This is a genomic window from Ciceribacter sichuanensis (assembly GCF_024055605.1).
GTDB lineage: Bacteria > Pseudomonadota > Alphaproteobacteria > Rhizobiales > Rhizobiaceae > Allorhizobium > Allorhizobium sichuanense.
Genome location: NZ_JAMXLX010000004.1, coordinates 336335 through 392911, shown reverse-complemented (window position 1 = coordinate 392911; position 56577 = coordinate 336335). Strand labels below are relative to the sequence as shown.

Genomic DNA, 56577 nt, shown 5'->3' with positions numbered 1-56577 from the left:
AAGTTGCGGCCATGCATCCGGGCGTTCTGGAATGTGCGGCAATCGGCATTCCCGACGAGCATTCCGGTGAAGCGGTCAAGCTTTTCGTGGTCAAGAAGGATCCGGCACTGACCGAGGCCGAACTCAAGGCTCATTGCGCGGCAAACCTCACCAATTACAAGCGGCCACGTCACATCGAATTCCGCCAGGAACTGCCGAAATCGAATGTCGGGAAGATCCTGCGGCGCGAACTCCGCGACAGCGCAGCCAGCAAATAGAGTCTTTGCAGCCGTGGGTCGCCGGTGAGGCCGGCGCTCACTTTCGATGCTCTATTCCGGAGGAGTGTGCCTTGATCGAGCGCATTCGCCAGAATAGTGTCGCCTCATCTTTGCCAACCAGGGAAAAGAAGATGCAGGCCATCATCGACAAACTCTCCAGCACTGCCGCCGCCACTCGAGCGGAAGATTTGCGAGCCGCCTTTGCCGCCGACGCCCAGCGCTTCACCCGCTTCAGCGCATCATTCGATGACCTGCTGATGGATTATTCGAAATGCGCTGTGAACGACGAGATCATGGCGTTGCTCGAAGAGCTTTGCGCCACGGCCGACGTAGCGCAAAAGCGCGATGCCATGTTTACTGGAGAAAAGATCAACTTCACCGAAGATCGTGCCGTCCTGCACACAGCGCTCCGCAACCGGGCGAACACGCCCGTGATCGTAGACGGCACCGACGTGATGCCAGATGTCAACGGCGTGCTTGCGGCAATGGGCGCGTTTGCCGAAGCGATCCGTTCCGGCAAGCTGACCGGCGCGACGGGCAAGGCCATCACCGATGTCGTCAACATCGGCATCGGCGGCTCGGATCTCGGTCCGGCCATGGCGACGCTGGCGCTCGCTCCCTTCCATGACGGCCCGCGCCTGCATTTCGTGTCGAACGTCGACGGCGCTCATATCGCCGATACGCTGAAGCTGCTTTCCGCCGAAACGACGCTGTTCATCGTGGCGTCCAAGACGTTCACTACCATCGAGACGATGACCAACGCCCAGACGGCGCGTGCCTTCATCGCCAAGGCCCTCGGTGAGGATGCCGTCGGCGCGCATTTCGCAGCCGTCTCCACAGCGCTCGACAAGGTCGCGGCCTTCGGCATTGCCGCCGAGCGCGTCTTCGGCTTCTGGGATTGGGTCGGCGGACGTTATTCGATCTGGTCTGCCATCGGCCTGCCGCTGATGCTTGCCATCGGGCGTGAGAATTTCGGCCGCTTCCTCGACGGCGCCCATGCCATGGATCAGCATTTCCGCACGGCACCGTTCTCGAAGAACCTGCCGATGCTGCTCGGCGCAATCGGCGTCTATCATCGCAACGTGCTTGGATATCCGACCCGCGCTATCCTGCCCTATGATCAGCGGCTATCGCGCTTCCCTGCCTACCTGCAGCAGCTCGACATGGAATCGAACGGCAAGAGCGTGACGATCGACGGAAAGCCCGTTGCCGGAGGCTCCGGTCCTGTTGTCTGGGGCGAACCCGGCACCAACGGCCAGCACGCCTTCTACCAGCTCATCCATCAGGGCACGAGCATCATCCCGGCCGAATTCATGATCGCCGCAAACGGCTTCGAACCGGAACTGCGGCACCAGCATGAACTGCTGATCTCCAATTGTCTTGCCCAGTCGGAAGCCCTGATGCGCGGCCGCACGCTCGCGGAAGCCAAGACGCAGCTGATGGCGAAGGGCATGGAGGAAGCCACAGCCGATTTCCTTGCGCCGCATCGGGTATTTTCGGGCAATCGTCCGTCGATCACCTTCGTCTACGACCAGCTGACACCCTTCGCGCTCGGCAGGCTGATCGCGCTCTATGAGCACCGCGTCTTTGTGGAAGGCGTGATTTTCCGCATCAACTCGTTCGACCAATGGGGCGTCGAGCTGGGCAAGGAACTGGCGACCGGTCTGTTACCAGTGGTGGAAGGCAAGGTCGCGGCAACCGGGCACGACAGCTCGACCGCCGGCCTTGTTGCCGCCTTGAAGGCTGCGCGCGGCTAAGGCCGCGCCAACTTGTGAAAAGAGAACAACTGAGGCGCGCTGAGCTGACAGGGCGCGGCGCGCTTCAGAAACCGATTTCGGCGGCGAAGGGCGGGTTGGCCCCTGCCCGCGATACCGTCACGGCAGCCGCCTTCGCGCCCAGGCGCAGAGCCGCCTCCACACCCGCTTCGTCCAGCGTGGCGATCTTTTCCTTGGTAAGCTTATCCTGACGCTTCAACGAAGCGAGAATGCCGGCATCGAAGGTATCGCCGGCACCGACGGTATCGACGACTTCAACCCGTTCGCTCGGAACAGAAAGCTTGAAATCAGCCGTGTAGCCCGTGGCACCTTCCGCACCGCGGGTGATGACGACGAGCTTGGCGCCCTTGTTGAGCCAGTGGCGGGCGAGCGTATCCTGATCGCCCTCCAGACCGAACCAGACGAGATCCTCGTCGGAGAACTTGATGATGTCGGACATGGCGGCCATTCGGTTGATGCGCGCCATATGCGCCTGCTTGTCCCTGATGAAGCCGGGCCGGATATTCGGGTCGAGCGAGATGACGCGCTTTGCATGTTCGCGAACCATCAGCGCTTCATAGGTCGCGCCGCAGGGTTCGGGAATAAGGCTGATCGCTCCGAAGTGCAACGCCTCGCAGTCATCGCCGAGAACCGGCAGATCGACCTCGGTGATCATACGGCCGGCGGTGTTCTCGTCATAGAAGGCATAGCTCGCATGACCGTCGACCAACTTCACGAAAGCGATGGTCGTCGGCCGCGAAAGGGTCGCGCAGAAGGAGTAGTCGACATTGCTCTGCTGCAGCGTCTCACGCAGGATGTCGCCCATCATGTCGTCGGAAAGGCCGGTAAAAAAACCGGTCGGGATACCAAGACGCCCGAGGGCGATCGCGGTGTTGAAAATCGCGCCGCCGGCATAGGGTGAAAACGCCCTTTCGCCGCGCGTCGTTTCCCGCGGCAACATGTCGATGAGCGCTTCTCCACAGCACAGGATCATTCGGGCATCCTCCCTTCCCAAGAACGAATTTAAATCGATTTAAAGCAATTCTCGCGAAAACGCCAGAACTGCTTTTCGTTCCAGAGCGCCATGCGTCCATTAGGCACACAAACGACGCTCTGGTTCCCCCATTTTCGGGTTGATGCGTCAGGCGAGTTCCGTGACGCCACCGTGGCGGCCCGACCATGCAAGCGGCGCATCGAGGAAAGCCTCAACTTCCGTCAGTGTCTTTTCGTCGAAAAGCTTCTGATCGCGTGCAACGGCCAGCACATCCCGCCAGGTTGCGATGAAGTGCAGCTTCACATTGCCGTTGGTGAAGCGTTCCTCGGCTTCCGCGAAGATGCCGTAGTAGAAGAGCGCGATGCCGTGATCGACCACGCCGCCGGCAGCGCGTACGGCGTCGATGAACTTGAACATGCTGCCGCCGGCCGTCGTCAGGTCCTCGATGACGAGGACGCGGGCGCCTTCCGGCATATGGCCTTCGATCTGGGCATTGCGGCCGTGACCTTTTGGGGCCTTGCGGACGTAGATCATCGGCAGGCCAAGGCGATCAGCGAGCAATGCGGCAAACGGAATGCCCGCGGTCTCGCCGCCGGCGATGCAGTCAAACTGCTCGAAGCCGGCATTGCGCATGAGGGTGGCAGCAGCAAAATCCATCACAGCCGAACGGACACGCGGATAGGAAAGGAGCTTGCGGCAGTCGATATAAACGGGGCTGCGCATGCCGGAAGAAAGCTTGTAGGGCTCGGCTGCATTGAAATGCACCGCCTTGATCTCCCAGAGCATCCTGGCCACCAGTTCGGCCATCACGGCCGGTTCGGGAAATGTCGTCTGAATCATGCGCCCGCTCCTTATCGTCCTGCTCAGGCGAATAGCAGCATGTGCCCTCAGATGCTAGAGAGTTCGGTCTTTCAGGGGGAAGCGTTGCTTCGGGTTTCCACCGTTTCGACCCGGCGCAGGAACTCCGCCATCTGAACGCGGTTCCGGCCATTGCGCTTGGCTTGATAGAGCGCAGCGTCGGCGAGATTGAGGACCATCTCGAAACTGTCGGCCTCCTGCGAACCGAAGGCGATGCCGGCACTGACCGTGCATTGCAGCCTCGCCTCTCCGATCCGGATTTCCCGCGCTGCAAAGCTGCGGGCAATGTCGCCCACCACGCGTTCCGCACGACCCGGCAAGGTGTCGGCGAGGATGATGGCGAACTCCTCGCCGCCAAGGCGGGCGACCGTCTGCTGCTCGCCGGCACCATTGGTCAGTTCCTCAGCGAATATCCTGATGACAAGGTCACCAGCGGCATGGCCATACTGGTCGTTGATCGACTTGAACCGATCGATATCAAAGACAACGACCGCGGTCTTCGAGCCGACCGGACGGCCGGCGACCCGATCGAAAAGCGCCCGGCGATTGAGAAGCCCGGTCAACGGATCCGTATTCGCCTCATGGCGATGTCTTGCCGCAAGCCGCCACTGATGGAGAGCAAGCGACAAGGCACCGATCCCTGACATGCCGGCGATGCAGACCGCCAGATTGAGGTTTTCCGCCCAGTTTTCAGGAGCGTGACCGAGTACCCATTGACGTTGATAAAGCAGAACGGCAGCGCACAGGATGAAGGAGATCCCGCTCAGCACGTAGAGGAAGACCATCCCCGTGAGCGGCCCCGGCGCTTCCGCACGCGCGCGCCAGTATTGCCAGCCTGTGCCGATCAGGAGCGCGGCCGTCGCCGCATTCATGAAGATGAACGCTACTCCGTCCAGTCCCCACAACATCAGCGGAAGACCGGGTGCGATCGTGATGGCCGAGAGAGCGGCCGACAGCATCCATGGGCTCCGACCGGTCCGAAACTGGGCGGAACCGGCATAAATCGTGCTGAAGCCCGCCATCAGGAAGGCATAGGCGACCGACGCCCTCAGCATGCCGGTTTCCATCGTGTAGGAACTGAAGGCAAAGATGCCGATGACGATGAAAAGAAGCGCTACGACAAGCGTCAGCAGGAAGGAATCGGCGCGGCGCGAAACCCAGGTTCCAAGAAGGGTCACCATCAGGCAGGTCGCGGAAAAACCCAGCGCGAGCAGAAGAGAATTGTAATCAAGCATCATGCCAAGTGCTCTCTTCAGCCTGAAATACCCAAATCTCTCCCTTGACGGACGCTAACTGCCGCTTCTCTCCAAAACGTTACCCGAATTATGAAAATCCTAGCAATCCGCAGTCAATTCAGCGGACCCGCCAGAAGAGCGGAAACATCGGATCGAACACCGTCACGGGACCAGCCCCCGTCTCGATCTTTGCGGGGAACTCTACCGGCTCTTCGCCCCGTTCCAGCATGATCGTTTCATCGTTCGGGGCAAGCCCGTACCATGCAGATCCGTTCAGTGAAGCGAATGCCTCGAGACGGTCGAGCGCGTCTTCCTGTTCGAAGACGTGGGCAAGGCAGCTCATGGTGTTGATCGAGGTATAGATGCCGGCGCAGCCGCAGGCGCATTCTTTCAGCGGATCGACATGCGGCGCGGAGTCCGTACCAAGGAAGAAACGGGCGTCCCCTGACGTCGCGGCAGCCCGCAGCGCCAACCGGTGGCTTTCGCGCTTGGCAACGGGCAGGCAATAGTAGTGCGGCTTGATACCGCCCACCAGAATGGCGTTCCGGTTGATGATGAGATGATGGGTGGTGATCGACCCGGCAATATTGCGATCGGACGAGCGGATGTAGTCGACACCGTCTGAAGTCGTGACATGTTCCATCGTCACCTTCAGTTCCGGCAACCGGCGGCGCAGCGGATCGAGGACGGTATCGATGAACACTTTCTCGCGGTCGAAGATGTCGACTTCCGGCGTCGTTACCTCTCCATGAACGCAGAGCGGCAAACCAATCTTCGCCATGCGCTCCAGAACCGGCATGGCATTTTCGAAGTTACGCACACCGCCATGGGAATTGGTGGTGGCGCCTGCCGGATAGAGCTTCACGGCGGTGATGAGGCCGCTCGTCCTGCCTTCCTCGACATCGTCGGGGCTGGTGTCTTCCGTGAGATAGAGCGTCATCAGGGGCTCAAAGCGATCGCCCTTCGGCAGGGCGGTCATGATGCGTTCGCGATAGGCCCGCGCATCCGCCGTCGTCACCACCGGCGGAACGAGGTTCGGCATGATGATGGCGCGCGCAAAATGCCGGCTGGTATCGCCGATTACCCCTTCAAGCATGGCGCCGTCCCGCAGATGCAGGTGCCAGTCATCCGGGCGGCGAATGGTGAGGGTGTGCATAATGGTATCTCCGGGCCTTGATTATCGCCCGCAGATACCATGTTCCATCAGCCGATCAAAGTCGCCTTTCAGGCGACCTTTTCGCTAGAGGGGGTGAACGCCTTCTGCATGGCCTCCTGGGCCTGCTCGCGACGGTCGTCCTCCATGATCTGCCGGATGCGCGGCAGGGCACGCTCGAAGGCCGCAACGCAATCCGGATCGAACTGGGTGCCGGCGCGGCCAAGGATGTGCTCTACTGTGCGTTCGAAGCTCCAGGCCGGCTTGTAGGGACGCTCGGTGGTCAGCGCATCGAAATTATCGGCGATGCAGACGATACGGCCGGAAATCGGGATGGCCGCCCCGGAGAGCCGGTTCGGATAGCCCTGCCCATCCCAGCGCTCGTGATGGCTGACGGCGATTTCCGAGGCAAGCTGCAGGAGCGACGAATGGGAGCGGGAGAGAATATCGCTGCCGATCTGGGCATGGGCCTGCATCTGGCGATATTCGGCTTCCGTCAGGCGACCCTGCTTGAGAAGAACCGTATCCGGCATCGCGACCTTGCCGATATCATGCATCGGCGCTGCCATGCGGATGTCGTTGCAGAATTCCGGCGAGAGACCCATTTCGAGCGCGATCGCCTCGGAATAGGCAGCAACGCGAAGCGTGTGACGCGAGGTTTCCGGATCCTTGTAGCCGGCGGCGACTGTCAGGCGGTGAATGATTTCCTGCTCGCGCAGACGAAGTTCGCCTACGGCGCGGTCCACTTCGCGACGCAGCCATTCGGCCTGGTCGGCCAGCTGACGGCGGGCGCGCGACAGGCTGACGATGTTCTGAACGCGAGCCTGGAACTCGGCCGGATTGACCGGCTTGGTGAGAAAATCGATCGCACCGGCGTTCAGCGCGGCCATGCGCGTAGTCATGTCTTTGTCGGCGGTGACGAAGATAACCGGCACATCGGCATATTTGTCGAAGCGGACGATCTCCGTGTAGAGCTCGACACCGTTATAGACCGGCATCTGGTAATCGATGATGGCGATGTCGAAATCGATGTCCGGCAGAGAAGAAAGAACCTCGTCCGGGCTCGAAAAAGCAACCGCCTCACAGTCTTCAAGCTTGCCGACGAGCTTCGTCAGGAGCTTCAGGTTGGTGCTGTTATCGTCCACCAGCAAGATACGCATTGACGCCTCCTAGGTTCTCAAGCAACCAGCTTGAACTTCATTGTTTCGATTTCATTGTTGAGCATTTCGACATCGTCCATAGTCGGCTGCTGTTCGCGCAGCGAATTGGCCTTGCCGGCAATTTCGATGAGGCCGACATTCACGGCCGCGCCCTTGATCGTGTGCAGCACGCGGTCGATGTGAGTGACATCGCGGCTCTTGAGCGCGCCATGCAGTTCGTCGATCAGCGCGGAAGCATCGTCGAAGAAGGATTCGATCAGCTCCTGAAAAACATCCTCGCCGAGAGCATCGACAAGTTCCGCATAGCGGGCTTCGTCAAGACCGGCCGGGCAAAGCTGCGGCAAGCCCGGAAGATCCACGGCGCCAAGCAGGAGCGGATCCGGCAGGCCATCGTCGTCGGCCGGAGCCTCGGCGAAATCGGCGGCCAGAGTTTCGTTCAGCGACGAGAGCACGTTGCGCAACCTTTCCATGGTGACGGGCTTGGATTCGAACCCGGCCATGCCTGCATCCAGGCAACGGCGACGGTCGTCATCGGACGCATTCGCGGTCATCGCGATGATCGGGACGCCAGTGCAGGGGCCACGCTCGGAGATGATCCGGCGGGTTGCCTCGATGCCGTCCATCACCGGCATCTGCATGTCCATCAAAATGACGTCGAAGCTCTGGGCAGAAGCGATGGAGACCGCCTCGGCACCGTCGTTGGCGACGATCACATCCTGGCCGAGATGATTGAGAAAACGGGTTGCGACCTGCTGGTTGACCCGGTTGTCCTCGACGAGAAGGATGCGCAGACGGGGAAGCTCGTGGCTTTTCTGGCTCTTTGCAGCAGAAAACCGACGCATCTCGTCCTTGCCGACGGCAACCACTGCCAGTTCGAACCAGAAGATGCTGCCGACGCCGACGGTGCTGCTCATGCCGAGCTCGCCACCGAGCTTTTCGACGATCTGCTTGCAGATGGTGAGGCCGAGTCCGGTACCGCCATACTTGCGGCTGATCGAGGCGTCGACCTGCGAGAATGGCTTGAACAGCTTCGAAAGACCCGTCTCGTCAATGCCGATACCGGTATCCTCGACTTCGAAGCGCAGCATCAGCTTGCCGTGGCGATAGAATTCGCGCAGTCGCAGCGTGACGGTGCCGTTCTTGGTGAACTTCACAGCGTTGGACAGCAGGTTGAGGAGCACCTGCCGCAGGCGGGTCGGATCGGTGCGGACATAAAGCGCATCGAGCGATTCCGGAATATCGAGAACGACCGTGTTCTCGTGATCGTCGGCGCGACCGCGAATGATGCTGACAGTGGTCTCGGCCAGGGAGGCGACATCGACGATGCGTTCCTCAAGCTCCATCTTGCCATGCTCGATCTTCGAATAATCGAGGATCTCGTTGATGATCTCCAGCAGTGCCTCGCCTGAGGACCGGATGGTCTTGACACTCGACAGGGCATCGGGAGGCAGATGGGAAAGCTCCAGCAGTTCGGACATGCCGAGGATCGCGTTCAGCGGTGTGCGGATCTCGTGGCCCATGGTCGCCATGAACTGCGACTTGGCGCGATTGCCGGCGTCTGCGCCTTCAAGAGCTTCGGTCAGCTGCCGAGCCATCGTCTCAAGCTCGAGGCCTGTCTTGCGAACCGACTTCAGCTGACGGCGAAGGGTTACAACGAGGAAGACGACCGAGACCATCAGCAGGCCGAGCATCACGGCCGAGGTTTTTTCGAGCCGGACGACGGTTTCGCGGGCGGCAGCGCGCTCGTTGCGAAGCTGGGTGTTGGTATGAGCGAGAAGCTTTTCGCTGGTCAGGGAGAGAGCGCTCAACGTCGCAGCGACGGTGTCCAGCTGTGCGCCTTCCAGCTGCCGCACCTGCTCATGGGTGTCGGTCAGCAGAGCGAAGCGCGCGATGGCCGCGTCGATCTTGGAAAGAAGCTCAGCAGCGTCCGCATCATCGGAAACGAAGCGGCGGAACTGCGGCTCGCGAAGAAGCGCGATCTGCGCGCGGACGGCATCGAGATTCTGCGAAAGCGTATCGGCAAGATCACCCGCTGCCGGCTGGTGGCGCAGTTCCTCGGCGGCCGCGCCAACTGCCCGGACGTCCCGATCGAGTTGATAGACGGACCAGACGGCGTTCTCACCGGCGCCATCATGCAGGGAGAGAAACTGGCGGGAGATTTCGACCGCCAGCATGATCAGCACCACCAGAAAGGCCGCCGACAGGACCTGCAGGATCAGGGTGGTGCTGCCTGCCTTCTTCATGACTTCACTGCTGCGGGCAAGAGCGGTCACGGCGAGACTCCGGCATACCAGGCCTTGCCAACGCAACGGACTACCTGCTCGCCGTTACGCAGCGCCACGAGGCGGAGCGAGCGAGCCGGGTCTTCCGAAATTGCGTTGACGAGGATGCCCATGCGGATGTTCCAACGGCCCCCGTGTTCAGCGAGCGGCCGCAAGCGCCGCCGGCTTGTAGCCGACATGGGCTGCGAGCAGGTCGCGGAAAGTGACGGCATCGACGGGCTTTGTCAGGAAGCCGGTGACGCCCGTCGCGGTTGCGGTTTCGCGCAGCTTCGGGTCCTGATCGGCGGTGACCATGATGACGGGCACTTCGTCGTAGCGATGCAGCATGCGGATCGCCTTGATGAACTGCAGGCCGGTCATGCCGGGCAGCATGTGGTCGACGATCAGCATGCTGAAAAGGGTGTTGTGGCACAGGGAGAGTGCACGGGTGCCGTCAGCCTCGACGAGGATATCCTCGTCAGTGACCTTGCCGGCGAGACGCTTCAGGATCAGCGCGTTCGTCGCATTGTCTTCCACGATCAGAATGGCCATTGCCCGTTCTCCTCCAGCACACCGTCCGATGAAATCGGCCCCGCACCGCTTGTGGATGGGGGAATTTCCTCATTGGTTCATGGAGAGGTTGTAGCAACCGGACCCTGAAATTCGTTGAAGCAATTAGCGACAATTTTAATCGTTGCTACATTAATCGCTTCTTAAATTTTTAGACCTGACTAACATTCTGCATTCCCCTTGCGTCGCAAGGGGAATGCTTCCTGACGGGGAGATCGGAAGGGGCGTCAGTTATCGCTGAAGACGAAATCGGCCTTGCGGCTACGCGAGAGTACAAGGCGACCATTCGGCAGGTCGTTCTCTTCGACCTTGGCTACCACTGCCGCCTCGTCGAGGCCAAAACCGCGCCAGCGGGCCTCCAGCCGACGCCGGAGTTCATCCGCCGGTGGTGCGATCATCACAGTCAGGTCGAAAAGCGGTGCAAGCACGGACCATGGCTGGTCTTCGAGCAGGAGATAATTTCCCTCGGTCAGCACCACGCGTGGCCCCGCAGGAATTGCACGGGCTGCGGCGATGGCAAGTTCGCGGGTGCGGTCGAACACCGGCACCAGAACTTCGCCGCCTTCCCTCACCGCACGCACGATATCGATCAGTCCCCGGACGTCGAAGGTATCGGGGGCGCCCTTGCGCGCCAGCAGCCCACGGTCCTCAAGCACGGCGTTGTCCATGTGGAACCCATCCATCGGCAGGACGGACGTCGCTACGCCTCGCGCGATCAGCGCCTTTTCGAGGGCTTCCGCGAGGGTGGATTTTCCGGCACCAGGAGGCCCGGAAATGGCAACGAGCAGGCGTGGCGAACCGGCCGCCTGCTCGTCGATGGCTTTCGCCAGTGTATCGACCGCCGACATGGCTGACGTCATGCAGCGATGCTCTCTTCCGGCGCCGGGCGAGCGCCGGTCATGAAGGCAACGGCGTCCGACATCGTGTAGTCCTTCGGATTGATAACGCAGAGCCGCCTTCCGAGGCGATGGATGTGGATACGGTCAGCCACCTCGAAGACATGCGGCATGTTATGCGAGATCAGCACGATCGGCAGACCGCGTGAACGGACCTCAAGGATAAGTTCGAGAACGCGGCGGGATTCCTTGACCCCGAGGGCAGCCGTCGGTTCGTCCATGATGACCACCTTGGAACCGAAAGCCGCTGCACGGGCAACCGCCACCCCCTGACGCTGGCCGCCCGAAAGCGTTTCCACCGCCTGGTTGATGTTCTGGATGGTCATCAGACCAAGCTCCGAAAGCTTGTCCCGCGCGATTTTCTCCATCTTCTTCCGGTCGAGGGTGCGAAATACCGATCCCATGATGCCCGGCCGGCGAAGCTCCCGGCCGAGGAACATATTATCGGCAATCGACAACGCCGGCGAAAGGGCAAGGTTCTGGTAGACCGTCTCGATGCCCGCGTCGCGCGCTTCCATCGGGTTGCGAAAATTCACCGGGTTTCCATCCAGCCTGATCTCGCCTTCATCAGGAGTGATCGCACCGGAAATGGCCTTGATCAGCGAGGACTTTCCGGCGCCGTTGTCGCCGATCACCGCCAGGATTTCGCCCGGATAGAGATCGAAATCGGCGTTGTCCAGGGCGGTCACGCGGCCATAGCGCTTGACCAGACCGCGGGTGGTGAGAATGGGTGCGCGTTCCATCAGCCTGCTACCTTTCTGATCCACTGGTCGACGGCAACCGCCGAGATGATGAGTACGCCGGTCAGTAGCACCTTCCATTGCGGGTCGGCGCCGAGCATGTTGAGACCCATCGACACCACGCCGACGATCAATGCACCGAACAGGGTTCCGAGGATCGAGCCTCGTCCGCCGAAGAGCGAGATGCCACCGATGACCGCCGCCGTGATTGCCTGAAGATTGTAGTCGGTGACGGCCGCGGACGGCGAGATCGAACCGTTACGACCGATGGAGACCCAGGCCGCAAGTGCCGCGATGAAGCCGGCCAAAGCGTAGGTGCCGAGCAGGACGCGATCCGAACGAATACCAGCAAGCTGCGCCGCTTCCGGGTCATCGCCGACGGCATAGAGATGCCGGCCCCATGCGGTGTGATTGAGCGCATACCAGAGGACGCCTATGAGAACGACCATGAAAACGACCCCGAGCGTGAAGACTGCCTTGCCGATGCGGAAGCTGTCGCCGAAGATCTGCAGGAAAGGAGCGATCGCCTCGATATCGGCGTCGCGCAATGTCTCGTTGGCCGAATAAATGAAGTTGGTGGCCATAACGATGTTCCAGGTGCCGAGCGTCACGATGAACGGCGGCAGCTTGATCTTGGCCACGAGAAAGCCGTTCAGGAGACCGCAAAGCGTGCCCACCGCCAGCCCGGCGATGACGGCGAGCGGTGACGGTATGCCGTAATTCAGGGCGCAGTTGCCCATCACCACCGCCGAGATGACCATGACGACACCGATCGACAGATCGATGCCGGCCGTCAGGATCACAAGGGTCTGGGCCGCGCCGAGAATACCGACAACCGCGATTTGCTGCAGGATCAGGGTGAGCGTGTAGCTCGAAAAGAACTTGCCGCCGATGGCCAGTCCGAAAATGGCGATCGATGCGATCAGCACGATCAGCGGCACGGCCGCCGGTGTGGAATGCAGGAAATGCTGTATCCTGCGAAGGGGCGAATTATCCTCGAACGCGGCGACGGACGCGTCGCTCTTGTCGAGAACCTTCTCGAATTCCTGGATGCTTGCCATGGACGTGTCTCCATCCCATAGGACAGGTGCGTTGCACCGTCGGAAAGGGCGGCCTTCACCGCCCCTTCTTCATGATGTCGTGGTGCTATCGATCAGCCGATCAGCCCCAGCACTTATCCGTACCGACCTTGGTATCGATCGATTCCACACCGGGCGCCGGCTTGTCGGTCACCAGCGAAACGCCGGTGTCGAAGAAGCTCTTGCCGGGCGTCGGCTGAGGCTTGGTGCCGTCGGCCGCGTACTTGGCAATCGCCTCGATGCCGAGCGATGCCATTAGTAGCGGATACTGCTGCGAGGTCGCGCCGATCTGGCCGGAGGCAACGGATTTCACGCCCGGGCATCCGCCGTCGACGGACACGATCAGCACGTCGTTTTCCTTGCCGATAGCTTTCAGAGCCTGATAGGCACCGACGGCAGCCGGTTCGTTGATCGTGTGAATGACGTTGATATCCGGATCCTTCTGGAGAAGGTTTTCCATGGCCTTGCGACCGCCTTCCTCGTTGCCGTTGGTCACGTCATGACCGACGATACGCGGATCGTCCTCGTCGCCGATCTTGTTCGGGTCCTTCGGATCGATGCCGAAGCCGATCATGAAGCCCTGGTCGCGCAGAACGTCGACGGTCGGCTGGGACGGAGTGAGGTCGAGGAAGCCGATCTTGGCGTCCTTGGCCTTGTCGCCGAGGGTTGCCGCGGCCCACTGGCCGATCAGCTTGCCGGCGAGAAGGTTATCGGTTGCGAAGGTGGCGTCGGCTGCGTCGGCGGGATCGAGCGGCGTGTCGAGCGCGATCACCAGAAGACCGGCTTCCTGCGCCTTCTTCACCTGATCGACGATGGCCTTGGTATCGGAAGCGGTGATGAGGATACCCTTCGCGCCATCGGCGATGCAGGATTCGATAGCAGCTACCTGGCTGTCATGGTCACCATCGACCTTGCCGGCATAGGATTTCAGGGTAACGCCAAGTTCCTTGGCCTTGGCTGTCGCGCCTTCCTTCATCTTGACGAAGAAGGGATTGGTGTCGGTCTTGGTAATCAGGCAAGCAGATACATCGGCTGCGCTTGCAGGAGCGGCAAAAACAACGCCGAGGGCAAGCGTGGACAGGGCTGCTGCGATCAGTGACTTTGTCATATTTTTCCTCCCGAAAATGACTCGACCGGCTCCTCCGGCCGCGAGGTGTCGGCCCAGGCAAGAAAGACTGCCCGGTCTGGCACGCCGTTCTCGGTCGTACCTCTCCTCCACGCGGCCATTTAGAACATCAAAAAATTCCGACGTCAATAAATAAATCCAATTGAATTATTAATCCAATGTGAGATGCTGGCGCCCTCTGCTACTTCGCGGTAGGAGAGGGTCGGGAGGAGCGACCATGTCCTTGACGCATGACCATTCACCATCGCCTACCCGCGAACCGGAGCCGATCAGCGCCGGTGGCGGGGCCAATCAGGTGCGCGTACGCGCCTACAACGAACGGCTCGTGCTTTCGGTCGTCCGGCGTCATCGCGGGCTCTCCAAGGCGGACATCGCAAGACGCACCGGCCTTTCGGCTCAGACCGTCTCGGTCATCATGCGCGCGCTGGAGAAGGATGGTCTTCTGGTCCGAGGCGAACCGGTGCGCGGCAAGGTGGGCCAGCCCTCGATACCGATGTATCTCAACCCCGAGGCCGTATTTTCGTTTGGCGTGAAGATCGGCCGGCGAAGCGCCGATCTGGTGCTGATGGATTTCGTCGGCAACATCCGCAAGCAGCTTCACCGCACCTATCGCTATCCGAACCCCGAGGAGATCCTCTCTTTCATCAACAGCGGCATTGCCGAGGTGGAAGCTGCCATTCCGGCAGCACAGAGGCACAGCATCGCCGGCGTTGGCATCGCCGCACCGTTCGAGCTGTGGAACTGGGCCGAGGAAGTGGGGGCGCCGGAAGGGGCCATGGACGCATGGCGCGGTTTCGATCTGCAGGCAGAAGTCTCTGCCCGGATCAGCTACCCCGTCTATCTGCAAAACGATGCGACGAGCGCCTGCGGCGCGGAACTCGTCTTCGGCGCCGGTCCACTTTACCCGGATTTCATCTATTTCTATGTCGGCTCCTTCATCGGCGGCGGCATCGTCCTGAATTCGTCTGTCTTCGTGGGACGCACCGGCACTGCCGGCGCAATCGCTCCCCTGCCCGTGCGCAACAAGCGCGGGGAGACGGCACAATTGCTGGAGATCGCCTCGATCTTCGTGCTGGAAAACCTGCTTCGCGAGCGCGGCCTCGACCCTCAGCCACTGTGGTATGCCGCGGAGGAGTGGATCGATTTCGGCGAGCCGCTGGAAATCTGGATCCAGGACAGCGCCGAGGCGCTGGCGCAGGCCATCGTCGCGGCGGTGTCCATCGTCGACTTTTCCGCCGCGATCATAGACGGCGGCTTTCCCGACTGGGTGCGCGCGCGGCTCGTCGCGGCAACGGTCGCGGCAGTCAATCGCCTCGATCTGCAGGGGATCGTCACACCCGATATCATCGAGGGCATCGTCGGCCCACAGGCCCGCGCCATCGGCGGTGCGAGCCTGCCCATCTTTGCGCGTTATCTCATCGACCAAACGGTCCTGTTCAAGGAAATAGACAATGCTGAAGGGAATTGACCCGCTTCTGAGCCCCGATCTGCTGGCGACGCTACGCGCCATGGGCCATGGCGACGAAATCGCCATCGTCGACGGCAACTATCCGGCGCTGGAACATGCAAGGCGTCTCGTGCGTCTCGACGGGCACGGCCTTGTTCCCGTGCTCAACGCCGTTTTGAGCGTCCTGCCGATCGACGATTTCGTGCCTCAGGCAATCTTTCGCTCGACGGTCGGAGCCGATCCCGAACGGCTCGATCCCGTTCATCAGGAAATGATTGCCTGCTGCGCCCGTCACGAACCGAGCATGACTGTCGTGCCACTTGTAGGTGCAAGCTTCTACGACCGCGTGCGCGCGGCCCATACGGTGATCCAGACAGGTGAACCGCGGCTCTATGCCAATATCATCCTGCGCAAGGGCGTCATCTACCCTTGAGCCGAACCCTCTCCCTAACCCTCCAGCGCCTTCGAGATGCGCTTCGAGAGTTCGACGGGGTTCTTCAACACGATTGCCCGGCTGGTGCGTTCGATCAATTGCTCGCGAATGAGACGCGACATTTCGCGGGAGACTGTCTCGCGGCTTGAGCCGATGTGTTCGGCCAGCTCCGCATGCACGAGCGGCGGCGAAATGATCCGCTCGCCGCCACCGTCGCCGCGCGACCGCGAAAGACGCAGCAGGGCATTGTAGAGCCTGTGCTTAGTATCCAGAAAAGAGAGTTCCGACACCCGCTCGTTCATCGCGCGAATGCGACGCGACAGGAGTTGCATCAGCGCCCGGGTCACGCCGGGGCTGTTGCGCAAAATGTCATGAAACACGGCATAGGGAATGACCGTTACAACCGCGTCGCTGACCGCCATCAGGCTGGCCGAACGAGCGAGATCATCGATTGCCGATAGTTCGCCCATCAAGTCGCCGCGCCGAAAACTCCCCAGAATAGCTTCTTTGCCGACCGAAAAACGCAAGACTGCGCGCATCTCGCCGCTCTGCACCAGAAATACATCCTTGGTGAGATCTTCGTAGTCGACCAGACTTTCGCCAGCGCAGAGATTTCTCGTATGACATCGAGACAACCATTCGCGATCCTCTTCCACTGTCAGGCTGGAAAAAATCGGGCTCCCACGCAAAGAAGACAAATTCTGTGAGTTTGTCAGCAGGGTGGCTCCTGTCGTCAATTGTGTGTTCCACTTACTATACTTGCTAATTTACGCAGCGCGCGGACGAGTGTCCTACATATTCCGTGCGCTTTATCAATAGCAAGATAGGTGACGACAAGAAACCTACCGATCTATTACCAATTTCATTCGAAGAGATTTTCTCTTCTTCTCTAGCCTATCGAGCCGGCAGACGGACCCCAGACGTCCGTGAGCGCAAATCCTTCTGGGAAAGGATCGAACGGATCGAGCGCAACCTGATGCAATCCGAAGGTGAAGCCGCGGCCGCTGATCGTCGGGATTACGGCTGTCCGGCCAGCCACTTCGGTCACGGAATCGAGTCCGACCTCGAATTCCGAACCGATGATCGAACGGGACTTCAGGATGTCTCCCACCTTCACCTTGCCGCGAGCGTAGAGCGTCGCGAGGTTCGCGGAATTTCCCGTGCCGCAGGGCGAACGATCCACACGGCCCGGCCACATGGTCGTGCAGGTGCGCACGGCTCCGTCAGGATCGACATCGCGGAACATCACATAGGCGACCCCGGAGATAGCCGGGATTTCCGGGTGGACGACCGGGATCGTGCGATTGATCTGTTCCTTGAGGATCATGCCCGCCTCGACCAGCGCGCGCGCATTGCCCTTCTCGATGGTAAGGCCGACCTGGCCGACATCGACGAGTGCATAGAAGATGCCGCCATAGCTCAGGTCGAAGGTGATCCGCCCCCATTGGGCGGTATCGATGCCGACATCGAGTTCATGGACGAAGGAAGGAACCATGGTGAGCTTGACGCGCTCGCAGCGGCCGTCGCGGCAGGTTGCCGTCGCCCGGACGAGGCCGGCGGCCGTGTCCAGCATGACGACTGTCTCGGGTTCCTGCATCTCGACGATACCGCTTTCCAGCAGTGCGGTGGTGACACAGATCGAGTTGGAGCCGGAGCTGGCATGGGCCTGATCGGGCTGAAGGATGATGAAACCGGCATCGGCCTTGGGGTTCTTGGCCGGCAGCAGCAGGTTGACGGAACCGATCGGCGCGCCCCGCGGCTCGAGCACGAGCATGCGGCGCAGTTCCTGACCCTTGGGGTCGTTGTTCATCCAGTGCAGTTGCTCGGCGATCGTATCGCCCGGGATCTTCGGCACGCCGCCGATCGCCACCTTACCGATTTCCCCTTCCGCATGCACGTCGAGAAGCTGAAGGGTCCGTTTCCATCTCATGAGATTACTCCATCAATCAAACAGTTCATTTCACCGCAAGACCGGCAAGGCCTTCACGGTGAGAGGGTTCCTTGCGGGCGAGCGCGCTGAACGCCGCGACCCGCGCGAGAGCGCTTCGCTGGCGCTTCAGGGCTTCGACCGCGTCATGCCTACCGACCACGGCAAAGCGCAGGTCGCTACCAACAGGCGCCTGCGCCAGACGCCAGAGGTCGGCTTCGATGACATGGGCGATCTTCGGATAGCCGCCGCAGGTATTGGCTTCCGCCAGTTGGATGATCGGTTGCCCTGAGGGCGGTACCTGGACCGTGCCCGGCATGATGCCGTGGGAAAAGAGTTCAAGCCGCCGTGTCAGCTTCAGCTCGGAGCCTGCAAGGCGATAGCCCTGACGATTGGCCTCGTCGGTCACCCGCCATGGCGTGGCCTCGAAAGCCGAGAGAGACGCGGGATCGAAGACCGCGTGCTCGGCACCGGCGAGAACCCGGATAGGCCTGTTGGCTCCGTCATGACGTCCCATGGCGGATGGATCGATGCCGAAACCGCCCGGCAGGTTGGCAAGCGCTGCGAGGCCGTGCGAAAGTTCCAGCCGGTCACCCCGCCGAAGGCCCCTGCCCTCGAAGCCACCCCAGCCGCTCTTGATATCGGTGGAAGCGGAACCGAGCACGGCAGGCACGGAAATCCCGCCGGCAAAGCCGACATAGGCTCGCGCGCCCGAACGCGGCAAACCCAGTTCCAACACGTCGCCGGAGCGGACCTGCAAACCCCACCACGACGGATAGGGCCTGCCGCCAAGTGTTACCGGGCAATCCGCACCGGTCACTGAAACAAGCGTCGCGGCCTCAAACCGAACGCGGAACGGGAAGACGGCAATCTCCAGCCCCGGCGCATCTGGATCGTTGCCCAGCATGAGGTTGGCGGCTTCGAGCGCCGGCCCGTCCATGGCACCGGAGCGAGAAACACCAGCATCGAGATAGCCGAAACGGCCGAGATCCTGCACGCTATTGGCGGCACCCGTCGTCAGAATCTCGATCACGCGAGGATCTCCCTGGGCACGAAACGGATCTTGTCGCCGGAACGAAGTGCCGCCGGCTGTTCACGGGAGGCATCGAAAAGATGGAAATCCGTGTGGCCGAGAATGTGCCAACCGGAAGGCGCGGTGAGCGGCATGATGCCGGCCTGCGCGCCGCCGATAATCACCGAACCCTCGGGAACGCCCATGCGCGGCACGGCCCGGCGCGGTATCGCCAGCTTCGGATCGAGCCCTGACAGATAGACGAAGCCCGGCATGGCACCCACCGCGGCCACGGAGTAGACCGGAGCAGCGTGAAGTTCGACCAACGCCCAGGGCGTCATCCCCTTGGCCTCGGCGACTTCAGCGAGATCGCCACCGCCCGGACCGCCGTAGACGACGGAAATCTCCACCAGACGCGCGCGGGAGTGACCGGCTTCGGCCTTTTCCCAGCCGGCAAGAAGCTTCGCCTGCAGCACATCCGGATCGAGGCGCAACGGATCGAAGACGACCATGAGGTTGTTCATGCCCGGCGCTGTCTCGAGAACGCCGACAAGTCCCTTCAGCGCCTCGGCCAGCGTCCAGATGCGCTCTTGTCGCGACTGGTCGAAGACAGCGTCGGCGACATCGAGCAACAGAGCGCCAGCACCTTCCGCGCTCACTCTCGGATTGCCGCCATCCCCACTTATGCTGACCGTCATGATAACCTCGTCGAATGTGATATATCAGAAGCCTGTAGAGACCCCAAGCATTTCTTCGCAGCCGCCATTGTCTGTGCCTTGAAGCTCTCTTTAGAGTACGCTTTGATCCGAATAATTCGTAGCAGCGCTCTAATACCTTATTTTTTAAGCATAATCTTACCGATCCTCGTTTCACTCCGGTCGGATTATGCTCTAGAATTGGTCGACCGAACACACGGGAGCAAAGACATGAGCCTCAGCGTCGATCTCAACTCGGACATGGGCGAAGGCTTCGGCGCCTATAGGATGGGCGACGACGCAGCAATGCTGTCGATCGTCAGTTCCGCCAACATAGCCTGCGGACTGCATGCGGGCGATCCCGAAATCATGACGCAGACCTTTTCGCTGGCGAAGGAGAAAGGCGTGGCGGTCGGTGCCCACCCCGGCTTTCCCGATCTCTGGGGCTTCGGGCGGCGCAACATTCCCTTTTCTGCCGGAGAGATCGAGCGGCTGGTCGCCTACCAGATCGGCGCGGCTCAGGCTCTGGCGACCTATGCCGGCCATCCGATCACCCATGTGAAAGCCCATGGCGCGCTTGGCAACCTGACCCAACAGGACGAGAGCATTGCGCAAGCCGTCAACAACGCGATCAAGGCGGTCGATCCGAAGCTCGTCTGCCTCACCATCGCGCTTGGTCATCAGGAACGGCTGGCACGGGAAATGGGGCTTTCCTGCCGGTCCGAGATCTTTGCCGACCGGGCCTATACGGACGAAGGCTTTCTTGTTCATCGCAGCAAGCCGGGCGCGGTCATCCACGATGCGGCAGCGGCTGCCGAACGGGTGGCGCGCATGGTCCGGAACGGCGCGATCGAAACGATCACCGGACGCTCCATCGTGACGCCGATCGATTCGATCTGCGTGCATAGCGACACGCCGTCTGCCGTCGGCATTGCCGCAAAGGTGCGCGCCGGACTGGAAGATGCCGGTATCACCATCCGCAACTTCCTGCACTGAGGACATCGCATGGATCTGGCCACGATCGCCAAACTTATGGAAATGCTGCAGGATTCGTCGCTGAACGAACTTGAAGTCTCGGAAAACGGCATGCGTATCCGCCTGTCAAAGACTGCAGGCCGGGCCGGTGGAGGATCCGTCATCCCGGCCACTGCGCGGAGCGAATCGCCGGAAGCAATGGCCGCCGCCGAGATTGCTTCGCTTCTGGCCCTGCCGGAGGTCGAAGACAGTGTGGAGACGGTGGTGGTCGCAGGCCTGCCCGGCACCTTCTACCGCGCGCCGGCACCGGGCGCCGAGCCTTACGCCAAGGAAGGCGATATCATAGAGGAAGGCCAGACGCTGGCGCTGATCGAGGCGATGAAGATGCTGAACCCTGTCGAGGCCCCCCTTGGCGGACGCATCGGCCATATCCTCATCGAGGACGGCCAGCCGGTGACCGCAGGGACACCCCTCATCACCTTGATCGCGGACTGACCCGATGTTCGACAGCGTCCTGATCGCCAATCGCGGGGAAATCGCCCTGCGTATTCTCAGAGCCTGCCGCGACCTCGGCCTCAGGACGATCGCCATCCATTCCGAGGCCGACCGGGATCTGCGCCACGTCCAGCTCGCCGATCAGGCGCTCTGCATCGGACCGGCTCCGGCCGCCCGCAGCTATCTCGACATCGACGAGATTCTGCTTGCAGCCAAACTGACCGGCGCGGAGGCCATCCATCCCGGCTATGGCTTTCTCTCCGAAAACGCCCGCTTCGCCGCCATGGTCGAATCGGCGGGAATAACCTTTGTCGGACCACCTGCAGCCGCGATCCGCATGATGGGCGACAAGGTGTCCGCCAAGCGGGCGATGATCGCAGCCGGTGTTCCCTGTGTGCCCGGTCCGGACAGCGCACTGCCCGACGATCAGGCGGCGATTGCAGCCATTGGCGACGAGGTCGGCTATCCGCTGATCGTCAAGGCATCGGGCGGAGGCGGCGGGCGCGGCATGCGGATTGTACGCGAACCGGCGGCGCTGGTTTCGGCGGTACAGATGGCCCGCGAGGAAGCCGGCCGCGCCTTCGGTAATCCGGAAGTCTATCTGGAACGGTTCCTTGAATTTCCGCGCCATGTCGAGATCCAGGTTCTGGCCGATGCGCATGGCCATGCCATCCATCTCGGCGGGCGCGACTGCTCGACGCAGCGCCGTCACCAGAAACTGATCGAGGAAGCTCCTCCTCCCGGCATCGATGCCGGGGCCATCGATGCGATCGGCAGGCACTGTGCAGAGGCCTGCATCGCCATCGGCTATCGCGGTGCTGGCACCTTCGAGTTCCTGTATGAGAACGGTGGCTTCTATTTCATCGAGATGAATACGCGGGTCCAGGTCGAACATCCCGTGACGGAGGAAATCACCGGCATCGATATCGTCCGCGAGCAATTGAGGATCGCGATGGGCGAACCGCTTCAGGTGAAGCAGGAGGACGTGTTTTTCTCCGGCCATGCCATCGAATGCCGCATCAATGCCGAGCACCCCTTCAAGTTCACCCCCTCACCCGGCCAGGTGTCCCGCTTCATCGCGCCGGGAGGTCCCGGCGTGCGGATGGATACACATCTTTATCCCGGCTACACGATCCCGCCGCATTACGATTCGCTGATCGCCAAGCTGATCGCCCATGGTCCCACACGGGAGATCGCGCTTTCCCGCATGCGGCGCGCACTGTCCGAAACGGTGATTGTCGGACCGGACACGACAATCGCGCTGCACCAGGCTCTTCTCGATGAGCCGGGCATCGTCGCCGGCGGCTTCGATATCCATCACCTCGAGCGGCGGCTCGCCGAAGGCTACGGGAGGCAGAACCGATGAACGACGCGTGGCTACAGTCAGCCCTCAGGCTTCTCGAACAATACGGCATCGCCGAATTCGAATACGAGGACGACACACGGCACATACTGGCCAGCAACGGCCGGATCAGCGAGATCGGCCGCGTCCGGCACGAGGAGCCCACCCCTCCTCGCCAGACCATCGAAATCCCGGCGCCCTTTATCGGTATCTTTCGTTCGGGGCATCCCGACACCCGAGAGCCGGCCGAGTTGCCGCGTCTGGTTCGTAAGGGCGAGATGATCGGTTATCTGCAGATCGAGATGCTGCTACGTCCGGTTCTTGCGCCACAGGATGGCGTTCTTGCCGAACAGTTGGTCGGCGACGGCGCGCTTGCCGATTACGGCAAGCCGCTCTTCCGTTTTCACCCCGCAGGGCGCTGATCCGTCACTTCGCCGTCGTTCCCAGACTGTCACCGACGGCCCCCACGGTATTGCCGGCGGAGTCGCCGAGCAGCAGCAATTGCTGACCATAGTTCCGACGGGTGCGCGGATCGAAGATCGCAATCGGAGCCGAAATCACCGAGCTTGCCGCCTGCCCGACAGTGCTCGTTGCCCCGATTGCCACCGCCCCCAGGCTCTCGCCAAGGCCGATATTGGATTCCGTCACCGCCTGGCCGGCAATGAGGCGATCACCGATCAGGCGCACGACTTCCGGGCTTTCGGCAAACTTGCCGTGATTGAGCTTGTCACCGGATTTCAGCTTGGTCAGATCCAGCACGGTGATGCCCGCCTTTTCCAGTTCGCTGCGATAGGGCTCGGCCGCAGGATCGATGCGGCCGAGACGCTCCACGTTGCCGGAAATACGCTTCGAAAGGGTAAGAGCGCGGTCGTCACGCGAAACAAAGAGCGTGAAATGCGGCGGCTTGGTGCCAAAGCTGCGGTATTGCTGGGCGAAGACATCGACATCCAGATCCGGGGCAGCAAGAATGACATTGCTGATCTTCGGATCGATGCGGCCGTTGCGGATCGCCATCTGGCGAAGGGATTCCACTGCAAGCCAGGTGCCCATGGAATGGGCCATGACGGTCACCTCTCCCACAGCAGGATTGCGGGCGATCTGGGTCAGCAGATCCTCGAGCGCATCGCGGGAGTAATTGGTGCTCTCCTTGTCATAGGCATAATCGAAAACGGAACCGCGTGACGGCCAGGTGAACACCACCGGCACGACATCGGCCTTGGAATCATGGACAATCTGCGCGAAGCGGTAAACCGCGTCCTCATACAGGTTGTTGAAGCCATGGACGAAGACCAGCACGCGACGGCTCTTCCGCACGTGTCCGGCAAGCCACTTGACGCCTTCCTGTTTCGTCTCGATTGGCTCGACGGCAACCGTCGCGAAATCCTTTTCGAGATTCGGTGGAAGCTTTTTCGGCCATTGCACCTGACCGATTTCGCGCTTGCCATCGGACGGAATGGAGATTGTGACCGCATCGAGCATCAGACCACTGCCGCGCTCGCCGGTAAAGAGGATCGCCTTGTCGGCGGCGGGCGCTCGGGTCGTCGCCGCAATGAGGTCCACCCGGGTTGCGCCATCCCCCATCTTGCCAACCGGCTCCATGACACCGATGGGACGGCCGGCGCAGGTCGCCAGCCCCGGCAGCACGAGCGACAGCACGCAAAGGCTGCGGGCCACCTTGCCGACGTAGCGGAGGAACTCGCGTCGAGTTCCGATATCAGGTTCGGCGCATACCAAAGGCAAAAGCCCTCCAACGCAAGACACAAGCAGCGGCTTTCGTCTTAGCGGGCTTCACGGCCGGTTTCCAGCCCCATTCAAAAGAGAAGACCTTCACACAAGGCGACTGCGCCGAGTTGCCTCCTTCCGTCGGCAATCTGACGAACTATCGCGGCGCGGGCAGGTGCGATGTCGGAAGATCCACAGCAAAACATTGCGGACAAATGATCTTTCACTCCCCCGACATCTTGCAATTTCATGCGATTTCGACCCCCATATCGCCGGGGTGGGTCACGTGTTATTGTATTCATTCAAACGTAGATACGCAAAAATGAAAATTGACCCCAATTCAATGCAGGTTGCAGCCGATGACGCCAGCGAATTGCTCAAAGCGCTCGCCAATCGCCACCGACTGCTTATTCTCTGCCAACTGGTGGAGGGCGAGCGTTCCGTGGGACAGCTCGCCGAATTTCTCGGCATCCGGGATTCGACCGTGTCGCAGCATTTGGCGCTCCTGCGCCGCGACAAGATCATTGCCGGGCGCAGGGATGGCCAGACGATCTGGTACCGGATCGAAAGCGAACCGGCACGCAACGTCATTACGGCCCTGTACGGAACCTATTGCGCCGTGTGACCCGCCTCAGGCGGGTCGCATGGTACCCTTCTCACGCAGGTTCACATGCCAGGACAGCGCCTCCTCGATAAGATGGGGCGTATGGCCGCCGCGTTTCACGGCTCGATCGAAGTAATCCTGCAGGGCATCGCGGTAGCCGGGTTCGACGCAGTTGGCGATGATGATCGCCGCGCGCTCGCGAGGTGCGAGACCGCGCAGGTCAGCGAGGCCGACCTCTGTTACCAGAACGTCAACGTCATGTTCGGTGTGATCGACATGGCTCACCATCGGCACGACCGAGGAAATGGCGCCATTCTTGGCGATCGACTTGGTGACGAAGATCGACATGAAGCCGTTGCGGGCAAAGTCGCCCGAGCCGCCGATACCATTCATCATGTGCGTGCCGCCGACATGCGTCGAGTTCACGTTACCGTAGATGTCGAACTCGAGCGCCGTGTTGATGCAGATAAGGCCAAGGCGGCGGATGACTTCCGGATGGTTGCTGATTTCCTGCGGGCGCAGGATCAGGCGATGTTTGTATTCGGCAAGGCGCGGCAGCACTTTCTGGTACATCTCGGCCGACAGGGTAATGGACGAACCGGAGGCAAAGGTCATCTTGCCGGCATCGAACAGCTCGAATGTCGAATCCTGCAGCACTTCCGAATACATCTTGAGATCATGGAAGGGCGTGTCGATGAAGCCGTGAAGCACGGCGTTGGCAATGGTGCCGATACCCGCCTGCAGCGGCTGCAGCTCATAGCCCATGCGACCCTGCTTCACTTCGTTCAGCAGGAAATCCGTGAGGTGGCCGGCGATCGCCCTGGTCTCTGAGTCCGGCGGCTGGATGGTGGCGGAGCTGTCGTGCTTTTCCGACACCACGATCGCAACGATCTTTTCCGGCGGGATTGGAATGAACGGCAGGCCGACGCGGGCTTCCGGCGTGACCACCGGGATCGGCATGCGCGCCGGACGCCGGGTCGGAATATAGATGTCGTGGAGACCCTCGAGCGTTACCGGCTGGGAAAGGTTGATCTCCACGATGACCTTGTCGGCAAGGATCGCAAAGCTCGCGGAGTTGCCGACAGACGTGGTCGGCACGATACCGCCATGTTCGGTAATGGCGACGGCCTCGATGACGGCGATGTCTACCGGCTTGATCTGGTTGGTTCGCAGCTGCTCGACCGTTTCAGAAAGATGCTGGTCGATGAACATGACCTCGCCGGCGTTGATCGCCTTGCGCAGGCCCGGATCGGACTGGAACGGAATGCGGCGGGCGAGCACGTGGGCTTCGGCCAGCGTCTTGTCGAGATCGTTGCCCAGCGAAGCCCCCGTCATCAGGGTGATCTTCAGAGGATCCTTGCGGGCACGCTCGGCCAGCGCCAGCGGCACAGCCTTGGCCTCGCCAGCGCGCGTGAAGCCGCTCATGCCGACCGTCATGCCGTCCTTGATAAGGCTGGCGGCCTGGTCGGCACTGACCACACGGTCAAGCAGGGGCTTGTATCGGATCCGGTCGCGCAACATTTCTCGTCCTTGTCATGAATTGGCTTTACCGATTGCCTTACGGCAATTCAGGTGGCCAAAGGCTTACTGGCCAGCCCGCTACCGGCGCAATCATCCTTCAGTCGCATCGACCGCAGGGCTGATATGCGCTCACGGCATATCAGTTGCACATGAGCCTATAGAGAAATGTCACGACAGCATAGACGCGAGATTTCGCATCAGGAAATCAGGGAAACGAAGATGCGCTAGAGCGGCCGCAAGGACCGCATAGACACATATTATTTTTTTTAGGAAGAGAAATGGCGCACCCGAAGAGATTCGAACTCCTGACCCCCAGATTCGTAGTCTGGTGCTCTATCCAGCTGAGCTACGGGTGCTTGCCCCAACCGGTGTGCACCGGCTGTGTGGCGATCCTCTAAAGGGTGCCGCGGAGGAATGCAAGCACCTTTCGGAAAAAAGAGTCATTTTGCTGTAACAAGACGGCCGACCCTCTGAAATTTCAGGCTTTTTCGATCATGCTCGAGCCCGCCAATCGTCAAGCGACACAGGCCGATCCGGGATTTCGATGCGGAAAAGCGTGCCCGGTCCCGGTTTTTCCACAAGGGCAATCGTGCCGCCATGGGCGAGCACGAGTTCGCGGGCAATGGCCAATCCAAGACCCGTGCCGCCCGAGCGGGCCGACCCGCGAAACGCGGCAAACAGGTTCTCCCGCGCCTTGCGCGCCATGCCCGGGCCGGTGTCATCGATAGCAATCGCGACAACGCTGCCGACGCGCTGGGCGGACACCGTGATTCGACGGACAGCACCCGGAGTATCGCCGCCGTAAGTGGAAAGCGCCTGCACCGCATTGCGGCAGATATTGTGAATGACGCGAAACAGCTGCTCGCTGTCGGCATCGACCTCGATCTCGGCTCCCACCAGATCGATGAACTCGATGCCGCTTTCAGCGTCGATCGCCAGGATATCGCGAACCTCCTGGCTGAGTTCGGCAAGGCAGAAACGCCGCCGGCGCGGTTCCGCTTCGGAAGCCTGCCCATAGGCCAGCACCTCGGTCGTATAGCCTACCGCACGGTCGATGGTACGCAGGAGCTTCGGCGCGAAGCTCTTCACCATGGGATCCTCGACATCGACCAGCCGGTCCGACATCAGCTGCGCGGATGCGAGGATATTGCGCATGTCGTGGTTGATCTTGGATACCGCCAGACCGAGATCGGCAAGGTTCTTCTGCTGCTTCAGAGTCTTCTGCAACTGCTGCTGCATCATGGACAGATGGCGGCCCGCCACGGCGATCTCGTCGCCGCCCCGCGCGGGCTGCAGTATCCGCGCAGGATCCTCCGGCTGTTCGGCAAAGGCCTGCATGCTGTTCGTCAGGCGCCTTACGGGGCGAATCATCATGCGGTTGATTGCGAGATACATCAGCAGCGCGGTGAAAACGGAAATCAGCAGCGAAACGGTGAACACGCTGCGGGCATAGGCGATCATCGCGCTACGCAGGCTCTTTTCCTGCATCACCATCTCGACGATGGTGTCGTTATCGCCGATGGGGCCGTAGACGCGCACGATGCGGTCGCCGCCCAGTGCCAGCGTATAGAGCGCATCGCTGATCGATTGCAGGGACGTCACGTCGGCAAGGTCGAACTTGGCATCGACTTCCGGCGGCATGTCGTCCACCACCAGCAGGCGGGAGGTACCGTCCTTGCGCAGCACGATCGCCTTGGTGCCCGTGGCAATCAGCGTATCGTCCTGAACCGTGCGCGGCAGTTCCAGTGGCTGGAGGCCATCGATCACCACCGCGGCGGCGGCGGCCGTATTGAGACGATCCTGCAGCCAGCGCAGCCGCATATTGGCCACGGAAGGCACAAAGATCAGCACTTCCGCCAGCATGACGAAAGCGATGGTCAGCCAGAGGAGCTTGCCGGAAAGGCCCCGGACCCAACGCGGCGGTGCGGCAATCATGCCGCCACCAGCGCCAGGTTCAGTTCCCTCATGCTCCAACATTCCAGATCTCCGGGCTGCGCCGCCTTGCGGCGCATCGGTACATATCGTTCATTCAGAATGCCTACCATAACCGAGGGAACGGGATTTCGCCAATACTGCACAGATCGCATACCCCGTAAAGCCGACCGCCTGTTAACGTCACGACAACGAAAAACCCCGGACATGATGCCCGGGGTCGATTTTTCGCTGATTGGGAGCGGATATCGCTTAGAACTCTTCCCAGTTCTCGGCTTCCTGAACCACGGCCCGGGCCGTGGCGGCACGACCGCCACCGAAGGCCCTGGCGACCGAGCCCACCATCTGGCGGGCGGGCGACGGAACTGGCCTGTGCTGAGAGGCACGGGAGACGGCTGCCGGGGCCGACTGGTGAGCATATCCTTCGCCGGTACGGAACTGGGCAACCAGCGCCGCGAGGCTGTCGGCCTCGGCCGAAAGCTTGTGCGTGGCCGCAGAGGTTTCCTCGACCATCGCAGCGTTCTGCTGCGTCACCTGATCCATCTGGTTCATGGCGGTGGCGACTTCGGCAAGACCCGTCGACTGCTCCTTGGCCGCCGATGCGATCGAATGAATATGGTCGTTGATCTGCAGAACCCGGGTCTCGATTTCGGCGAGGGATTCGCCCGTTCGCTGGACCAGAGAAACGCCGCCGGCAACTTCCTGGCCCGATTTGGTGATGAGCGCCTTGATGTCCTTGGCGGCATTGGCGGAACGCTGGGCGAGTTCGCGGACTTCCTGGGCGACGACGGCAAAACCCTTGCCGGCTTCACCCGCACGCGCTGCCTCGACGCCGGCGTTGAGCGCCAGAAGGTTCGTCTGGAAGGCGATCTCGTCGATCACGTTGATGATCTGGCTGATCTCGCGCGATGCCTGCTCGATGCGGCCCATGGCCTCGACGGCATTGCTGACGACGACGGCGGACTGGGCAGCGCTTTCCTTCGCCTCGCTCACCATGCGGCTTGCTTCCTGGGCTCTCTCGCTGGAGCCGCGAACAACGACGGTGATCTGGTCGAGCGCCGCCGAGGTCTCCTCCAGGGCCGCCGCCTGCTGCTCGGTGCGCTTGGCAAGATCGTTGGTGGCAGTGGTCAGTTCGCCGGTGCTACCGTTGATCGTATCCGTCTTGGTACGAACCTCCATCATCGTCTGGCGCAGGCGATCAAAGGTATTGTTGACGTTGGTCTTGAGTTCGGCAAAAGCGCCGCGGAACTCGCCGCGCATCGACTGCGTCAGATCGCCAGACGAAAGGCTGGCGATGACCCGGCGGGTTTCGGAAACGCCCGTGTCGACCGCCGACAGAAGGTCGTTGATGTTGGCCGCAAACTGGTTGAGGTTTGCGTCGTGGTAATCCTTTTCGATGCGCTTGCCGAAATCGCCGGCAGCAGCCGAGGCGACCACGACCGACATGCTCGACTGCAGATCATCACTCTTCGCCCGCATGGCGGCTTCCTGGGCATTCAGCCGCTGGACGGCGAGGCCGTTCTGCTTGAACACCTCGACGGCCTCGGCCATCTCGCCGATTTCGTCGGAACGGCCGCTATAGGGTACGTCGGTGGAAAAATCGCCGTCGGCCACCTGCTTCATGGCAGCGGTAACATTGCGGATCGGACGGCTCAGATGATTGACGCCGATATGGATGCCGAATCCGGCGCCGACGGCAACGGCAACGGCGGTGACACCCGAGATCAGAATGAGCATCAACTGCTGGAACGAAGCGAGCGAGCCGCTCAGAGCATGAAGCTCGGCCTTGTCGGCTTCGACAACGGCATCGATCTCCGCCTGGAAAGCCTTGCGGTTGGCGCGGTTCGCCTCGTTGTTGCCCTGCTCGTTGGCGGCAGCAGGCGAGACGTCCGTGCCAAGGCGCGCAGTTTCGGTACGGAAGGAACGGAATTCCTTCGCGCGGCTGACCATCGCATCGAAGGTCGCCCTCTGAGCGGCCGGCACCATGGGCTGCCAATCGGCAAGCACCTTATCCATTTCATCGAGGTTCTTCAGCAGGCCCTTGGCGAAGGAAGCAGCCTTTTCAGTATCCCGCGCCGCATAGATGCCGCGTGCTTCCATAACAACGGCAGTCACCATGCGGTTCAGACGTTCGCCGAGATAGGCCCGGTCCGATACGGTATTGAGTTCATAAGACTTCGCGCCATACTGAATGGTCACGAACATGCCCATCGCCGCAATAACAATGGCTGAGAGTCCTAAAATACCAACTAACGAATAAACCTTGCCGCTAATCTTCACGAGCCCGTCTCCCTGGTTACCTCACGAGGGCGTCAAAGAAGACCCCTACAATTTTACTAAAGTAGGAGATGCTCGTTAACGAACTGTTGCGGCTCGCAGATTTCCGATTTGGGACCGGTTCGGCAGGGAATTCATGTCAAATCGGGTATCGAAGCCAACATTTCATGCATCGATCCGGCAAAACCGGGCAAGTGTTGACTAAAATCAAGATTTTCAACTTTGCCACACACAACCCAAAAAGTTAACCGGCGATTGTAATTTCTTGCAACGCCGGGAAACGCGCGGGTTTCGGGTGCTGGAATTGACTCTGGCGCGGTTCGCACCTATAAGCCGCGCACGTTCGGCCCGACCTGCCCGCACCGACGGGTGGAATGCCGTGCGCTCAATCCAACGCTCTTGCAGCAATGCAAACCCAAGAAGGGCCGCACACCGCGGTATTAAATAAATGAAGCGTACCTACCAACCCTCCAAGCTTGTCCGCAAGCGCCGTCACGGCTTCCGTGCACGTATCGCAACCAAGGGCGGCCGCAAGGTCATCGCAGCTCGCCGCGCCCGCGGTCGTCAGCGTCTCTCGGCTTAAGGCCGGGCTGGCCCGTTGAGAGAGCCGGGCATATGACTGCTCCCAAAGACAAGATTGCTGTCGGGCGGCTGAAAAGCCGGCCGCAGTTCCTTGCGGTCCGCGCAGGCGAGAAGCGCAAGGGAAGATTGTTTCTGCTCGAGGTCCTCGACCGCAAAGAACCCGATGCCCCGGCGCGCGTCGGCTTTACCGTCACCAAAAAACATGGAAACGCCGTCGAGCGGAATCGCATGCGCCGCCGCCTCAAGGAGGCCGTGCGGCTGAACGCAGCGTTTGCAATGCAGCCCGGACACGACTATGTGGTTGTCGCCCGGAGAGACGTTCTCGACGCTCCCTTCCAGCAGCTTGCCGCGCAGTTGGCCGAGAGGATCAAGGCCAGACCAAGAAACACTCGGTCCCCCGCGACCGGTTCCAGGAAAGAATGATGCAAAACAACCGCAATTACATCATCGCGATTGCTCTGTCCGTGCTGATCGTCTTCGGATGGCAGTTCTTCATCATGAATCCGAGGATCGAGGCGCAGCGGAAGGCCGAACAGGCCCGGATCGAGGAACAGGCCAAGACCGCACCCGCGGCCGACCAGAACGCCGCAGCCGCCACGCCCGGCACGGTGAACGGCACGCTTCCGGGCAGCACGGCAACCGCGGCCAGCAGCGTCGATCGTGATGCTGCCCTGGCCAAGTCGGCCCGCGTCGTCATCGACACCCCCGCCCTTTCCGGCTCGATCAACCTTGCCGGCGCCCGCTTCGACGACCTGAAGCTCAAGGAATACCGCGAGACCGTCGATCCGACGAGCCCGATCATCACCCTCTTCAACCCGGCTGATACCAAGGACGGCTACTTCGCCGAACTTGGCTACATCGCTGGCGAAGGCGCAGGTGCCGCTCCCGGACCGGCGACCGTCTGGACGCTGGCAGAGGGCGACAAGCTCACTCAGTCGACCCCGGTCACCCTTTCCTTCACCAACGAAGCCGGCCTGACCTTCCTGCGCAAGATCTCCGTCGACGAACACTACATGTTCACCGTCGAGGACACGATCTCCAATGCCGGCACGGCAGCCGCCAGCGTGGCGCCCTATGGACGCATCACCCGCTACAACAAGCCCTCGACGCCCTCCGTTTACGTCCTGCATGAAGGCTTCCTCGGCGTCATCGGCGCCGAGAACGGCCTGACCGAGGACAAGTATTCTAACATCGAGAAGGAAGCCGTCAGCAACGCGGCGGCAACCGGCGGCTGGCTCGGCATCACCGACAAGTACTGGGCAACAGCACTCGTTCCGCAGCAGACGCTGAGCTACGATTCCCGCTTCTCGCACTTCACTGACGGACAGCCGCGCTTCCAGGCCGACTACAAGAACTCGGCCGTTTCGGTCGCACCCGGCCAGAGCACAAGCGTCAAGCAGCTGGTTTTTGCCGGCGCGAAGGAAGTGCCGGTCGTTGATAGCTACGAAGCGACCTATTCGATCCCGAAATTCGATCTCATGATCGACTGGGGCTGGTTCTATTTCATCACCAAGCCGATGTTCAAGATGATGGACTATTTCTATCGTCTGGTGGGCAACTTCGGCGTCGCGATCCTGCTGACCACCATCGTCGTCAAGCTTCTCTTTTTCCCGCTTGCCAGCAAGCAGTATGCCTCCATGGCCAACATGAAGCGCATGCAGCCGAAGATGGAAGAACTGAAGGCCAAGTTCGGCGACGACAAGATGGGCCTGCAGCAGGCGATGATGGAGCTCTATCGCACCGAGAAGATCAACCCGGTGGCCGGCTGCTGGCCGGTGCTGCTGCAGATCCCGGTTTTCTTCGCGCTCTACAAGGTGATCTACGTCACCATCGAAATGCGCCACGCGCCGTTCTTCGGCTGGATCCAGGACCTTTCGGCTCCCGATCCGACGACCTTCGTCAACCTGTTCGGCCTCTTGCCGTTCGAAGCGCCGACATTCCTGCATCTTGGCGTCTGGCCGATCATCATGGGCATCACGATGTTCCTGCAGATGCGCATGAACCCCACGCCGCCGGACCCGACGCAGGCGATGCTGTTCAACTGGATGCCGCTGATCTTCACCTTCATGCTCGGCACCTTCCCGGCAGGTCTGGTCATCTACTGGGCTTGGAACAACACGCTCTCGATCCTGCAGCAGGCGATCATCATGAAGCGCCATGGCGTCAAGGTCGAACTTTTCGACAATCTCAAGGGCCTGTTCAAACGAAAACCGGCCGAGACCAAGTAAGACGGAAAAGCCCCGGTTTCCCCGGGGCTTTTTTTATGAGCCCCTTGCGGGTATACGGTCCGATCAACGCATCAGGAGAGGCAACGCCCATGACATCCAAAATGCCAGCCGGCGAACAGCCCCTGTTCGGTCGTCCGTGGATCTTCATCCGTGGCGTGCCATCGATGAAATTCCTGCCGCCGGAAGGCCCCTTTGAGGTCGCCTTCGCTGGCCGTTCGAATGTCGGCAAGTCGTCGCTGATCAATGCGCTGACGGGTAAGAAGGGCCTCGCCCGCACGTCGAATACACCGGGCCGCACCCAGGAACTCAACTACTTCGTTCCGGACGGCTATTCCGGCGAGGCGGGCGATCTGCCGCCGATGGCGCTCGTCGACATGCCCGGCTACGGCTATGCCCAGGCGCCCAAGGAACAGGTCGACGCATGGACCAAGCTCGTCTTTGACTACCTGCGCGGTCGTGCAACCCTCAAGCGCGTCTATGTGCTGATCGATGCCCGTCATGGCCTCAAGAAGAACGACGACGAGGTGCTTGACCTGCTCGACAAGGCCGCCGTCTCCTACCAGATCGTGCTGACCAAGACCGACAAGATCAAGGAAGCCGGCGTGCCGCGGCTGGTCGCGGAAACACTGGAAAAGATCCGCAAGCGGCCTGCCGCCTACCCCTTCGTGCTTGCGACGTCATCCGAGAAGGGCCACGGTCTCGACGAGTTGCGCGAGGCAATCGTCGAGACTGTCAGCTAAGGTCGAGATCCGCCTTATGGTTCAGGGATGCGCAGGCCCCAGAGCAATCATGGGGCCTCGCGCGGCTCCGAACGGGACACCCCCCAGGGGTTCAACGGTCAGAGCAAGGGTCGCTCCGTCGGCAAGGCGGCTTCGCAGTTCCGGCGGCACAATGACCTCGTTTTCGCCCGTCTGCGGCAGAACGCCGAGAGAATGCGGTTCACTGGTTCCCTTGACCATCCAAACCTGCAACGATTTTTCCTTGCCGCCACCGGCGACCGCGGGCGTCACCTGCAGTCGTCCCGAGCCGCCGTCATAATGGGCGACAAGGCGAATCGCGCCATTGCGGACCGAGGACCCGGCAACGAGGGATTGCTCGGAACCCGGGCGCATATCCGCGCCGGCCTCGAGACAGAGATAAAGCGAAAGCGTTCCAAGCGCGGCGAGCCCGATGCCTCGCCAGACAGCCAGCGAATTCCAGAAAGCAAGCGCCATGCCCATGGATCGACGCCGACGTGGTCTCCACGGTCTGCCATCCATCCTGGTGAACAGCATCTCCGGCGGCACTTCGCTGCCGTAGTCGTCACTGAATTGCAGCAGATTGTCTTCCCAACGGCGGACGATGGCTGCAAACGGACGATCGTTGCGCATCCTCTCCTGCACGTTCAGTCTGTCCTCGATGCCGAGAGCCCCGAGTACATATTCGCCGGCAAGAACCTCGTCTCGCGAACGACTACCTTTGCTCTGATGCGGTATCGTCATGCATGCACTCCTCCCCCACGATCAACAGGCCGCAAAGCAGCCACGAACGCACACCTACCCGTTCGGAGCGGCACGCCGTTCCGCCGAACCCTGATGTGAGAACTCCTCCTCATCGGCACGCCTCCCCGCGTACACAACAACAGGATCTATCGCTTATATAAGAGTGTCAATCCGCTTTTGTTTCACGGCGATCGAAGGATGTTTCACCAGCCTGGGGGCGGCCAAAGCCATGCCGCAAGCGGCTGTCATGAACCTCATATATTGGCGACCCATTATTCCATCAGGATCGATCTTGCGCTAAAAGGCCGCGATCCAACGACGAGGGTATTCCATGACGGCTTCCGATAGCGAAATCCAGGCGCAACTTCTGGCCCAGGCCCTGCCCTTCATGCAGCGCTATGAAAACAAGACCATCGTCGTGAAATACGGCGGCCACGCCATGGGCAATGCCGAGCTGGGCAAGGCATTTGCGGCCGATATCGCGCTGCTCAAGCAGTCGGGCGTCAACCCGATCGTCGTCCATGGCGGTGGCCCGCAGATCGGCGCCATGCTGACCAAGATGGGTATCGAATCGAAGTTCGAAGGTGGCCTGCGCGTGACCGACGAGAAGACCGTCGAGATTGTCGAAATGGTGCTCGCCGGCTCGATCAACAAGGAAATCGTCGCGCTGATCAACCAGACCGGCGAATGGGCGATCGGCCTTTGCGGCAAGGATGGCAACATGGTCTTCGCCGAAAAGGCCAAGAAGACCGTGACCGACCCTGATTCGAACATCGAGCGCGTTCTCGACCTCGGCTTCGTGGGTGAGGTCGTGGAAGTCGACCGCACGCTGCTCGACCTTCTGGCAAAATCTGAAATGATCCCGGTCATCGCGCCGGTCGCGCCCGGCCGTGACGGCCACACCTACAACATCAACGCCGATACCTTCGCCGGCGCCATTGCGGGCGCGCTACGCGCCGACCGCCTGCTGTTCCTCACCGACGTGCCGGGCGTGCTCAACAAGCAGGGCGAACTGATCAAGGAACTCTCAGTTTCAGAAGCCCGCGCCCTGATCAAGGACGGCACGATTTCCGGCGGCATGATCCCGAAGGTCGAAACCTGCATCGACGCCATACATGCCGGCGTTCAGGGTGTTGTCATCCTGAACGGCAAGACCGCCCATTCCGTGCTGCTGGAGATCTTCACGGAGCACGGCGCCGGCACGCTTCTGGTTCCCTGAACCAAAGCAATTCCAGCGAAAGTGGGGAACCGGCTTCGCGTCCGGAATTGCATGAAAACAAAGAGAGAGCATTGAAGGCGAGCCCGTTTTCGCCGGAGATGCTTTGTTGAGTTCGCTTGGTCACAAAGCGAATAGGCCGACCGGGCGCATCTTGCCTTCATGGCGCAGGAGCCATTTCTTGCGCCACAGCCCGCCGCCATAGCCGGTGAGCGACCCGTCCGAACCGATGCAGCGATGGCACGGAATGATGATGGCGATCGGATTTGCGCCGTTCGCCTTGCCGACGGCGCGCACCGTCTCCATGCCGCCGACATTCCGCGCGATGTCGCCGTAGGAACAGGTTTCGCCGAGCGTTACTCTCAGCAATTCCGCCCAGACCTTCTGCTCGAATTCGCTTCCGGCCGGGGCAAGCGGCACGCTGAACTCGAAAGCGCGGCCGGCGAAGAAGGTTTCAAGCTCGCTGCCAATCGTCCGAGTCAGGGCGTTGCCGGGAAGAACCGCATCCGCATTCATCTGCTGCCGGATATCGGCCTCGTCTGCGTCGGGCGAAGTCCGCTCCCGGAATTGCAACGCCAGCAATGCGGTGTCGTCAGCGATGGCGGCGAGATCGCCGACCGGACTGTCGAACCATTCGCAATAGACCGTGCGTCCCATCATTTCGTCCTCCCCGAGACTCGCAGTCTAGCGGCTGGCTGCCTCGACAACAATCAGGACACGCGGCATGGCCAACCCGCGATCAACCGAGCAGCAAGAGAAGGATACCCGTCACGATCAGAAGGCAGCCGGCCACTTCCATGCGGTTTACCCGCTCGTGGAACAGGAAGAACGAGGCGATGAAGGTGAAGACCAGTTCTATCTGCCCGAGCGCACGGACATAGGCCACCTGCTGCAGCGTCATCGCGGTAAACCAGCAGGCCGACCCCAGCACGCCGGTGAGACCGACGAGCGAAGACGAGCGCCAGGACCTGATGACATCGACGATTTCTCGCCTGTCCTGAACGAACATCCAGACAAGCATGAATACCGTCTGGAAGGTGGTGACGCAGGCAAGCGTGACGGCTGCCGCGACGACGGGGTTTGAGACCCCGAGCGACAGAGACGCGGAACGATAGGCCACGGCGGATATGCCGAAAACTGCACCTGATGCAATGCCGATCAATGCCGTCCGACCGGCAAGCGCCTTCAGCAGGTTGGCAAGGGTCAGCGGCATGCGCGCGACCGAGATCATCATCACGCCCGCCACACCCACGACGATGGCGCCGACCGCACCGGTGGTGATGCGTTCACCGAGCAGCAGAAAGCCGAAGATCGCCGCCTGCACCGGCTCCGTCTTCGAATAGGCCGTACCGACCGCGAAATTTCGCAGCGAAAACAGATGCACCAGCAGCATGGTCGCGAAGATCTGGGCAAGGCCACCGATGACCGCCCAGAAGGCGAAGATGGGATTGGGTATCGGCAGTCCGTAACCGCCGATGAAATGCAGGCCGAGCACATAGAGGACGGCAATCGGAAAACCATAGCCGAAACGCACGAAGCTCGCGCCTCGCGTGCCGAGCGAGGTCTGCAGGTGCTTCTGAAGCGCCGACCGCAGGTTCTGCAGGAAGGCGGCGGCGATGGTGATCAGTATCCAGGGTTCCATTTTTCGCCGGTATCACGGCTCAAATATCCTCGCCAAGGCCACTTCCGGCGAAAAGCGGAGTTTCGCATTTTCTTCTCATTGCAAGGCGTGCCATAAGAGCGTCATGAACAAGACAGCTTCCGCCCCTTCTGCCGCAGATTTCGCCCATGTCCGTGACTGGGTCTTCGATCTGGACAACACGCTCTACCCGCATCACATCGACCTGTTTGCACAGATCGATCGCAACATGACGGCCTATGTGTCGGAACTTTTGCAGATGGACCCTGCCGAAGCGAAGATCCTGCAGAAAAAATACTATCACGACCACGGCACGACCCTTGCCGGCCTGATGACGCATCACGGGGTCGACCCCAACGATTTCCTGGCCCGGGCGCATGCCATCGACTATTCCGCGCTTTTGCCGGATGAGGCGCTGGGCGAGGCGATCAAGGCGCTTCCCGGCCGGAAGTTCATCTTCACCAACGGTACCGTCGCCCATGCCGAGGCCGCGGCCCGCGCGCTCGGCATCCTCGACAATTTCGACGACATTTTCGACATCGTCGCCGCTGAGTACCAGCCGAAACCTGCCGGCAGCACCTATGACAAGTTCATGAGCCTTAACCGGGTGGACACGAAGAAGGCCGCGATGTTCGAGGACCTGCCGCGCAACCTGATGGTTCCCAAGGCACTTGGCATGAAGACGGTGCTGCTGGTGCCGCGCAATCTGGAAACGATCGTTCTGGAAAGCTGGGAACGCGCCGAGAATACGGAGCCTGACAACATCGATTTCGTCACCGACGATCTCACCGGCTTCCTTGAGCGGCTTATCGGCTGACCCCGGACGAGCCTCCCAACATTACCGAAGTTTCACCCAGCCTTAACAAGGTTTAAGTCGGCATATCGGGGCGTCGGGGTTAGTCTTTTCTTCGTAAACGAGGAAAGGAAAAGCCATGTACGCTCGCAAAACGACACTCGCCGCTCTTGCGACCGCCCTGCTCTTCAGCGCATCATCAGGCATAGCGCTCGCGCAAGGTGGCAAGGGGCCCGGGTCGATGGACGGCCACTGCGGCCCGCGTCCGATGATGATGCGCGGACCGGCCGGCATGTTCATCCGCGCATTGCAGGAATTCGACACCAACAAAGACGGCAAGATCTCGAAAGACGAGGCGAAGGCCGCCGGCGACACCCTGTTTGCCGCCATCGACGCCGACAAGGACGGCAACCTGACGCCCGGCGAACTGCGCAAGTATCACGAGGCCCGGATGGAGGCATGGAAGGCATCCATGCCGAAACCGGCGGCCACCGAAGATGCCGACAAGACCAAGGCACCCGCACCCCAGGACGATGCATCCGCGCCACCTCCGCCACCAGAAGACATGGCCGATGATGACGGCATGCCCCCACCGGATGGTGCACGCGATTGCGGCCCGCGGGATGGCAAGGGTTGGCATGATGGCAAGGGCTGGCGCGACGACAAGCCTCGCCCCGGCCTCCATGACGACCGCAATCGCCCCGAACGGGACGGTCCTCGCGAAGAAATGGGCATGGGCCCGATGGGATACCACGGCATGCGGCGCATGATGGCCCGGATCGATACCGACGAGAACGGACAGATCAGCAAGGCGGAAGCGGATGCGGCAATCGCCAAGCTTTTCGACCGATTCGACACCAACAAGGACGGCTTCATCTCGGCGGACGATTTTCCGGCCGGACCAAAGATCCTGCCCTGACAAGGCCTGTGCAGATGAAGAAGGAAGCCGCCGGATATCTGGCGGCTTTCTGCATTTTCAGGTCACTTCACCACGATATCGTGCGTGTGCTCGTATCGCTCCGCAATGATCTTCCATGCCTCATCGGCCGTTTCGACGAAGTGCAGGAGCTTCAGGTCTTCCGGCGCAATCGTACCGAACTCGGCCAATGCCTCGAAGTTCACGATCTTGCGCCAGAACTTCTCGGCAAACAGGATGAGCGGGATCGGCTCCATGCGCTTGGTCTGGATGAGGGTGACCGCCTCGAAGAACTCGTCCAGCGTACCGAAGCCGCCGGGAAAGATCGCGATCGCCTTCGCACGCATCAGGAAATGCATCTTGCGGATGGCGAAATAGTGGAAGTTGAAGCTCAGTTCGGGCGTGACATAGGGGTTGGGGGCCTGCTCGTGGGGCAGGACGATGTTGAGACCGATGGTCGGCGCGCCAACCTCGGCCGCCCCGCGATTGCCCGCTTCCATGACGCCCGGTCCGCCGCCGGTGACGACCACATATTCCTGATGATTGTGAAGGGCCGCATGTTCCCCGCAAAGACGGGCGAACTTGCGCGCTTCCTCATAGTAGATCGACGCCGCCTCCAGATTGGCTTTCTGGGTTTCGTTACGGGCGGCCCAGGCGCTGGCGCCGGGCGCGGGAATGCGCGCACCGCCAAACATGACGATCGTCGACTTGATGCCGCGCTCGGTCAGGATCATCTCCGTTTTCAGGAGTTCGAGTTGAAGCCTGACCGGCCGCAATTCTTCACGGCAGAGAAAATCGTCATCGAGATAGGCCAGCCGGTAGGACGGTGATTCCGACTGCGGAGTGCGTGGGATGCCGGCCACGCGGCTGCGATCCGTCTCACTGCTCTTCAGCGTCTTCCAGACCCCGCCGTCCCGCTGTTGCCGTCCGTTGCGCGGCTTTGCCATGCTTCATGCCTTTCTTTGCATTGCCGGGACTCGAATGCGCCGGTGGCTGTTTTCAACCCCGGTCGAATACGCTAGATCAGTCCCGGTTCCCGATTAGAGAATTCGGATATCGTCCGTTTCCACGATAGACAACGAAATTTAAGGAAATCAAATGAACGCCACGGATACGAGCGCCCTCGAAAAGGTCATCGAAGCCGCCTTCGACAATCGCGATACGGTCACGACAGCGACCAAAGGCGAAGTCCGCGACGCGGTGGAAGCCTCGCTGGAGTTGCTCGACAGCGGCAAGGCACGTGCGGCCACCCGCAGCGCAGACGGCACATGGACCGTTCACCAGTGGCTGAAGAAGGCCGTCCTCCTGTCGTTCCGCCTGAGCGACATGGACGTCGTCAAGGGTGGTCCGGGCGCCTCCACCTGGTGGGACAAGGTTCCCTCCAAGTTCGAAGGCTGGGGCGAGGAACAGTTCCGCTCGGCCGGCTTCCGCGCCGTGCCGAATGCCGTGGTACGCCGCTCTGCCTATGTCGCGAAGAACGTCGTGCTGATGCCGTCCTTCGTCAATCTCGGCGCCTATGTCGATGAAGGCACGATGGTCGACACCTGGGCAACTGTCGGCTCCTGCGCGCAGATCGGCAAGAACGTGCACCTGTCCGGCGGCGTCGGCATCGGCGGCGTTCTGGAGCCCCTGCAGGCCGGTCCGACGATCATCGAGGACAACTGCTTCATCGGCGCCCGTTCCGAGGTCGTCGAGGGCTGCATCGTCCGCGAAGGTTCTGTACTCGGCATGGGCGTCTTCATCGGCAAGTCGACCAAGATCGTCGACCGCGCCACCGGCGAGATCAGCTATGGTGAAGTTCCGCCCTATTCCGTCGTCGTCGCCGGCACCCTGCCGGGCAAGCCGTTCCCGAATGGCGAACCGGGTCCGAGCCTCTATTGCGCCGTCATCGTCAAGCGCGTCGATGAAAAGACCCGCTCCAAGACCGGCATCAACGAGCTGCTCAGGGACTGATCCCCATGCTGGCTGCGGCCCGCCGGCCGACTGTATCGTGGCTGTTCTTCAGCCCGTCCGGCCGGGCGGGCCGACAGACCTTCATTCTCGGCTGGCTGTTCTGGCTGATGATGAATTCCTTCGCGCTGGCCAAGCTGACGCTCGTTCCGGAGGACGACGACCTCCTTCCGCTTTACCAGCTGGTGTTCGTGATAAGCATGGGACTTTCCATCGTGTCGGCCGTGATGATGAGCATCAAACGGCTGCACGACATGAACATGCCGGGGCTGATCGCGTTGACGCTCTTCATACCCGCCGTATCGATGCTGGTGCTCTTTCTGCTCTGCATGTGGCCTTCAGCCCGCAGGGCCAATGCCTATGGAGAAACGACCGATTGGCCCAGGTTGTGACGCAGCCTTGGATGGTGACACGACGCAGCTGATCGGATAAATCTGCCCGATCCCTTTTCAGGTCGGATCGCCCGTTCGTGGTCCGGGCTCCATCCAGTGCAGTATGTCATGATCGCTACCAATCCCGTCGACGTTCTCCAGGCCCTTATCCGCTGCCCATCCGTTACGCCTCATGAAGGCGGCGCGCTGACAACGTTGCAACAGCTTCTGGAGCCGCTCGGCTTTGAAGTTTCCCGCGTCATGGCCCGGGACGAAGGCACACCCGACATCGAAAACCTCTACGCTCGCCTCGGAACAGACGGCCCGCATCTGATGTTCGCCGGACATACCGATGTCGTGCCGGTCGGTAACGAGGCCGCATGGAGCCATCCTCCGTTCGCCGCGGAGATTTCCGAGGGCATGCTCTACGGCCGCGGCGCGGTCGACATGAAGGGCGGCATCGCCTGCTTCATCGCAGCGCTTGCCCGGCTGGTCGAAGAGAAGGGTGCTCCAAAAGGCTCGGTCTCCCTGCTGATCACCGGTGACGAGGAAGGGCCTGCGATCAACGGCACGACCAAGCTGCTCGACTGGGCCGCTTCCCGAGGCGAGAAATGGGACGCCTGCCTCGTCGGCGAACCGACCAATCCCGACCAGCTCGGCGACATGATCAAGATCGGCCGTCGCGGTTCGATTTCCGGCACGGTGACCGTGCATGGCGTGCAGGGTCATGCCGCCTATCCGCATCTCGCCGATAACCCAGTGCGCGGGGCGATCAAGCTCGCGGAATCCCTTATGAACCCGCCGTTCGACCACGGCACGGACAATTTCCAGCCGTCGAACCTCGAGGTCACCTCGATCGATGTCGGCAATGCCGCGACCAACGTCATTCCGGCCAGCGCCGTCTTCAAGTTCAACATCCGGTTCAACGACACCTGGTCGGCGGAAAGCCTGCATGCGGAAATCCTGCGCCGTCTCGATGCCGCAGCAGCCGATACAACTCTGCGGCCGGGCCGCGAACCCATCGGTTATGACATCGTCTGGTCGGAAAGACCCAGCCACGTCTTCCTGACCCGCAATAACGCCCTGATTGCGTCACTTTCCGATGCAATCGAGAAGGTCGTCGGCGCTTCGCCGCAGCTTTCAACGACAGGCGGAACCTCGGATGCGCGTTTCATCAAGGACTATTGCCCGGTGGTGGAGTTCGGACTCGTCGGGCAGACCATGCACATGGTCGATGAACGCGTGGCGGTAGAGGATCTCGAGACATTGACCCGCATCTATCGCACCTTCATCGAACAATGGTTCGCGAATGCCGTCGCTTAAGGAGGTCGAGACCTACCTGACCGGACTATGGCTCCTGTTCAAGCAGGACCCGCGCGGTTTCTCCTTTCTCGATCTTTCCGACCGCGGCGCGCTGCGGTCCTTTTGGGCCGCCGTCTGGGCATTGCCCACAATCATCATTTCCTTCCTCTGGTGGCGCAAAGCCTTCCTCGAAACACTTCCGGCCGGCGCCGATGTCGGTGCCGTATTCTTCTTCCGCCTGACGCTGGTGGAGTTCGCCAACTGGGTCGTGCCGCTGGTTCTGGTCGGCCTTCTCTGCTGGATGGTGGGGATAGGACAGAAATTCGCGGCAATCGTGGCGATCTCAAACTGGATGGCCGTGCCGGTTTCCTATGCCTATGCAGCGCTCGTGCTGTTGATGATGCTGGTTCCCTCGATCGACACGATCGTGGCGTTTGCCTGGCTCGGCCTGATGCTCGCCTTCATCATCAGTCTTTTCCGTATTTTCCGTATGGTCTTCGGCAACCATATGTTGACGATCGCGACCGTCACCATGGTACTGCTCGTACCTTCGATGATCCTCTCGGAATTGCTGGAACGCTATCTCGAAGTATTCCCCGGCTAACCTCCGGCGCTCCCGCCCGGTCAATCATTCGTCGCTGGGATAATCCACCTTCATGAAGAACAGGCCTTCCGGCGGCGCGACCGGCCCGCAGGCTGCACGATCGCGCGCGTCGAGTGCCGCGCGCACATCCGCCGGCGTCATCTTGCCTTCGCCGGCAAGTTTGAGCGTGCCCGCAAAGGACCGGATCTGGTTGTGCAGGAAGCTTTGGGCCGAAGCCCGGATCTCGATCAGCTCACCCGACCGCGTCACATCCAGCCGGTCGAGGGTACGCACCGGGCTCGTTGCCTGACAATGCGCCGAGCGGAAGGTGGTGAAGTCGTGATGGCCGACAAGCATCTGGGCGGCGGCATGCATCGCCTCATGGTCGAGGGGCTTCGGCACCCACCAGGCGCGCTGCGCTTCCACCGCGAGGCGGGCCGGACGGCTGATGATGCGGTAGAGATAGTGACGGCGGATCGCGGAAAAGCGCGCGTCAAAGGCATCATCGACGGCGGCAACGTCGAGAACCGCGACCCGCTCTCCCGCCATGGCCAGATGGGCATTCAGCGCGTTGCGGAGCTTGTGAGGCACCCAGGCGCGCGAAAGATCGACATGAACGACCTGACCGAGCGCATGGACGCCGGAATCGGTTCTACCGGCACCACGAATCGATACCGTTTCTCCCGTCAGGGACAGGACCGCGGTTTCCAGCGCGCCCTGTACCGACGGCCCGTTTTCCTGCCGCTGCCAGCCGACATAAGGCGTGCCGTCATATTCGACGGTCATGCGGAAGCGGGACATCAGGAAAACACCGTGCCTGCCGCGACGGGGGTTCCGCGCAGGAAGTCGGCGGCATCGAGCGGCTTGCCGCCTGCCTTTTGCAGGCGCGTCAGCCTGATGGCGCCGGAACCACAGGCAACCGTCAGCGCTCCGTCGAGCACCGTGCCCGGTGCGCCCGTCCCTTCGGCCAATGTGGCACCCAGAACCTTGACCCGCTCCGGCTTGCCGTTCGGTTCGATTTCGAACCAGGCGCCGGGGAAGGGAGAAAGCCCTCGGATGTGGTTATGCACGTCTGTCGCCGGCTTGCCGAAATCGATGCGGGTTTCAGCCTTATCGATCTTTGCGGCGTAGACCACGCCATCCTCGGCCTGCGAGACAGGCTTGAGGTCGCCGGCTTCAAGCTTCGCGATCGCCTCGACCATGGCTTCGGCACCTGTATCGCGAAGCCGGTCATGAAGTTCGCCGAAGGTCATGTCGGGATCAATCGCGACCTTTCTGGTCAACGCCACGGGGCCCGTGTCGAGCCCCTTGTCCATCTTCATCACCATCAAGCCGGTCTCGGCATCGCCTGCCATGATGGCGCGCTGGATCGGAGCAGCACCGCGCCAGCGCGGAAGAAGCGAGGCATGGCCGTTGAAGGCCCCGAGACGGGTGCCGTTCAGGATCGCCTCCGGCAACAACAGCCCGTAGGCAACGACCACGGCAACATCTGCACCGAGCGCGCGAAATTCCTCGCGGTCTTCTTCGGCCCGAAAGTTCAGAGGATGGCGGACAGGAAACCCGAGCTTTTCTGCAGCGAGATGAACGGGCGACTTCTGCAGGTCGAGCCCGCGGCGACCGGCGGGACGCGGCGGCTGGGTGTAGACGGCAACGATATCGTGGCCGGCGGCAGCCAGAGCCGCAAGCGTGGCAACCGAGAACTCGGGAGTTCCCATGAAAATGATGCGCAGTGCCATTGCCTCTCAGCCTCCGTCGATGACGTATGTCCGCCGGAAGAGGCGGCCAACGAACCATGAGAAGGCTCAGAGCGCCTTCTGTTTGGCTACCTTGGTGAATTTCTTGATCACCATGTCGCGCTTGAGCCGGGAAATGTGATCAATGAACAGCACGCCGTTCAGATGGTCGATCTCGTGCTGCAAGCAGGTTGCCAGCAGGCCATCGGCCTCGGTGATCTGCTCCTTGCCGTCCCGGTCGAGCGACTTGACGGTGACGATGGCAGGACGTTCGACCTCGGCGTAATAGTCCGGGATCGACAGGCAGCCCTCTTCATATGTGGAGCGCTCGTCCGAACTCTTGATGATCTCGGGATTGATGAAGACGAGTGGCGTCTTCTCCTCTCCTTCCCGGCTGACGTCGATGACCAGCATGCGGCGTGCAACGCCCACCTGGATCGCGGCAAGCCCAATGCCCGGTGCATCATACATGGTCTCCAGCATGTCGTCGGCAAGACGGCGCACATCGTCATCAATGCGCTCCACGGATACGGAAACCTGGCGCAAAAGGGGATCGGGAAGGATAATGAGAGGCTTGATGGTCATGGCCTCCCATAACCGATCTTTTTCCCATATGGAATCGAAAAACGCGGGACAGGCCCGCGTTTGGAATGCTCCTGAAAGCTCACAGCTAGGCCGCGCGGGCGACGTGGTGCTGCGCCGAACTGTCGTGAACGCGAATCTCGCCGAGCAACCGCACAAGACCGGCAACCTCGTTGCGCAGGCGCTGGCTTTCCGCCGAGGTCTGTTCGATCATCGCGCCGTTCTCGTGGGTCAGCATGTCGATGCTGTGCGTCGCCTGATTGACTTCGCTGAGGCCGGTCGCCTGATCCTTTGCCGCACCGGCGATGTCCGAGACGATGGCATGCACGGCATCGATGCGCGAGATGATGTCTCCGAGCGCCGTACCCGTGTTGGAGACAAGGCCGACGCCTTCGTTCACCTGGTCCGAACTCTGCGAGATCAGACGCTTGATCTCTTTGGCGGCATCAGCGGTGCGCTGCGCCAGTTGACGCACTTCCTGCGCGACGACGGCGAAGCCCTTGCCGGCGTCACCGGCGCGGGCTGCCTCGACACCGGCATTCAGCGCCAGAAGATTGGTCTGGAAGGCGATCTCATCGATCACGCCGATGATCTTCGAGATCTCGGCGGAGGATTTCTCGATTTCGGCCATGGCTGAGATCGCGCTGGACACGACCTCGCCGGAGGTGCGCGCCTGCTGTTGGGCCTCGTGCACGGCCTGCGATGCACGCTGCGCGTTGGATGCCGTCTGGCTGACGCTCACCGAAAGCTGTTGCAGGGCTGTCGAACTTTCCTGAATGCCGGCGGCCTGCTTGGAGGTGCGCACGGAGATTTCGTCGGAAGACTTGGCGATGGTTTCGGTTCCGTCGAGGATTTCCTCCGAGGTCCGCCGGATCGAGGCGAAGGACGCGCTCAGGCGCGTGATCGTCTCGTTGTAATGTCCGGCCATTTCCTTGAAATTTTCCGGCAGATCGGTCGACATCTTGGTTTCGAAATCACCACGCGCCAGCGCTTCAAGGCCCTTGCGGAGATGGTCCATGGCGAGACGCTGGTCGGCCTCGAAACGTTCGCGATCCTGCTCGAGCTTGTGGCGCTTCTCTTCGAGAGCATCGAGATAGACCGAGATGGAATAGTCCATGTCCAGCATGGAAGCCTTGATGAGCGCACCGAGCTTCTCGCTCAGGGCCTCGGCGTGCCGCTTGCCGAACGGAAAGGGCCAGTGCTTCTTCAACACGCCGGAAACGAGTTCCGTCATCAGCATGGAATAGCCGCCGATATACCAACGGGGCTCCAGACCGATCCGGGCATGCGCATTGCCGACGGCAGTTACGCCCTTGACGTAGTCTGAGGTGAACTTGCCGCTGGACAGCTTTTCCCAATGGCCGATCTGGGCGTTCTTGGCCGCATCCATGTGCGCCTTGTCGCTGAAGAACCGCTTGAGCTTCGGTGTCGCGGCAATCTTCGCATAGAACTTGTCGAGCGCGCCGCCGATGATCTCTGCCAGTGTCGGCCGCAGCGAGTTCAACGTACTGCAGGTCTTCTGGTCAAGTTCAAGGAAAGCAAGGCGTTCGGAAAGATTGTCGTCAGTATCTATGCTCATTGTCTCGCCACGAATTTCGAGCCTCCCGAAGGAACCTCGTGAATGTCATCCAATATGAGATGAGCATTCGTGAAAATCCTAAACGACCGATGAACAACAGCCATTTAAAACTGACGAATTCCAAGAGCGCGACATGGGGCCGCGCTTGGCTGCACACCCAAGCTCAGCCGGCCCGACGATAGGCGAGGACGTCTTCGATCCGCCTGGAGGAGTGAAACTGGCCGACATCGTGTTCATCACGCGACCGGAAACCACGTAGCGCCGTGACCAGCCGTTCAACCTCTTCCCGCAGGGTGGCTGTCTGGGCCGAGGTCTCTTCCACCATCGCCGCATTCTTCTGGGTGATCGTGTCCATGCCGCCGACTGCGGTGTTCACTTCGTGGAGACCACTCGACTGATCCGCTGCCGCCGAGGCAATACCGGCCACGATGCCGTTGATCTCGCCGATACGTTCGATGATCTTGTCGAGCGCTTCGCCGGCATTGTTGACAAGTCCGACGCCGGTCTCAACCTGGGTGGAACTCTGTGAGATGAGACCCTTGATTTCCTTGGCCGCGCTCGCGCAGCGCTGGGCCAGTTCGCGCACTTCCTGCGCCACGACGGCGAAACCACGACCGGCCTCGCCAGCACGGGCTGCCTCGACACCGGCGTTCAACGCCAACAGGTTGGTCTGGAAGGCAATTTCGTCGATCACGCCGATGATCTTGGAAATTCCGTCGGAGGACTTCTCGATCGCGCCCATGGCGGTCACGGCATTCATCACGACATCGCCGGAGGCGCGCGCCTCGTCGAGGGCAAGACCGACGACCTTCGCCGCCTTCTGCGCGCCTTCCGCGCTCAGCGTGACATTCTGGGTGAGTTCATGCAGCGCGGCTGTGCTTTGCTCCAGCCCTGCGGCCTGCTGTTCCGTGCGCCGGGCAAGCTCGTCCGATGCATCAGAAATCGCAGTGGTCGAGCGCAGGATCTCTTCCGCAGCGCTCCGCACCGTCCCGATCGTGGCGCGAAGTTTCTCGACGGATGCGTTGTAGTCCGACGCCATGCCAACGAAATTCGGCGGCTGGTCGCTTGGCAGCTTGGCCTCCAGATCGCCGCCGGCGAGCTTGGTCAGCACGTCACTGAGGGCAGCAAGCGCGACCGCCTGCTCCTGCTCGGTACGGATTCGGGCTTCGTCCGCCGCTTTGCGCTCAGCAGACAGGATGTCGAGATAGACGGTAATGGAGTAGTCCATGTCCAGCAGAGCGGCCTTGACCAGCACGCCGACTTCCTCGGCAAGCGTCTGGGCCTCCTTACGGGCAAAGCGCGTCGGCCAGCGTTCGCGGATCACAGCATGGATCAACTGCTCGGCGAGCAATGCATATCCCCCGATGTACCAGCGGGGTTCCAGACCGATGCGGGCGTGAGCCTTGCCGACTGCGACAACGCCTTCGACATAACGCGCGTCGTACTGGGCGTTAACCACGACATTCCAGTGAGCTTCCTGCCGTTTCTTGGCGCCCTGAATGTGGTCCTCGTTACGGAAGAACGCGGCCGTTTCGGGTGTACTGCGCACCTTCCTGTAGAATACGTCGAGCGCTGAACCAATATTCTTCTTGATCGAAGGAGCCAACTTACGCAGGGTATTCTTCGCCTTTTCATCAAGACCAAGAAAGTTCAGGCGCGCCGCCAGCGCATCTCTCTCATCCACTTGCATAATTATTAACCCCAACTCGGAATTGACTTGCGCAAGAAGCGCTTCGGATCGCCCATTTAGAACTTTATAAAATACTGGAATGGTAAACATTGCGTTGCACAATACATGAAATTTCATACTTTTTTGTGCGAGCAGGTGCCTCCCTTTCACCACGCAATATCTGCCGGAAAACTGCGCCGCCCTACGCCCGCGAACCGGCCTAGCTTCGTCCCGCTTCCATCTGTTCCCGATTTGATCTATCGCGCGACTGGGAATCTGCTAGGATCAAAACATGAACGCGATCGACACGTCACTCCTTGGCCTGGACATTACCTCCTCGACTTCAAGCACCGCCACCATCATCGGCGGAGTGCTTGCGCTCGCAATTCTTGCCCTCCTGGTTTTATCGATACTACGATCCGGGCGGATGCGAGCCGAGCATGAGCTGGAGACGGCAAGGCGTGAAGCGGCAGCCGAAGCGCGGCTTTCCGAAATGCTGCGGGTGCAGACGGAAATGCAGGGCCGGATCACCGCCATGGCCGAGGTCTTCGGCAACCGGCAGGCCGAACTCAACCAGACGATCAGTCAGCGGCTGGACGGCATGACACACAGGATCGGTGCGACGATCAGCGAACAGACCAAGTCGACGCATGAAAACCTGCGCCGCCTGCAGGAGCGGCTGGCGGTCATCGACGCGGCGCAGAACAACATCCAGTCGCTCGCCAAGGACGTGGTCGGGTTGCAGGCGATTCTCTCCAACAAGCAGACGCGCGGAGCCTTCGGGCAATCCCGCATGGAAACGATCGTCGCCGACGGGTTGCCGATGGGAGCCTACAGCTTCCAGCCCACGCTTTCGAACGGCTATCGGCCCGACTGCACCATCCGCATGCCCAATGGCGCCCCGCCACTGGTGGTCGATGCGAAGTTTCCTCTGGAGGCGTGGAATGCCATCCGAGAGGCAGGGACGCCCGACCTCAAGAAGACAGCCGGCCAGCAATTCCGCCGGGACATCGAAGTGCATATCCGCGATATCGCCGAGAAATACCTCATCACCGGGGAGACCCAGGACATGGCGTTCCTGTTCGTGCCCTCGGAATCGATTTTCGCCGAAATCCACGAGAACTTCGAGGCCGTGGTGCAGAAGGCTCACAGGCAGCGGGTCGTCATCGTTTCGCCCTCGCTGCTGATGCTGTCGATACAGGTGATCCAGGCAGTGTTGAAGGACCAACGGATGCGGGAACAGGCCCATCTGATCCAGGGGGAGGTTGTTCACCTCATGGAAGATCTCGCCCGCCTCGACGAGCGGACAAGAAAGCTTCAGGGCCATTTCCTCGCCGCACAGAGGGATGTCGACATGATCCTGACCTCGGCGGACAAGCTGAACAAGCGGGGCGCCCGGATCGAAGCGATGGAATTCGAAGCCGCCGGTGGAACGAAGGAAGAGCCAAGCGAAACGCCATCCGGCAAGTCCGTCGAAAGCCGTACAGGGTTTCTCAAGCTCAGGGTTGTTGACGAGGACTGAGCAATTCGTCCAAAAGAAGCGCCGGAACGGAGGACGACAGTTCTATGATCACGGTATTCGGCTCCATCAACATGGATCTCATCGCCACTAGCCCGCGGCTGCCCAAGCCCGGTGAGACCGTCGGCGGCACCAGTTTCTCGACCGCGGCCGGCGGCAAGGGCGCCAATCAGGCGCTCGCAGCGCAGCGGGCAGGCTCTCAAGTGCGTATGGTCGGGGCCGTCGGTGCGGATCAGTTCGCCGAACCCGCGTTGCGTCTGCTCAAGGAAGCCGGCGCCGATCTTTCGACCATCAAGCACGTAACGGAACCCACCGGCACCGCCCTGATCGTGGTCGGCGGTGACGGCGAAAACATGATCGTCGTCGTTCCCGGCGCAAACGGCACGGTGACGGCAGAAGATGCGCTGGCGGCCGTCGGAAGCATGACGGTCGGTGACACCCTGATGTTGCAGCTTGAAGTCCCGACCCCTGCTGTCGAGCAGGCACTGACCGCCGCAAGGGCGAAAGGCGTTACCACGATCATCAATATCGCGCCCCTGACGGCGGATGCCGCCCGGCTTGGGCGCATGGCCGATATCGTCGTTGCCAACGAGACCGAGTTCGAGCTTCTGGCCGGCCAGGACGGCATGAGCGCCGACGAGCGCGAAAAGGTCCTGCTGCGCCTTCATTCCGAGACCAGCCAGACGCTGATCGTCACGCTTGGCGCCGATGGCGTCATCGCCGCGCGCGACGGAAGGCTCTACCGCACCAAGGGCCTTGAGATCACACCGGTCGACACGGTGGGTGCCGGCGACACCTTCTGCGGCTACATCGCCGCGAGCCTCGATCAGGGGCTCGACTTTGAAGCAGCGCTTCGCCGCGCAGCTGTCGCGGGCTCGCTTGCCTGCCTGAAAGCGGGCGCACAACCCTCGATCCCGCTTGCCGGAGAGGTCGAGAGCAAGCTCTGAACCTCAAGACCGGGTCAATACGGACAGCATGGTTAGCAAGAAAAACGGTCAGTTCTTCAACGACCGTTAAACATTGCCGCCTAGCTTCTCAGCCATTGAGTGTGTTCCGAGATGATATCGGACGCACGCGTGCACCATGATGGTGCCGAAAATCCCCCGCTGTTCCGAGAACCCCCGGTCTCTTTCGAGGTCCCTATGTTCCATTTCATCTCGCGCTCCATCGCCGCGAAACTGCTGATCGTCACCGGCGCCGCCATCGCCGTCGTTCTTTTCCTCTCCAACGTCATCCTGATTTCAGAAACCCGAAGCCGCGTATCCGGCCTGACCATGGACCAGGCCAATTCGGAAGCGAAGGCGATCGCCAATGGTGTCGCGAGCGACATCGGCGAACTGGCTAGCGCCGCGCGGACCATGTCCGGCGTCCTCAGCCGCGGCCAGTCCGAAAAGAGCTTTGACCGCAAGGGCGCAATCAACCTCCTGAAGGCCAATGTCGACCAGAACCCCTTCGCCTTCGGCAGCTGGTTCTGCGAGGAAATCAAGGCCTTCGACGGCCAGCAGGAAGAGATCGTCGGTAATACCGAACTCGGTGCAAACGACAAGGGCGTCTTTACCCCCTACTGGTCGAAGGACCGTAACGGAAAGATCCAGTTCTCGACCTTCAAGAACGACTACAGTGCGGAATGGTATGCGTTAGCCAAGGCCAGCGGCAAGGGTGCGATCACCGCGCCCTACATGACGCAGGATACCGACGTACCCGTCGCCATGACCTCCATCGCCTATCCGGTGTTTTCCGGCGACAAGCTGATCGGCGTCACTGGCGTCGACATCTCGCTGTCGTCGCTTTCAGAAAAGCTCAAGGCACTGCGTCCCTTCGAAACGGGCCGCGTTCTACTGGTCGCCCAGGCGGGCCAGTGGCTGGTTGCTCCTTCCGACGACCTGATGATGAAGCCATACGAAGGTGCAGGCGTCGACGCCCTCAAGGCCGCGCTCTCTTCCAACAAGGCGGACCTTGTCTCCAACCTTCAGGCTGAAGGACAGGAGGGCTTCGACCGCCTCATCTACCCGTTCGCCGTACCGGGCGTGAACACCAACTGGGCCGTCATCATCGATATCCCTCACAGCGCAACCGGCGCTGCCGTGGAAGCCCAGACCTTTGCCATGATCCTCGCCGGCCTCCTCGTGCTCGGCGCCGTCATGACCGCCCTGTTCTTCGCGGTACGCATCTTTGCCCAGAAGCCGCTCCATAGCCTGGTCGCCGATGTCGATCGCCTGAGCCAGGGTGAATACAACACCGCCGTGAACGGTCAGGACCGCGCCGACGAACTCGGGCTGGTCGCCAAGGCGCTCGAAGGCTTCCGCCATCGCCTGGCCGACAGCCGCACCGTTGCCGCCGAGGCCGAACGCCATCGCAATGCAGCGGACGACGAACGGCGCCGCTCCGAACAGGAACGCAGCGAAACTGCAAGCGTCCAGCAGCATGTGGTCGCCGTTCTCGGCACCGGCCTTTCCGAGCTTTCTCAGGGCAATCTCGCCTACCGCATCTCGGACGACTTCCCCGGCGAATATGCCGGCCTGAAGCGCGACTTCAATGCGGCACTGGCAAGCCTCGAAGGCACGATCGATGCGGTCAATGCCAGCGTGGTCAATATCGGCAGCGGCTCCGGCGAAATTGCCGACAGCGCAGCGGATCTGTCGAAGCGTACCGAACAGCAGGCGGCAAGCCTGGAAGAAACCGCAGCGGCGCTCAACGAGCTTACCGAGCAGGTCAATGCGAGCGCCGACAACGCCAACACGGCAGCGACGACGGTCAACCTCGCCTGCCAGGATGCAGAGAAGTCCGGTGAGGTGGTGCAGAAGGCTGTAGCCTCCATGCACGGCATTGCCCAATCCTCGCAGGAAATCTCGCGCATCATTGGCGTGATCGACGAGATCGCGTTCCAGACCAACCTGTTGGCGCTGAATGCCGGCGTCGAGGCAGCCCGTGCTGGCGAAGCCGGCAAGGGCTTCGCGGTGGTCGCACAGGAAGTGCGCGAACTTGCCCAGCGCTCGGCAAATGCAGCAAAGGAGATCAAGACGCTGATCAACACCTCCGGCGCGCAGGTCAAGGACGGTGTGGAACTCGTCGGCCAGGCCGGTCAGACGCTGCACAAGATCGCCGAGCAGGTCATGCAGATCAACGATCTGATCCGCCAGATCTCGGCTTCCGCCAGCGAACAGGCTTCGGGCCTCAAGGAAATCAACTCGGCCGTCAACCAGATGGATCAGGTGACCCAGCAGAACGCCGCGATGGTCGAAGAAACCACCGCCGCCAGCATGACCCTGAAGAACGAATCGGAAAACCTGAAAACGCTGGTCTCGCGCTTCTCCGTTTCGGGCGCGCGCAACCCTGTTGCGGCCCTGCAGGCCGCCGTCCAGACCATGCGCTCACCGGTGCAGCGTCCGGCCGCCTCCCCTGCTCCGGCCTACAAGTTCGCTCCGCGGCGCGCGGCTTCCGGTAATGCGGCAGCCGCTGCTGCTGCCGACGACTGGCAGGAATTCTGAGGGAAGTAGCCCCCAGAACAGAAAGGGCCGCCGAAGCGTTTCGGCGGCCCTTTTCCGTTGTTCGATCAAGACGTTATCGGAGGCGGGCGAACCGTTCGATCAGCAGGTCGAAGAAGCCGTCAGCATCGACACCGCGCATGACCTGAACGTTCGGCTCGCGACCGGAAACCCTCCACCAGTCGACGACCGTCATGCCCATGGTCAGTTCCGACTGGGTCTCGATCTCGACATTGCAATGGCGCCCGGAGAAGAGTTCGGGCTTGAGCAGATAAGCGATGACCGTCGGGTCATGCAGCGGGCCGCCATCGGAGCCGTACTTCTCTTCGTCGAAACGCTCGAAAAACTGCAACCATTCCACCATCACCTGCGAGGGACGGCTACCGATCGAAGCGATCCGTGCCACGCGCGCCTTGGTCGTCAGGAGCTGATGGGTCACGTCGAGCGGCATCATGACAACCGGGATCCCGGCACCGAACACAACTTCGACCGCCTGCGGGTCCACATAGATGTTGAATTCGGCGGCAGGCGTGATGTTGCCACCCTCGAAGAAACCGCCGCCCATCATCACCAGTTCGCGAATGCGCGGCGCGATATCGGGGGCCTTCTTCAAGGCAAGCGCAACATTCGTCAGCGGGCCGAGGGTGCACAGGGTAACGCTTCCGGCCGGTTCGCGGCGCAGCGTCTCGACGATGAAGTCCACGGCATGCTGCGACTGAACCGCCATGGTCGGCTCTTCGAGTTCGGCACCGTCGAGGCCGGTCTTGCCGTGCACGTGCTCGGCGGTCACCAGCTTGCGCTCGATCGGGCGGTCCGCACCTTCATAAACAGGAATGTCCGTACGCCCGCAGAGCTCACAAACGATCCGCGCATTGCGGCTCGTCAGCCGCAGCGGCACATTACCCGCGACGGTGGTAATGCCCAGAATTTCCAGTTCCTCGCCGCTTGCGAAGGCAAGCATCAGCGCGGCGGCGTCGTCCTGGCCAGGGTCCGTATCTATGATGATCTTTCTGCGTTCGGTCATGTCTTCGTCCTGATTTCCAAGGTCGGCCTGATGCGCCCGGCATTGGCCTTTGTCAAGGGTAAGCCGGCTTGCACGCAAGGCGGGGCGACACCATATAAATCGGCAGGACCGCATCGGTGGATGAGTACCCCGTTGCCGCCGTTTAAGGATCGCGATGAGCCGCACGAGACCAACCGACCAACCGCTGCCCGTCGGCTTCGAAACGGTGCAGCGAACCGGACCCAGAAATGGCCGTGCCGGCGAAGGCTATCCTCCGTTCAACATCGAACGGTTGCTGGGCCAATCTGCCGATCCTACCGAACGGCTGCGCATCACGCTCGCCGTCGCGGGCTTTTCCGAAGACGAACTGGAGATCACCCAGCAGGGGCGCGAGCTTCTCATTCGTGGCCGGCACGCCGATCGGGAGGAAACGACCTTTCTATTCCGGGGGATCGCCGCCCGGCAGTTCCAGCGCCTTTTCCTGCTCGACGAGGGTATGGATGTGGAGCGCGCGCACCTGCGCAATGGACTGCTCTCGATTTATCTCATCCGTCCCGAACCGGTGCAGGGGGAAAGGAAAATTAACATTTCCGCTTCAGTATAGAGCGTAACGGCCGAAGTGCCGTAGCTCCCTCATTCGGCGGAGGAACGGGAATGTTATTGAGAGAAGTAAAAGCACGACTGACCCAGAACGAACTTGCCCATCTGGGCTCCGGGGAGGTCGGTTACATCCGGAAAATGCGCTCCGAAGAAGTATCGCGCTGCTTCCCCGAAGCTCCCGATATCGATCCCAGCCTCGACCTATGGGCCCTGTTCGGCGCCGATGGCACCCCGATCCTGCTGACAGACAACCGCTCGAGCACCTTCTACAAAGCTGCCGAGGACGACCTGAAAACGGTCAGCCTGCACTGATCGTCAGATTTTGCGAAAAGTGAGATAGGCCGAGGATCGGCCTTCACGCTTGGCTTTCGCCTCGTAACGCGTGCCGGGCCATCCGGCAAAAGGCGTGATCCAGTCGGCGCGATTGCGCGCCGTCCAGGCAAAGCCGCCATGATCCCGGCAATGGATCAGCGTCCAGTTGACATAAGTATCGATATCCGAGGCGAAGCAGAACAGCCCGCCCGGCTTCAGCACGCGGTGAAACCGATCAAGGTTCACCTGGGAAACGAACCTGCGCTTCCAGTGCTTCTTCTTCGGCCAGGGATCGGGATAGAGCAGATCGATCTGGTCGAGCGATGCAGCCGGCAGCCAGTCCAGCAATTGCGTCGCATCATCGTCATAGACGCGGATATTGCGAAGTTCCTTCGCCTCGACCTCGGCCAGAAGCTTGGCCATGGAATTCACGAAGGGCTCGACACCGATAAAGCCGGTCTGGGGATTTTCGCCGGCGCGATGCACGAGATGCTCGCCGCCGCCGAAACCGATTTCCAGACGCAGGCGTTCGACCTGCGTCTGGAAGAGATCTGCCAGGTTCTCCCGCG

General features: G+C 61.2%; 56 protein-coding genes and 1 tRNA gene (2 of these 57 only partly in view). 25 read left to right on the top strand and 32 right to left on the bottom strand.

The window, feature by feature from the left end; translation table 11 throughout:
• Both NBH21_RS15075 and pgi read left to right on the top strand, forming a co-directional pair.
• Window positions 1-257 carry the 3' end of a long-chain fatty acid--CoA ligase gene (locus NBH21_RS15075; protein ID WP_250913895.1) on the top strand. The gene continues 1459 nt to the left of window position 1, outside the view, so only the last 257 of its 1716 coding nucleotides appear in the window; its start codon lies beyond the left edge, outside the window; it ends in the stop codon at window positions 255-257.
• 131 nt (window positions 258-388) lie between these two features.
• Window positions 389-2014 (top strand): glucose-6-phosphate isomerase, encoded by a 1626-nt coding sequence (gene pgi, locus NBH21_RS15070; protein ID WP_250913896.1) that lies wholly within the window; start codon window positions 389-391, stop codon window positions 2012-2014.
• Between the two features lie 64 nt (window positions 2015-2078).
• Here the strand turns inward: pgi and NBH21_RS15065 are convergent, their stop codons facing one another.
• From NBH21_RS15065 to NBH21_RS15015, 12 genes are all read right to left on the bottom strand, one after another.
• Window positions 2079-3005, bottom strand: a complete 927-nt coding sequence (locus NBH21_RS15065; protein WP_250913897.1) for a carbohydrate kinase family protein — start codon at window positions 3003-3005, stop codon at window positions 2079-2081.
• Window positions 3006-3152: 147 nt separating this feature from the next.
• Window positions 3153-3845: an orotate phosphoribosyltransferase gene (locus NBH21_RS15060; protein ID WP_250913898.1), complete on the bottom strand. Its 693-nt coding sequence runs from the start codon at window positions 3843-3845 to the stop codon at window positions 3153-3155.
• A 71-nt stretch (window positions 3846-3916) separates the two neighbouring features.
• On the bottom strand, window positions 3917-5101 hold the full coding sequence (locus NBH21_RS15055) for a GGDEF domain-containing protein (protein ID WP_250913899.1): 1185 nt from the start codon (window positions 5099-5101) through the stop codon (window positions 3917-3919).
• 115 nt (window positions 5102-5216) lie between these two features.
• Window positions 5217-6254: a dihydroorotase gene (gene pyrC, locus NBH21_RS15050; protein WP_250913900.1), complete on the bottom strand. Its 1038-nt coding sequence runs from the start codon at window positions 6252-6254 to the stop codon at window positions 5217-5219.
• Between the two features lie 68 nt (window positions 6255-6322).
• The gene (locus tag NBH21_RS15045) at window positions 6323-7411 is read right to left on the bottom strand and encodes an HD domain-containing phosphohydrolase (RefSeq protein ID WP_250913901.1); all 1089 of its coding nucleotides are present in this window, start codon (window positions 7409-7411) and stop codon (window positions 6323-6325) included.
• A gap of 17 nt (window positions 7412-7428) precedes the next feature.
• Window positions 7429-9684, bottom strand: a complete 2256-nt coding sequence (locus NBH21_RS15040; RefSeq protein WP_250913902.1) for an ATP-binding protein — start codon at window positions 9682-9684, stop codon at window positions 7429-7431.
• Entirely contained in the window at window positions 9681-9806 is a 126-nt protein-coding gene (locus NBH21_RS26080) for a hypothetical protein (RefSeq protein WP_280924930.1), read from the bottom strand. The genes NBH21_RS15040 and NBH21_RS26080 overlap by 4 nt, the downstream gene beginning before the upstream one ends.
• Before the next feature lie 25 nt (window positions 9807-9831).
• Window positions 9832-10224: a response regulator gene (locus NBH21_RS15035; protein WP_250913903.1), complete on the bottom strand. Its 393-nt coding sequence runs from the start codon at window positions 10222-10224 to the stop codon at window positions 9832-9834.
• 245 nt (window positions 10225-10469) lie between these two features.
• Window positions 10470-11102 (bottom strand): nucleoside triphosphate hydrolase, encoded by a 633-nt coding sequence (locus NBH21_RS15030; protein ID WP_425340423.1) that lies wholly within the window; start codon window positions 11100-11102, stop codon window positions 10470-10472.
• A complete protein-coding gene (locus NBH21_RS15025) occupies window positions 11099-11881 on the bottom strand; it encodes an ATP-binding cassette domain-containing protein (protein WP_250913904.1) in 783 nt (260 codons plus the stop codon). The genes NBH21_RS15030 and NBH21_RS15025 overlap by 4 nt, the downstream gene beginning before the upstream one ends.
• Window positions 11881-12939, bottom strand: a complete 1059-nt coding sequence (locus tag NBH21_RS15020; RefSeq protein ID WP_250913905.1) for an ABC transporter permease — start codon at window positions 12937-12939, stop codon at window positions 11881-11883. The genes NBH21_RS15025 and NBH21_RS15020 overlap by 1 nt, the downstream gene beginning before the upstream one ends.
• A 100-nt stretch (window positions 12940-13039) precedes the next feature.
• A complete protein-coding gene (locus NBH21_RS15015) occupies window positions 13040-14065 on the bottom strand; it encodes a sugar ABC transporter substrate-binding protein (protein ID WP_250913906.1) in 1026 nt (341 codons plus the stop codon).
• 235 nt (window positions 14066-14300) lie between these two features.
• Between NBH21_RS15015 and NBH21_RS15010 the strand changes: the two genes are divergently transcribed.
• Together NBH21_RS15010 and NBH21_RS15005 are read left to right on the top strand one after the other, a co-directional pair.
• Window positions 14301-15551, top strand: a complete 1251-nt coding sequence (locus NBH21_RS15010) for an ROK family transcriptional regulator (RefSeq protein ID WP_250913907.1) — start codon at window positions 14301-14303, stop codon at window positions 15549-15551.
• Entirely contained in the window at window positions 15535-15963 is a 429-nt protein-coding gene (locus NBH21_RS15005; RefSeq protein ID WP_250913908.1) for an RbsD/FucU family protein, read from the top strand. Before NBH21_RS15010 ends, NBH21_RS15005 begins: the two co-directional genes overlap by 17 nt.
• A 14-nt stretch (window positions 15964-15977) precedes the next feature.
• On the opposite strand, the gene NBH21_RS15000 is transcribed toward NBH21_RS15005, so the two are convergent.
• The 4 genes from NBH21_RS15000 to pxpB all read right to left on the bottom strand — a co-directional run bounded on the left by NBH21_RS15000 (window position 15978) and on the right by pxpB (window position 19600).
• Complete coding sequence (locus tag NBH21_RS15000; RefSeq protein ID WP_250913909.1) at window positions 15978-16700, bottom strand: Crp/Fnr family transcriptional regulator; 723 nt, start codon at window positions 16698-16700, stop codon at window positions 15978-15980.
• A gap of 152 nt (window positions 16701-16852) precedes the next feature.
• A complete protein-coding gene (locus NBH21_RS14995; protein WP_250913910.1) occupies window positions 16853-17893 on the bottom strand; it encodes a 4-hydroxyproline epimerase in 1041 nt (346 codons plus the stop codon).
• Between the two features lie 25 nt (window positions 17894-17918).
• Window positions 17919-18923: a 5-oxoprolinase subunit C family protein gene (locus NBH21_RS14990; protein WP_250913911.1), complete on the bottom strand. Its 1005-nt coding sequence runs from the start codon at window positions 18921-18923 to the stop codon at window positions 17919-17921.
• Window positions 18920-19600, bottom strand: a complete 681-nt coding sequence (gene pxpB / locus NBH21_RS14985) for a 5-oxoprolinase subunit PxpB (RefSeq protein WP_250913912.1) — start codon at window positions 19598-19600, stop codon at window positions 18920-18922. The genes NBH21_RS14990 and pxpB overlap by 4 nt, the downstream gene beginning before the upstream one ends.
• A gap of 228 nt (window positions 19601-19828) precedes the next feature.
• Between pxpB and NBH21_RS14980 the strand changes: the two genes are divergently transcribed.
• From NBH21_RS14980 to NBH21_RS14965, 4 genes are read left to right on the top strand one after another with little or no spacing between them, the layout of a single operon-like run.
• Complete coding sequence (locus NBH21_RS14980; protein ID WP_250913913.1) at window positions 19829-20593, top strand: LamB/YcsF family protein; 765 nt, start codon at window positions 19829-19831, stop codon at window positions 20591-20593.
• 9 nt (window positions 20594-20602) lie between these two features.
• The gene (gene accB, locus NBH21_RS14975; protein WP_250913914.1) at window positions 20603-21067 is read left to right on the top strand and encodes an acetyl-CoA carboxylase biotin carboxyl carrier protein; all 465 of its coding nucleotides are present in this window, start codon (window positions 20603-20605) and stop codon (window positions 21065-21067) included.
• 4 nt (window positions 21068-21071) lie between these two features.
• Window positions 21072-22433, top strand: coding sequence for an acetyl-CoA carboxylase biotin carboxylase subunit (accC, locus tag NBH21_RS14970; RefSeq protein WP_250913915.1), 1362 nt, complete (start codon window positions 21072-21074; stop codon window positions 22431-22433).
• A complete protein-coding gene (locus tag NBH21_RS14965) occupies window positions 22430-22831 on the top strand; it encodes a hypothetical protein (protein WP_250913916.1) in 402 nt (133 codons plus the stop codon). Before accC ends, NBH21_RS14965 begins: the two co-directional genes overlap by 4 nt.
• 4 nt (window positions 22832-22835) lie before the next feature.
• Here the strand turns inward: NBH21_RS14965 and NBH21_RS14960 are convergent, their stop codons facing one another.
• A complete protein-coding gene (locus NBH21_RS14960; protein WP_250914250.1) occupies window positions 22836-24083 on the bottom strand; it encodes an alpha/beta hydrolase in 1248 nt (415 codons plus the stop codon).
• 370 nt (window positions 24084-24453) lie between these two features.
• Here NBH21_RS14960 and NBH21_RS14955 point away from each other — a divergent pair, with 370 nt between their 5' ends.
• On the top strand, window positions 24454-24756 hold the full coding sequence (locus NBH21_RS14955; protein ID WP_250913917.1) for an ArsR/SmtB family transcription factor: 303 nt from the start codon (window positions 24454-24456) through the stop codon (window positions 24754-24756).
• 6 nt (window positions 24757-24762) lie between these two features.
• Here NBH21_RS14955 and scpC read toward each other — a convergent pair whose 3' ends face one another.
• The 4 genes from scpC to NBH21_RS14935 form a co-directional block, all read right to left on the bottom strand.
• Window positions 24763-26256 carry a succinyl-CoA:acetate CoA-transferase ScpC gene (gene scpC, locus NBH21_RS14950; protein ID WP_250913918.1) on the bottom strand — a complete coding sequence of 498 codons (1494 nt, stop codon included), beginning with the start codon at window positions 26254-26256 and terminating at the stop codon, window positions 24763-24765.
• A 279-nt stretch (window positions 26257-26535) separates the two neighbouring features.
• Window positions 26536-26612, bottom strand: a tRNA-Arg gene (locus NBH21_RS14945).
• A 136-nt stretch (window positions 26613-26748) separates the two neighbouring features.
• Complete coding sequence (locus tag NBH21_RS14940) at window positions 26749-28191, bottom strand: sensor histidine kinase (RefSeq protein ID WP_250914251.1); 1443 nt, start codon at window positions 28189-28191, stop codon at window positions 26749-26751.
• Between the two features lie 249 nt (window positions 28192-28440).
• Window positions 28441-30468, bottom strand: a complete 2028-nt coding sequence (locus NBH21_RS14935) for a methyl-accepting chemotaxis protein (protein WP_250913919.1) — start codon at window positions 30466-30468, stop codon at window positions 28441-28443.
• Window positions 30469-30913: 445 nt separating this feature from the next.
• On the opposite strand from NBH21_RS14935, the gene rpmH reads away from it, so the two are divergent.
• The 4 genes from rpmH (at window position 30914) to yihA (ending at window position 34015) form a co-directional block, all read left to right on the top strand.
• Window positions 30914-31048 carry a 50S ribosomal protein L34 gene (gene rpmH, locus NBH21_RS14930; protein ID WP_250913920.1) on the top strand — a complete coding sequence of 45 codons (135 nt, stop codon included), beginning with the start codon at window positions 30914-30916 and terminating at the stop codon, window positions 31046-31048.
• Window positions 31049-31080: 32 nt separating this feature from the next.
• Window positions 31081-31470, top strand: coding sequence for a ribonuclease P protein component (gene rnpA, locus NBH21_RS14925; protein ID WP_250913921.1), 390 nt, complete (start codon window positions 31081-31083; stop codon window positions 31468-31470).
• Entirely contained in the window at window positions 31470-33275 is a 1806-nt protein-coding gene (yidC, locus tag NBH21_RS14920) for a membrane protein insertase YidC (RefSeq protein WP_250913922.1), read from the top strand. Before rnpA ends, yidC begins: the two co-directional genes overlap by 1 nt.
• Before the next feature lie 101 nt (window positions 33276-33376).
• Window positions 33377-34015, top strand: a complete 639-nt coding sequence (gene yihA / locus NBH21_RS14915) for a ribosome biogenesis GTP-binding protein YihA/YsxC (RefSeq protein WP_250914252.1) — start codon at window positions 33377-33379, stop codon at window positions 34013-34015.
• Between the two features lie 21 nt (window positions 34016-34036).
• Here yihA and NBH21_RS14910 read toward each other — a convergent pair whose 3' ends face one another.
• Window positions 34037-34756 carry an anti-sigma factor gene (locus NBH21_RS14910; RefSeq protein WP_250913923.1) on the bottom strand — a complete coding sequence of 240 codons (720 nt, stop codon included), beginning with the start codon at window positions 34754-34756 and terminating at the stop codon, window positions 34037-34039.
• Between the two features lie 331 nt (window positions 34757-35087).
• Between NBH21_RS14910 and argB the strand changes: the two genes are divergently transcribed.
• Window positions 35088-35975: an acetylglutamate kinase gene (argB, locus tag NBH21_RS14905; protein WP_250913924.1), complete on the top strand. Its 888-nt coding sequence runs from the start codon at window positions 35088-35090 to the stop codon at window positions 35973-35975.
• A gap of 120 nt (window positions 35976-36095) precedes the next feature.
• On the opposite strand, the gene NBH21_RS14900 is transcribed toward argB, so the two are convergent.
• Window positions 36096-36632, bottom strand: a complete 537-nt coding sequence (locus NBH21_RS14900) for a methylated-DNA--[protein]-cysteine S-methyltransferase (RefSeq protein WP_250913925.1) — start codon at window positions 36630-36632, stop codon at window positions 36096-36098.
• Window positions 36633-36711: 79 nt separating this feature from the next.
• Entirely contained in the window at window positions 36712-37614 is a 903-nt protein-coding gene (locus NBH21_RS14895; protein WP_250913926.1) for a DMT family transporter, read from the bottom strand.
• A gap of 103 nt (window positions 37615-37717) precedes the next feature.
• Between NBH21_RS14895 and NBH21_RS14890 the strand changes: the two genes are divergently transcribed.
• Both NBH21_RS14890 and NBH21_RS14885 read left to right on the top strand, forming a co-directional pair.
• Window positions 37718-38428, top strand: a complete 711-nt coding sequence (locus NBH21_RS14890; RefSeq protein ID WP_250913927.1) for a pyrimidine 5'-nucleotidase — start codon at window positions 37718-37720, stop codon at window positions 38426-38428.
• A gap of 115 nt (window positions 38429-38543) precedes the next feature.
• Entirely contained in the window at window positions 38544-39323 is a 780-nt protein-coding gene (locus NBH21_RS14885) for an EF-hand domain-containing protein (protein WP_250913928.1), read from the top strand.
• A 62-nt stretch (window positions 39324-39385) separates the two neighbouring features.
• Here NBH21_RS14885 and NBH21_RS14880 read toward each other — a convergent pair whose 3' ends face one another.
• Window positions 39386-40267 carry an LOG family protein gene (locus NBH21_RS14880; RefSeq protein ID WP_250913929.1) on the bottom strand — a complete coding sequence of 294 codons (882 nt, stop codon included), beginning with the start codon at window positions 40265-40267 and terminating at the stop codon, window positions 39386-39388.
• A 151-nt stretch (window positions 40268-40418) separates the two neighbouring features.
• Here NBH21_RS14880 and dapD point away from each other — a divergent pair, with 151 nt between their 5' ends.
• The 4 genes from dapD to NBH21_RS14860 all read left to right on the top strand — a co-directional run bounded on the left by dapD (window position 40419) and on the right by NBH21_RS14860 (window position 43547).
• Window positions 40419-41273, top strand: coding sequence for a 2,3,4,5-tetrahydropyridine-2,6-dicarboxylate N-succinyltransferase (gene dapD, locus NBH21_RS14875; RefSeq protein ID WP_250913930.1), 855 nt, complete (start codon window positions 40419-40421; stop codon window positions 41271-41273).
• A gap of 5 nt (window positions 41274-41278) precedes the next feature.
• Window positions 41279-41662: a DUF805 domain-containing protein gene (locus NBH21_RS14870; RefSeq protein WP_250913931.1), complete on the top strand. Its 384-nt coding sequence runs from the start codon at window positions 41279-41281 to the stop codon at window positions 41660-41662.
• A 108-nt stretch (window positions 41663-41770) separates the two neighbouring features.
• On the top strand, window positions 41771-42964 hold the full coding sequence (gene dapE, locus NBH21_RS14865) for a succinyl-diaminopimelate desuccinylase (RefSeq protein WP_250913932.1): 1194 nt from the start codon (window positions 41771-41773) through the stop codon (window positions 42962-42964).
• Window positions 42951-43547, top strand: coding sequence for a hypothetical protein (locus NBH21_RS14860; RefSeq protein WP_250913933.1), 597 nt, complete (start codon window positions 42951-42953; stop codon window positions 43545-43547). Before dapE ends, NBH21_RS14860 begins: the two co-directional genes overlap by 14 nt.
• A gap of 24 nt (window positions 43548-43571) precedes the next feature.
• On the opposite strand, the gene truA is transcribed toward NBH21_RS14860, so the two are convergent.
• From truA to NBH21_RS14835, 5 genes are all read right to left on the bottom strand, one after another.
• On the bottom strand, window positions 43572-44327 hold the full coding sequence (truA, locus tag NBH21_RS14855; RefSeq protein WP_250913934.1) for a tRNA pseudouridine(38-40) synthase TruA: 756 nt from the start codon (window positions 44325-44327) through the stop codon (window positions 43572-43574).
• Window positions 44327-45262, bottom strand: coding sequence for a methionyl-tRNA formyltransferase (fmt, locus tag NBH21_RS14850; protein WP_250913935.1), 936 nt, complete (start codon window positions 45260-45262; stop codon window positions 44327-44329). The genes truA and fmt overlap by 1 nt, the downstream gene beginning before the upstream one ends.
• 66 nt (window positions 45263-45328) lie before the next feature.
• Window positions 45329-45844: a peptide deformylase gene (gene def, locus NBH21_RS14845; protein WP_250913936.1), complete on the bottom strand. Its 516-nt coding sequence runs from the start codon at window positions 45842-45844 to the stop codon at window positions 45329-45331.
• Window positions 45845-45929: 85 nt separating this feature from the next.
• Window positions 45930-47420, bottom strand: a complete 1491-nt coding sequence (locus NBH21_RS14840; RefSeq protein ID WP_250913937.1) for a globin-coupled sensor protein — start codon at window positions 47418-47420, stop codon at window positions 45930-45932.
• A gap of 163 nt (window positions 47421-47583) precedes the next feature.
• Window positions 47584-49110, bottom strand: coding sequence for a methyl-accepting chemotaxis protein (locus NBH21_RS14835; protein WP_250913938.1), 1527 nt, complete (start codon window positions 49108-49110; stop codon window positions 47584-47586).
• A gap of 271 nt (window positions 49111-49381) precedes the next feature.
• Here NBH21_RS14835 and NBH21_RS14830 point away from each other — a divergent pair, with 271 nt between their 5' ends.
• The 3 genes from NBH21_RS14830 (at window position 49382) to NBH21_RS14820 (ending at window position 54096) form a co-directional block, all read left to right on the top strand.
• Window positions 49382-50611, top strand: a complete 1230-nt coding sequence (locus NBH21_RS14830; protein ID WP_250913939.1) for a DNA recombination protein RmuC — start codon at window positions 49382-49384, stop codon at window positions 50609-50611.
• A gap of 44 nt (window positions 50612-50655) precedes the next feature.
• Window positions 50656-51555, top strand: coding sequence for a ribokinase (locus NBH21_RS14825; protein ID WP_250913940.1), 900 nt, complete (start codon window positions 50656-50658; stop codon window positions 51553-51555).
• Between the two features lie 195 nt (window positions 51556-51750).
• Window positions 51751-54096: a methyl-accepting chemotaxis protein gene (locus tag NBH21_RS14820; protein ID WP_250913941.1), complete on the top strand. Its 2346-nt coding sequence runs from the start codon at window positions 51751-51753 to the stop codon at window positions 54094-54096.
• A gap of 73 nt (window positions 54097-54169) precedes the next feature.
• Here the strand turns inward: NBH21_RS14820 and NBH21_RS14815 are convergent, their stop codons facing one another.
• Entirely contained in the window at window positions 54170-55117 is a 948-nt protein-coding gene (locus tag NBH21_RS14815; RefSeq protein ID WP_250913942.1) for a nucleoside hydrolase, read from the bottom strand.
• A gap of 154 nt (window positions 55118-55271) precedes the next feature.
• Here NBH21_RS14815 and NBH21_RS14810 point away from each other — a divergent pair, with 154 nt between their 5' ends.
• Both NBH21_RS14810 and NBH21_RS14805 read left to right on the top strand, forming a co-directional pair.
• On the top strand, window positions 55272-55700 hold the full coding sequence (locus NBH21_RS14810; RefSeq protein WP_250913943.1) for an Hsp20 family protein: 429 nt from the start codon (window positions 55272-55274) through the stop codon (window positions 55698-55700).
• Between the two features lie 50 nt (window positions 55701-55750).
• A complete protein-coding gene (locus tag NBH21_RS14805; RefSeq protein WP_250913944.1) occupies window positions 55751-56008 on the top strand; it encodes a BQ00720 family protein in 258 nt (85 codons plus the stop codon).
• 3 nt (window positions 56009-56011) lie between these two features.
• On the opposite strand, the gene trmB is transcribed toward NBH21_RS14805, so the two are convergent.
• Window positions 56012-56577, bottom strand: partial view of a tRNA (guanosine(46)-N7)-methyltransferase TrmB gene (gene trmB / locus NBH21_RS14800; protein ID WP_250913945.1) — the 3' portion only. 136 nt of this gene lie beyond the right edge of the window; 566 of the gene's 702 nt are visible here — the last part of the coding sequence; the start codon falls outside the window, past its right edge; its stop codon occupies window positions 56012-56014.

Bases quoted from the DNA above. Each gene is read 5' to 3' on its own strand.
- NBH21_RS14895 (WP_250913926.1), bottom strand. From the start codon at position 37,614: ATGGAACCCTGGATACTGATCACCATCGCCGCCGCCTTCCTGCAGAAC.
- truA (WP_250913934.1), bottom strand. From the start codon at position 44,327: ATGTCCCGCTTCCGCATGACCGTCGAATATGACGGCACGCCTTATGTC.
- NBH21_RS15065 (WP_250913897.1), bottom strand. From the start codon at position 3,005: ATGATCCTGTGCTGTGGAGAAGCGCTCATCGACATGTTGCCGCGGGAA.
- accB (WP_250913914.1), top strand. From the start codon at position 20,603: ATGGATCTGGCCACGATCGCCAAACTTATGGAAATGCTGCAGGATTCG.
- rpmH (WP_250913920.1), top strand. From the start codon at position 30,914: ATGAAGCGTACCTACCAACCCTCCAAGCTTGTCCGCAAGCGCCGTCAC.
- NBH21_RS14880 (WP_250913929.1), bottom strand. From the start codon at position 40,267: ATGGCAAAGCCGCGCAACGGACGGCAACAGCGGGACGGCGGGGTCTGG.
- accC (WP_250913915.1), top strand. From the start codon at position 21,072: ATGTTCGACAGCGTCCTGATCGCCAATCGCGGGGAAATCGCCCTGCGT.
- NBH21_RS15045 (WP_250913901.1), bottom strand. From the start codon at position 7,411: ATGCGTATCTTGCTGGTGGACGATAACAGCACCAACCTGAAGCTCCTG.
- NBH21_RS15060 (WP_250913898.1), bottom strand. From the start codon at position 3,845: ATGATTCAGACGACATTTCCCGAACCGGCCGTGATGGCCGAACTGGTG.
- NBH21_RS14900 (WP_250913925.1), bottom strand. From the start codon at position 36,632: ATGATGGGACGCACGGTCTATTGCGAATGGTTCGACAGTCCGGTCGGC.
- NBH21_RS15005 (WP_250913908.1), top strand. From the start codon at position 15,535: ATGCTGAAGGGAATTGACCCGCTTCTGAGCCCCGATCTGCTGGCGACG.
- NBH21_RS14835 (WP_250913938.1), bottom strand. From the start codon at position 49,110: ATGCAAGTGGATGAGAGAGATGCGCTGGCGGCGCGCCTGAACTTTCTT.
- NBH21_RS14940 (WP_250914251.1), bottom strand. From the start codon at position 28,191: ATGATTGCCGCACCGCCGCGTTGGGTCCGGGGCCTTTCCGGCAAGCTC.
- NBH21_RS14820 (WP_250913941.1), top strand. From the start codon at position 51,751: ATGTTCCATTTCATCTCGCGCTCCATCGCCGCGAAACTGCTGATCGTC.
- NBH21_RS14815 (WP_250913942.1), bottom strand. From the start codon at position 55,117: ATGACCGAACGCAGAAAGATCATCATAGATACGGACCCTGGCCAGGAC.
- pyrC (WP_250913900.1), bottom strand. From the start codon at position 6,254: ATGCACACCCTCACCATTCGCCGCCCGGATGACTGGCACCTGCATCTG.
- NBH21_RS14885 (WP_250913928.1), top strand. From the start codon at position 38,544: ATGTACGCTCGCAAAACGACACTCGCCGCTCTTGCGACCGCCCTGCTC.
- fmt (WP_250913935.1), bottom strand. From the start codon at position 45,262: ATGGCACTGCGCATCATTTTCATGGGAACTCCCGAGTTCTCGGTTGCC.
- NBH21_RS15015 (WP_250913906.1), bottom strand. From the start codon at position 14,065: ATGACAAAGTCACTGATCGCAGCAGCCCTGTCCACGCTTGCCCTCGGC.
- argB (WP_250913924.1), top strand. From the start codon at position 35,088: ATGACGGCTTCCGATAGCGAAATCCAGGCGCAACTTCTGGCCCAGGCC.
- NBH21_RS15010 (WP_250913907.1), top strand. From the start codon at position 14,301: ATGTCCTTGACGCATGACCATTCACCATCGCCTACCCGCGAACCGGAG.
- NBH21_RS14870 (WP_250913931.1), top strand. From the start codon at position 41,279: ATGCTGGCTGCGGCCCGCCGGCCGACTGTATCGTGGCTGTTCTTCAGC.
- NBH21_RS15025 (WP_250913904.1), bottom strand. From the start codon at position 11,881: ATGGAACGCGCACCCATTCTCACCACCCGCGGTCTGGTCAAGCGCTAT.
- NBH21_RS14825 (WP_250913940.1), top strand. From the start codon at position 50,656: ATGATCACGGTATTCGGCTCCATCAACATGGATCTCATCGCCACTAGC.
- NBH21_RS26080 (WP_280924930.1), bottom strand. From the start codon at position 9,806: ATGGGCATCCTCGTCAACGCAATTTCGGAAGACCCGGCTCGCTCGCTC.
- yidC (WP_250913922.1), top strand. From the start codon at position 31,470: ATGCAAAACAACCGCAATTACATCATCGCGATTGCTCTGTCCGTGCTG.
- NBH21_RS15020 (WP_250913905.1), bottom strand. From the start codon at position 12,939: ATGGCAAGCATCCAGGAATTCGAGAAGGTTCTCGACAAGAGCGACGCG.
- scpC (WP_250913918.1), bottom strand. From the start codon at position 26,256: ATGTTGCGCGACCGGATCCGATACAAGCCCCTGCTTGACCGTGTGGTC.
- NBH21_RS15030 (WP_425340423.1), bottom strand. From the start codon at position 11,102: ATGACGTCAGCCATGTCGGCGGTCGATACACTGGCGAAAGCCATCGAC.
- dapE (WP_250913932.1), top strand. From the start codon at position 41,771: ATGATCGCTACCAATCCCGTCGACGTTCTCCAGGCCCTTATCCGCTGC.
- NBH21_RS14955 (WP_250913917.1), top strand. From the start codon at position 24,454: ATGAAAATTGACCCCAATTCAATGCAGGTTGCAGCCGATGACGCCAGC.
- NBH21_RS14980 (WP_250913913.1), top strand. From the start codon at position 19,829: ATGAGCCTCAGCGTCGATCTCAACTCGGACATGGGCGAAGGCTTCGGC.
- NBH21_RS14910 (WP_250913923.1), bottom strand. From the start codon at position 34,756: ATGACGATACCGCATCAGAGCAAAGGTAGTCGTTCGCGAGACGAGGTT.
- NBH21_RS14840 (WP_250913937.1), bottom strand. From the start codon at position 47,420: ATGAGCATAGATACTGACGACAATCTTTCCGAACGCCTTGCTTTCCTT.
- NBH21_RS14860 (WP_250913933.1), top strand. From the start codon at position 42,951: ATGCCGTCGCTTAAGGAGGTCGAGACCTACCTGACCGGACTATGGCTC.
- NBH21_RS15055 (WP_250913899.1), bottom strand. From the start codon at position 5,101: ATGATGCTTGATTACAATTCTCTTCTGCTCGCGCTGGGTTTTTCCGCG.
- NBH21_RS14810 (WP_250913943.1), top strand. From the start codon at position 55,272: ATGAGCCGCACGAGACCAACCGACCAACCGCTGCCCGTCGGCTTCGAA.
- rnpA (WP_250913921.1), top strand. From the start codon at position 31,081: ATGACTGCTCCCAAAGACAAGATTGCTGTCGGGCGGCTGAAAAGCCGG.
- dapD (WP_250913930.1), top strand. From the start codon at position 40,419: ATGAACGCCACGGATACGAGCGCCCTCGAAAAGGTCATCGAAGCCGCC.
- def (WP_250913936.1), bottom strand. From the start codon at position 45,844: ATGACCATCAAGCCTCTCATTATCCTTCCCGATCCCCTTTTGCGCCAG.
- yihA (WP_250914252.1), top strand. From the start codon at position 33,377: ATGCCAGCCGGCGAACAGCCCCTGTTCGGTCGTCCGTGGATCTTCATC.
- NBH21_RS14805 (WP_250913944.1), top strand. From the start codon at position 55,751: ATGTTATTGAGAGAAGTAAAAGCACGACTGACCCAGAACGAACTTGCC.
- pgi (WP_250913896.1), top strand. From the start codon at position 389: ATGCAGGCCATCATCGACAAACTCTCCAGCACTGCCGCCGCCACTCGA.
- NBH21_RS14890 (WP_250913927.1), top strand. From the start codon at position 37,718: ATGAACAAGACAGCTTCCGCCCCTTCTGCCGCAGATTTCGCCCATGTC.
- NBH21_RS14965 (WP_250913916.1), top strand. From the start codon at position 22,430: ATGAACGACGCGTGGCTACAGTCAGCCCTCAGGCTTCTCGAACAATAC.
- pxpB (WP_250913912.1), bottom strand. From the start codon at position 19,600: ATGACGGTCAGCATAAGTGGGGATGGCGGCAATCCGAGAGTGAGCGCG.
- NBH21_RS14830 (WP_250913939.1), top strand. From the start codon at position 49,382: ATGAACGCGATCGACACGTCACTCCTTGGCCTGGACATTACCTCCTCG.
- NBH21_RS15035 (WP_250913903.1), bottom strand. From the start codon at position 10,224: ATGGCCATTCTGATCGTGGAAGACAATGCGACGAACGCGCTGATCCTG.
- NBH21_RS14995 (WP_250913910.1), bottom strand. From the start codon at position 17,893: ATGAGATGGAAACGGACCCTTCAGCTTCTCGACGTGCATGCGGAAGGG.